Origin of the sequence: Aeromicrobium sp. Root472D3 (genome assembly GCF_001426485.1) — a bacterium.
GTDB lineage: Bacteria > Actinomycetota > Actinomycetes > Propionibacteriales > Nocardioidaceae > Aeromicrobium.
Genome location: NZ_LMET01000001.1, coordinates 1,628,612 through 1,684,409 on the forward strand (window position 1 = coordinate 1,628,612; position 55,798 = coordinate 1,684,409).

58 protein-coding genes, 1 tRNA gene and 1 pseudogene (1 of these 60 only partly in view) are annotated in these 55,798 nt (G+C 71.4%); 36 read left to right on the plus strand and 24 right to left on the minus strand.

Going from position 1 to position 55,798, the window contains the following annotated elements; genetic code table 11:
* From ASD10_RS08015 to ASD10_RS08030, 4 genes are all read right to left on the minus strand, one after another.
* Window positions 1-1,640 (minus strand): ABC transporter ATP-binding protein (locus ASD10_RS08015; protein WP_056607120.1); only part of this gene is annotated, 1,640 nt, incomplete at its 3' end.
* 15 nt (window positions 1,641-1,655) lie between these two features.
* The gene (locus ASD10_RS08020) at window positions 1,656-2,198 is read right to left on the minus strand and encodes a GNAT family N-acetyltransferase (RefSeq protein WP_056607123.1); all 543 of its coding nucleotides are present in this window, start codon (window positions 2,196-2,198) and stop codon (window positions 1,656-1,658) included.
* Complete coding sequence (locus ASD10_RS08025) at window positions 2,179-3,876, minus strand: acetolactate synthase (RefSeq protein ID WP_056607126.1); 1,698 nt, start codon at window positions 3,874-3,876, stop codon at window positions 2,179-2,181. The genes ASD10_RS08020 and ASD10_RS08025 overlap by 20 nt, the downstream gene beginning before the upstream one ends.
* A gap of 32 nt (window positions 3,877-3,908) precedes the next feature.
* Complete coding sequence (locus ASD10_RS08030) at window positions 3,909-4,826, minus strand: DUF2785 domain-containing protein (protein ID WP_056607129.1); 918 nt, start codon at window positions 4,824-4,826, stop codon at window positions 3,909-3,911.
* 54 nt (window positions 4,827-4,880) lie between these two features.
* On the opposite strand from ASD10_RS08030, the gene ASD10_RS08035 reads away from it, so the two are divergent.
* A complete protein-coding gene (locus ASD10_RS08035) occupies window positions 4,881-6,335 on the plus strand; it encodes a sensor histidine kinase (protein WP_056607131.1) in 1,455 nt (484 codons plus the stop codon).
* 81 nt (window positions 6,336-6,416) lie between these two features.
* Here the strand turns inward: ASD10_RS08035 and ASD10_RS18335 are convergent, their stop codons facing one another.
* Complete coding sequence (locus ASD10_RS18335; RefSeq protein ID WP_082530375.1) at window positions 6,417-6,668, minus strand: WhiB family transcriptional regulator; 252 nt, start codon at window positions 6,666-6,668, stop codon at window positions 6,417-6,419.
* 158 nt (window positions 6,669-6,826) lie between these two features.
* Here ASD10_RS18335 and ASD10_RS08040 point away from each other — a divergent pair, with 158 nt between their 5' ends.
* The 3 genes from ASD10_RS08040 (at window position 6,827) to ASD10_RS08050 (ending at window position 9,597) form a co-directional block, all read left to right on the plus strand.
* On the plus strand, window positions 6,827-7,222 hold the full coding sequence (locus ASD10_RS08040) for a hypothetical protein (RefSeq protein ID WP_056607133.1): 396 nt from the start codon (window positions 6,827-6,829) through the stop codon (window positions 7,220-7,222).
* A gap of 173 nt (window positions 7,223-7,395) precedes the next feature.
* Window positions 7,396-8,595 (plus strand): NADP-dependent malic enzyme, encoded by a 1,200-nt coding sequence (locus ASD10_RS08045; RefSeq protein WP_056607136.1) that lies wholly within the window; start codon window positions 7,396-7,398, stop codon window positions 8,593-8,595.
* Window positions 8,596-8,628: 33 nt separating this feature from the next.
* Window positions 8,629-9,597 carry a zinc-binding dehydrogenase gene (locus tag ASD10_RS08050; RefSeq protein ID WP_056607138.1) on the plus strand — a complete coding sequence of 323 codons (969 nt, stop codon included), beginning with the start codon at window positions 8,629-8,631 and terminating at the stop codon, window positions 9,595-9,597.
* A gap of 95 nt (window positions 9,598-9,692) precedes the next feature.
* Here the strand turns inward: ASD10_RS08050 and ASD10_RS18745 are convergent, their stop codons facing one another.
* The 3 genes from ASD10_RS18745 to ASD10_RS08055 are packed head-to-tail and all read right to left on the minus strand — an operon-like array spanning window position 9,693 to window position 13,884.
* Complete coding sequence (locus ASD10_RS18745; RefSeq protein ID WP_157432498.1) at window positions 9,693-9,863, minus strand: DUF1059 domain-containing protein; 171 nt, start codon at window positions 9,861-9,863, stop codon at window positions 9,693-9,695.
* Between the two features lie 9 nt (window positions 9,864-9,872).
* Window positions 9,873-10,049 (minus strand): DUF6104 family protein, encoded by a 177-nt coding sequence (locus ASD10_RS19155; protein ID WP_188111919.1) that lies wholly within the window; start codon window positions 10,047-10,049, stop codon window positions 9,873-9,875.
* A 13-nt stretch (window positions 10,050-10,062) separates the two neighbouring features.
* Entirely contained in the window at window positions 10,063-13,884 is a 3,822-nt protein-coding gene (locus tag ASD10_RS08055; RefSeq protein WP_056607141.1) for a multifunctional oxoglutarate decarboxylase/oxoglutarate dehydrogenase thiamine pyrophosphate-binding subunit/dihydrolipoyllysine-residue succinyltransferase subunit, read from the minus strand.
* Between the two features lie 204 nt (window positions 13,885-14,088).
* Between ASD10_RS08055 and ASD10_RS08060 the strand changes: the two genes are divergently transcribed.
* Window positions 14,089-15,354: a glutaminase gene (locus tag ASD10_RS08060; RefSeq protein ID WP_056607144.1), complete on the plus strand. Its 1,266-nt coding sequence runs from the start codon at window positions 14,089-14,091 to the stop codon at window positions 15,352-15,354.
* Between the two features lie 79 nt (window positions 15,355-15,433).
* Here ASD10_RS08060 and ASD10_RS08065 read toward each other — a convergent pair whose 3' ends face one another.
* From ASD10_RS08065 to ASD10_RS08075, 3 genes are all read right to left on the minus strand, one after another.
* Complete coding sequence (locus tag ASD10_RS08065) at window positions 15,434-15,883, minus strand: OsmC family peroxiredoxin (protein ID WP_056607147.1); 450 nt, start codon at window positions 15,881-15,883, stop codon at window positions 15,434-15,436.
* Window positions 15,884-15,951: 68 nt separating this feature from the next.
* Complete coding sequence (locus ASD10_RS08070) at window positions 15,952-17,091, minus strand: N(5)-(carboxyethyl)ornithine synthase (RefSeq protein WP_056607150.1); 1,140 nt, start codon at window positions 17,089-17,091, stop codon at window positions 15,952-15,954.
* Window positions 17,092-17,178: 87 nt separating this feature from the next.
* A tRNA-Arg gene (locus ASD10_RS08075) sits at window positions 17,179-17,250 on the minus strand.
* A gap of 53 nt (window positions 17,251-17,303) precedes the next feature.
* On the opposite strand from ASD10_RS08075, the gene ASD10_RS08080 reads away from it, so the two are divergent.
* The 4 genes from ASD10_RS08080 (at window position 17,304) to ASD10_RS08095 (ending at window position 21,692) form a co-directional block, all read left to right on the plus strand.
* The gene (locus ASD10_RS08080) at window positions 17,304-17,696 is read left to right on the plus strand and encodes a response regulator (protein WP_082556093.1); all 393 of its coding nucleotides are present in this window, start codon (window positions 17,304-17,306) and stop codon (window positions 17,694-17,696) included.
* A 272-nt stretch (window positions 17,697-17,968) separates the two neighbouring features.
* Window positions 17,969-19,633 carry an arginine--tRNA ligase gene (argS, locus tag ASD10_RS08085; protein ID WP_056607156.1) on the plus strand — a complete coding sequence of 555 codons (1,665 nt, stop codon included), beginning with the start codon at window positions 17,969-17,971 and terminating at the stop codon, window positions 19,631-19,633.
* Between the two features lie 2 nt (window positions 19,634-19,635).
* Window positions 19,636-21,030 (plus strand): diaminopimelate decarboxylase, encoded by a 1,395-nt coding sequence (gene lysA / locus ASD10_RS08090; RefSeq protein ID WP_056607159.1) that lies wholly within the window; start codon window positions 19,636-19,638, stop codon window positions 21,028-21,030.
* Between the two features lie 5 nt (window positions 21,031-21,035).
* The gene (locus ASD10_RS08095) at window positions 21,036-21,692 is read left to right on the plus strand and encodes a DUF1345 domain-containing protein (protein ID WP_200938172.1); all 657 of its coding nucleotides are present in this window, start codon (window positions 21,036-21,038) and stop codon (window positions 21,690-21,692) included.
* A gap of 138 nt (window positions 21,693-21,830) precedes the next feature.
* On the opposite strand, the gene ASD10_RS08100 is transcribed toward ASD10_RS08095, so the two are convergent.
* Both ASD10_RS08100 and ASD10_RS08105 read right to left on the minus strand, forming a co-directional pair.
* A complete protein-coding gene (locus tag ASD10_RS08100; RefSeq protein ID WP_056607162.1) occupies window positions 21,831-22,142 on the minus strand; it encodes an AzlD domain-containing protein in 312 nt (103 codons plus the stop codon).
* Window positions 22,139-22,828, minus strand: coding sequence for an AzlC family ABC transporter permease (locus tag ASD10_RS08105; RefSeq protein WP_056610021.1), 690 nt, complete (start codon window positions 22,826-22,828; stop codon window positions 22,139-22,141). The genes ASD10_RS08100 and ASD10_RS08105 overlap by 4 nt, the downstream gene beginning before the upstream one ends.
* 181 nt (window positions 22,829-23,009) lie before the next feature.
* On the opposite strand from ASD10_RS08105, the gene ASD10_RS08110 reads away from it, so the two are divergent.
* From ASD10_RS08110 to rho, 4 genes are all read left to right on the plus strand, one after another.
* The gene (locus tag ASD10_RS08110; protein ID WP_056607165.1) at window positions 23,010-24,344 is read left to right on the plus strand and encodes a homoserine dehydrogenase; all 1,335 of its coding nucleotides are present in this window, start codon (window positions 23,010-23,012) and stop codon (window positions 24,342-24,344) included.
* Window positions 24,344-25,408 (plus strand): threonine synthase, encoded by a 1,065-nt coding sequence (gene thrC / locus ASD10_RS08115; RefSeq protein WP_056607169.1) that lies wholly within the window; start codon window positions 24,344-24,346, stop codon window positions 25,406-25,408. The genes ASD10_RS08110 and thrC overlap by 1 nt, the downstream gene beginning before the upstream one ends.
* Window positions 25,405-26,286 carry a homoserine kinase gene (thrB, locus tag ASD10_RS08120; protein WP_056607173.1) on the plus strand — a complete coding sequence of 294 codons (882 nt, stop codon included), beginning with the start codon at window positions 25,405-25,407 and terminating at the stop codon, window positions 26,284-26,286. Before thrC ends, thrB begins: the two co-directional genes overlap by 4 nt.
* Window positions 26,287-26,460: 174 nt before the next feature.
* Window positions 26,461-28,515: a transcription termination factor Rho gene (rho, locus tag ASD10_RS08125; protein WP_056607176.1), complete on the plus strand. Its 2,055-nt coding sequence runs from the start codon at window positions 26,461-26,463 to the stop codon at window positions 28,513-28,515.
* Window positions 28,516-28,591: 76 nt separating this feature from the next.
* On the opposite strand, the gene ASD10_RS08130 is transcribed toward rho, so the two are convergent.
* Window positions 28,592-29,686, minus strand: a complete 1,095-nt coding sequence (locus ASD10_RS08130) for an EAL domain-containing protein (RefSeq protein ID WP_235501945.1) — start codon at window positions 29,684-29,686, stop codon at window positions 28,592-28,594.
* Between the two features lie 14 nt (window positions 29,687-29,700).
* The gene (locus tag ASD10_RS18340; protein ID WP_082556095.1) at window positions 29,701-29,874 is read right to left on the minus strand and encodes a DUF1059 domain-containing protein; all 174 of its coding nucleotides are present in this window, start codon (window positions 29,872-29,874) and stop codon (window positions 29,701-29,703) included.
* 172 nt (window positions 29,875-30,046) lie between these two features.
* Here ASD10_RS18340 and ASD10_RS08135 point away from each other — a divergent pair, with 172 nt between their 5' ends.
* The 19 genes and pseudogenes from ASD10_RS08135 to ASD10_RS08220 all read left to right on the plus strand — a co-directional run bounded on the left by ASD10_RS08135 (window position 30,047) and on the right by ASD10_RS08220 (window position 43,662).
* Complete coding sequence (locus tag ASD10_RS08135; RefSeq protein ID WP_056607182.1) at window positions 30,047-30,532, plus strand: glutathione peroxidase; 486 nt, start codon at window positions 30,047-30,049, stop codon at window positions 30,530-30,532.
* A 112-nt stretch (window positions 30,533-30,644) separates the two neighbouring features.
* Complete coding sequence (gene rpmE, locus ASD10_RS08140; protein WP_056607186.1) at window positions 30,645-30,851, plus strand: 50S ribosomal protein L31; 207 nt, start codon at window positions 30,645-30,647, stop codon at window positions 30,849-30,851.
* A 101-nt stretch (window positions 30,852-30,952) separates the two neighbouring features.
* Window positions 30,953-32,032 (plus strand): peptide chain release factor 1, encoded by a 1,080-nt coding sequence (prfA, locus tag ASD10_RS08145; protein ID WP_056607190.1) that lies wholly within the window; start codon window positions 30,953-30,955, stop codon window positions 32,030-32,032.
* Window positions 32,033-32,039: 7 nt separating this feature from the next.
* Window positions 32,040-32,242 (plus strand): annotated as a pseudogene (locus tag ASD10_RS19160) (peptide chain release factor N(5)-glutamine methyltransferase); the annotation flags it as partial.
* Between the two features lie 15 nt (window positions 32,243-32,257).
* Window positions 32,258-32,884: a class I SAM-dependent methyltransferase gene (locus tag ASD10_RS08150; protein ID WP_369797580.1), complete on the plus strand. Its 627-nt coding sequence runs from the start codon at window positions 32,258-32,260 to the stop codon at window positions 32,882-32,884.
* A 13-nt stretch (window positions 32,885-32,897) separates the two neighbouring features.
* Window positions 32,898-33,440, plus strand: a complete 543-nt coding sequence (locus ASD10_RS08155) for a VTT domain-containing protein (protein ID WP_056607193.1) — start codon at window positions 32,898-32,900, stop codon at window positions 33,438-33,440.
* 191 nt (window positions 33,441-33,631) lie between these two features.
* Window positions 33,632-34,294: an L-threonylcarbamoyladenylate synthase gene (locus ASD10_RS08160; protein ID WP_056607195.1), complete on the plus strand. Its 663-nt coding sequence runs from the start codon at window positions 33,632-33,634 to the stop codon at window positions 34,292-34,294.
* Complete coding sequence (locus ASD10_RS08165; RefSeq protein ID WP_056607199.1) at window positions 34,294-35,415, plus strand: glycosyltransferase family 4 protein; 1,122 nt, start codon at window positions 34,294-34,296, stop codon at window positions 35,413-35,415. The genes ASD10_RS08160 and ASD10_RS08165 overlap by 1 nt, the downstream gene beginning before the upstream one ends.
* On the plus strand, window positions 35,412-35,828 hold the full coding sequence (locus tag ASD10_RS08170; RefSeq protein WP_157432500.1) for a hypothetical protein: 417 nt from the start codon (window positions 35,412-35,414) through the stop codon (window positions 35,826-35,828). The genes ASD10_RS08165 and ASD10_RS08170 overlap by 4 nt, the downstream gene beginning before the upstream one ends.
* A gap of 134 nt (window positions 35,829-35,962) precedes the next feature.
* Window positions 35,963-36,754 (plus strand): F0F1 ATP synthase subunit A, encoded by a 792-nt coding sequence (atpB, locus tag ASD10_RS08175; protein ID WP_235501787.1) that lies wholly within the window; start codon window positions 35,963-35,965, stop codon window positions 36,752-36,754.
* Window positions 36,755-36,861: 107 nt separating this feature from the next.
* Complete coding sequence (locus ASD10_RS08180) at window positions 36,862-37,062, plus strand: ATP synthase F0 subunit C (protein WP_197983596.1); 201 nt, start codon at window positions 36,862-36,864, stop codon at window positions 37,060-37,062.
* A 28-nt stretch (window positions 37,063-37,090) separates the two neighbouring features.
* Window positions 37,091-37,642: a F0F1 ATP synthase subunit B gene (locus ASD10_RS08185; protein WP_056607208.1), complete on the plus strand. Its 552-nt coding sequence runs from the start codon at window positions 37,091-37,093 to the stop codon at window positions 37,640-37,642.
* Window positions 37,642-38,442, plus strand: coding sequence for a F0F1 ATP synthase subunit delta (locus ASD10_RS08190; RefSeq protein WP_082556096.1), 801 nt, complete (start codon window positions 37,642-37,644; stop codon window positions 38,440-38,442). Before ASD10_RS08185 ends, ASD10_RS08190 begins: the two co-directional genes overlap by 1 nt.
* Before the next feature lie 51 nt (window positions 38,443-38,493).
* Window positions 38,494-40,134, plus strand: a complete 1,641-nt coding sequence (gene atpA, locus ASD10_RS08195) for a F0F1 ATP synthase subunit alpha (protein ID WP_056607213.1) — start codon at window positions 38,494-38,496, stop codon at window positions 40,132-40,134.
* Between the two features lie 2 nt (window positions 40,135-40,136).
* The coding region (locus ASD10_RS08200) for a F0F1 ATP synthase subunit gamma (RefSeq protein ID WP_235501788.1) at window positions 40,137-40,996 on the plus strand (860 nt) is incomplete at its 3' end.
* A 15-nt stretch (window positions 40,997-41,011) separates the two neighbouring features.
* Window positions 41,012-42,469, plus strand: a complete 1,458-nt coding sequence (atpD, locus tag ASD10_RS08205) for a F0F1 ATP synthase subunit beta (RefSeq protein ID WP_056607217.1) — start codon at window positions 41,012-41,014, stop codon at window positions 42,467-42,469.
* Window positions 42,469-42,861, plus strand: coding sequence for a F0F1 ATP synthase subunit epsilon (locus tag ASD10_RS08210; RefSeq protein WP_056607219.1), 393 nt, complete (start codon window positions 42,469-42,471; stop codon window positions 42,859-42,861). The genes atpD and ASD10_RS08210 overlap by 1 nt, the downstream gene beginning before the upstream one ends.
* Window positions 42,862-42,899: 38 nt before the next feature.
* Window positions 42,900-43,346: a DUF2550 domain-containing protein gene (locus tag ASD10_RS08215; RefSeq protein WP_162248830.1), complete on the plus strand. Its 447-nt coding sequence runs from the start codon at window positions 42,900-42,902 to the stop codon at window positions 43,344-43,346.
* A 112-nt stretch (window positions 43,347-43,458) separates the two neighbouring features.
* A complete protein-coding gene (locus tag ASD10_RS08220; RefSeq protein ID WP_157432501.1) occupies window positions 43,459-43,662 on the plus strand; it encodes a hypothetical protein in 204 nt (67 codons plus the stop codon).
* Window positions 43,663-43,921: 259 nt separating this feature from the next.
* Here the strand turns inward: ASD10_RS08220 and ASD10_RS08225 are convergent, their stop codons facing one another.
* Window positions 43,922-44,494 (minus strand): cob(I)yrinic acid a,c-diamide adenosyltransferase, encoded by a 573-nt coding sequence (locus ASD10_RS08225; protein WP_056607223.1) that lies wholly within the window; start codon window positions 44,492-44,494, stop codon window positions 43,922-43,924.
* An 81-nt stretch (window positions 44,495-44,575) separates the two neighbouring features.
* Between ASD10_RS08225 and ASD10_RS08230 the strand changes: the two genes are divergently transcribed.
* Window positions 44,576-46,549: a protein meaA gene (locus tag ASD10_RS08230; protein WP_056607225.1), complete on the plus strand. Its 1,974-nt coding sequence runs from the start codon at window positions 44,576-44,578 to the stop codon at window positions 46,547-46,549.
* 55 nt (window positions 46,550-46,604) lie between these two features.
* Here ASD10_RS08230 and ASD10_RS08235 read toward each other — a convergent pair whose 3' ends face one another.
* The 6 genes from ASD10_RS08235 to ASD10_RS08260 form a co-directional block, all read right to left on the minus strand.
* Entirely contained in the window at window positions 46,605-47,381 is a 777-nt protein-coding gene (locus tag ASD10_RS08235; RefSeq protein WP_056607227.1) for an isocitrate lyase/phosphoenolpyruvate mutase family protein, read from the minus strand.
* Between the two features lie 38 nt (window positions 47,382-47,419).
* Window positions 47,420-49,861, minus strand: a complete 2,442-nt coding sequence (locus ASD10_RS08240) for an ABC transporter permease (protein ID WP_056607229.1) — start codon at window positions 49,859-49,861, stop codon at window positions 47,420-47,422.
* Window positions 49,862-49,864: 3 nt separating this feature from the next.
* Window positions 49,865-50,629: an ABC transporter ATP-binding protein gene (locus ASD10_RS08245; protein WP_082556097.1), complete on the minus strand. Its 765-nt coding sequence runs from the start codon at window positions 50,627-50,629 to the stop codon at window positions 49,865-49,867.
* A gap of 112 nt (window positions 50,630-50,741) precedes the next feature.
* Window positions 50,742-51,398: a response regulator transcription factor gene (locus tag ASD10_RS08250; RefSeq protein ID WP_056607231.1), complete on the minus strand. Its 657-nt coding sequence runs from the start codon at window positions 51,396-51,398 to the stop codon at window positions 50,742-50,744.
* Complete coding sequence (locus tag ASD10_RS08255) at window positions 51,395-52,561, minus strand: sensor histidine kinase (protein WP_056607233.1); 1,167 nt, start codon at window positions 52,559-52,561, stop codon at window positions 51,395-51,397. The genes ASD10_RS08250 and ASD10_RS08255 overlap by 4 nt, the downstream gene beginning before the upstream one ends.
* A gap of 90 nt (window positions 52,562-52,651) precedes the next feature.
* Entirely contained in the window at window positions 52,652-52,837 is a 186-nt protein-coding gene (locus tag ASD10_RS08260; RefSeq protein WP_056610030.1) for a hypothetical protein, read from the minus strand.
* 63 nt (window positions 52,838-52,900) lie between these two features.
* Between ASD10_RS08260 and ASD10_RS08265 the strand changes: the two genes are divergently transcribed.
* On the plus strand, window positions 52,901-53,434 hold the full coding sequence (locus ASD10_RS08265) for a ferritin (RefSeq protein WP_235501789.1): 534 nt from the start codon (window positions 52,901-52,903) through the stop codon (window positions 53,432-53,434).
* A complete protein-coding gene (locus tag ASD10_RS08270) occupies window positions 53,427-53,867 on the plus strand; it encodes an SSI family serine proteinase inhibitor (RefSeq protein WP_200938181.1) in 441 nt (146 codons plus the stop codon). Before ASD10_RS08265 ends, ASD10_RS08270 begins: the two co-directional genes overlap by 8 nt.
* Before the next feature lie 4 nt (window positions 53,868-53,871).
* On the opposite strand, the gene nucS is transcribed toward ASD10_RS08270, so the two are convergent.
* Window positions 53,872-54,549 (minus strand): endonuclease NucS, encoded by a 678-nt coding sequence (nucS, locus tag ASD10_RS08275; RefSeq protein WP_056607237.1) that lies wholly within the window; start codon window positions 54,547-54,549, stop codon window positions 53,872-53,874.
* Window positions 54,546-54,932: a hypothetical protein gene (locus ASD10_RS08280; protein WP_157432502.1), complete on the minus strand. Its 387-nt coding sequence runs from the start codon at window positions 54,930-54,932 to the stop codon at window positions 54,546-54,548. Before ASD10_RS08280 ends, nucS begins: the two co-directional genes overlap by 4 nt.
* Window positions 54,933-55,019: 87 nt before the next feature.
* Here ASD10_RS08280 and ASD10_RS08285 point away from each other — a divergent pair, with 87 nt between their 5' ends.
* Window positions 55,020-55,798 carry the 5' portion of a 3-hydroxyacyl-CoA dehydrogenase family protein gene (locus ASD10_RS08285; protein ID WP_056607240.1) on the plus strand. It continues 415 nt past the right edge of the window, so 779 of the gene's 1,194 nt are visible here — the first part of the coding sequence; it begins with the start codon at window positions 55,020-55,022; its stop codon lies beyond the right edge, outside the window.

The window sequence follows — 55,798 nt, forward strand, 5'->3', positions numbered from 1 at the left end:
CTGACCAGCACGACCCGGTCGGCACTGGCGAGCAGGGCGGGGCTGGACGTGATGACGACGGTCGACAGCGTCGAGCCGGCACCGTGGCGCAGCGCGCGGATGCCCTCGGCGATGCGCTGCTCGGTCATGGCGTCGACCGCGCTGGTCGGCTCGGCCAGGACGAGCAGGGGTGCTCGCGTCGCGAGGGCGCGGGCCAGCGCGAGTCGCTGGCGCTGCCCGCCCGACAGGGTCGTGCCGCCGGCCGTGACGGGCTGCTCCAGGCCGTCGGGGTGCAGGTCGACGACGTCGCTCGCGGCGGAGGCGTCGAGCACCCCCGCGAAGTCGGCGGCGTCGAGCTCGCCGTCGGGGTCGACCGTCGCGCGCAGCGTCCCCTCGAACAGGTCGACGTGGTGCTGGCTCACCACGACCCGCGAGCGCAGCGCGTCGATCGTGAGGTCGTCCACGGGGTGGCCGCCGAGCGTCACGGTCCCCGACCGGTCGTCGGGTCGCACCTCGCCGCGGACGAGGCGCACGAGGGCCTCGCCGCTCGCGGGGTCGTCGACGACGACGCCCACGAGCTCGCCGGCGCGCGTGTCGAGGTCCAGCTCGCGCAGCGGGCCGGTCGAGACGGCCACGAGCGAGAGGTCGGCGTGCTCGTCGGGCAGCTCGGTGTCGCCCGACGTCGCGAGCGGGGGCGTGGCCAGGAAGTCGACGACCCGCCGCGCCGACGCGAACGAGCGGGCGGCCTGCGCGCTGGTCTGGCCGAGCCCGGCGATCGGCTCGGCGAGGAACTGCGTCAGCCCGACGACCGCGACGAGCTCGCCGATCGTGATGTCGCCGTCGAGCGCCCGGGTGCCGGCGAGGTACGCGACGAGCGCGAGGAACAGGCCGCTGAGCGTCGCGGTCAGCCCGTACATGGAGCCCGTCGACCGTGCCGTGCGGATGCTGGCGTCGCGCGCGACGGCGCTGTGACCGCGGTAGCGGGACGTCGCGACGTCCTCGGCCCCGATGCCCTTCAGGGGACGCAGCCCCTTCACGAGGTCCGTCGCGATGCCGGTGGCACGGGCGATGCCGGCCTGCTGGTCGCTCGTGTCGCGCGCGATGAGGGGGGTCACGACCTGGATCGCGACGAGCACGAGCGGCACGCCGACCAGCACCACGAGCCCCAGCACGAGGTCGATGCCGAACAGCACGACGGCGCTCGCGACGACGCCGACGAGTCCCGCGAGCGTGTAGCCGACGTGCCAGAGGAACTCGCCGATCGTCTCGGCGTCGGACGTCGCGAGCGACAGCGTCTCGCCCGGGAGCAGGCCCGTGCGCGCGCCCTCCGCGCCGAGCACGTGCTGGCTGATCTCGACTCGCAGCTGGTGGATCTCGAGCTGCAGCGCGCCGACCCCGAGGCGGGCCCCGAAGCGGTACGAGTAGCTGAGCACGACGAACAGCGCGACCAGCACACCTCCCCAGAGCGCGATCTCGGCGACCTCGCCCGTCGCGACGGCGCGGTCGATCGTGACGCCGATGACGATCGGCACGAGGGCCTCGCACAGCAGCCACGAGGTGATGAGGGCGTAGCAGCCGGCGAGTCGCGCCCGGTGACGTCGGATGCCGCGCCACATCAGGCCCGCGGGCGACGTCGGTGGAGCGAGGACGTCGGGGGGCACCTGGTGAGGGTACCCTCACCGACCGTCGTCGTCGGGTGGCAGGGCCAGCGCGAAGCCCCACAGGTGCACGTCGGGCACGGGCGACCAGTCGAGGTCCGGACGCCGCACGAAGCCCATCGAGAGGTAGAGGCGGTGCGCCGTCGCCATCTCGGTCAGCGAGCACAGGAGCACCTCGGTCAGGCCCGCCCGGCGCGCTCTCTCGAGGCACGCCTCGACCAGCGCGCGGCCCGTGCCGCGACCCCTCGCGCCGGGGTCGACCGACAGCGTCCTGAGCTCGCCCTGGTGCGGCTGCCTCGCGAGCTCCGCGAACGCCGAGCCGTAGGGGCACCACGTGACGGTGCCGACCAGCCGGTCACCGTCGACCGCCACCAGCACCTCGCTGTCGGCGGCGCGCGCCGCGACGTCTCCGATGACGGCGGCGTACCGGTCGTCGTACGTCCCGTCGGGCCGGACGAGATGACCGTCCGCGTCGTAGCCGGCGACCGTCAGCGCGCCGACGGCCCGGTGCTCGTCGGCGCGCGCGACGCGGACCAGCAGGTCAGATGCCGGTCGTGGCACGGGGGTACGCCGCGTCGACGTCGGTCATGACGTTGACGAGGTACGGGATGCCCGAGGCGAACGCGCGGTCGATGGCCGGCCCGATCTCGCGGGGGTCGGTCACCATCTCGCCACCGCCGCCGAGCGCCGTCACGACCTGGTCGTAGCGGGTCTGGGGCGCGAGGTCGGCCGCGACGTCGTAGCCGTAGATCCACTGCATCGGCCCCTTCTCGAGGCCCCACGCCGAGTTGTTGCCGACGACCATGACGACCGGCAGGTCGTGCCGCACGAGCGTGTCGACGTCCATCAGCGACATGCCGGCCGCGCCGTCGCCGTACAGCAGCACGACCTGGCTCGACGGACGGGCGATGCGGGCCGCCATCGCCGCGCCCATGCCCGCGCCGAGGCATCCGTAGGGTCCGGGGTCGAGCCAGCCCCCGGGGCGCTGGGGCTCGACGAACTTGCCCGCGAACGACACGAAGTCGCCGCCGTCGCCGATCACGACGGCGTCGTCGGCCAGGCGGGGCAGCAGCTCGCCGTAGATGCGGGCGGGGTGGATCGGGTCGGCCTCGGCCGTCAGCAGCTCGGTGTCGCGGGCCGTCGCGGCGGCGACCTCGGTCTGCAGGGTCGAGAGCCACGGCGTCCAGTCGGGGCGGCGTCCGTGGGCGGCCGGCGCCGTGAGCGCGTCGAACAGTCCCGTGAAGAACAGGCTGAGGTCGCCGTGCGCCGTCGCCGCGGTGTCGGCGTGCGACGACACCTGCCCGGCGGAGTCGGCGACGTGCACGGTGCGCGCCGGGGTCGCGCCCTCCTTGCCGCCGAAGACGCCGTAGCCGAGCCGGAAGTCCAGCGGTGTGCCGACGACGATCACGAGGTCGGCGCGGTTGAACGCCGTCGAGCGGGCCTTCGTGACGAGCTGCGGGTGTCCGCCGGGCACGATGCCGCGCCCCATGCCGTTGGAGATGACCGGCACGCCGGTCTCCTGCACGAACTGCAGGGCCGCGACCTCGGCACGATCGGCCCACACGTCGGTGCCGAGCACCAGCACGGGGCGCTCGGACGTCCGCAGCAGCTCGGCGATCGCGCGCAGCGCGTCGGGGTCGGGCTGGACGGGTGCGGTCGTGTTGCCCTGCGACGGGCTGCCGGCCGGTGCGCTGTTGAAGAACTCGTCCATCGGCACGTCGACGAAGGCGGGCCCGCGGTGCGACGACCCGGCCAGGGTGAAGGCCTCGTCCATCGTCGGGGCGATGTCGGCGACGGTGTGCGCCGTGGTCGACGACTTCGAGATCGACGAGAAGATCGGCGGGTGGTCGAGCTCCTGCAGGCTGCCGGTGCCCCAGCGGTTGTTGGGCGCGCGTCCACCGACGACGACCAGCGGCGAGCCCGAGAAGCTGGCCTGCGCGACGGCGCTGACGCCGTTGGTGACGCCGGGTCCGGCGGTCAGCACCGCGAGGCCGGGCGTGCGGGTGAGCTTGCCGATCGCCTCGGCCGCGAACACCGCGGTGGGCTCGTGCCGGACGTCGACGATCGGCATCGCGGGCTCGGTCTTCACGGCGGCGTCGTACATCGGGAACACGTGGGCACCCGACAGCGTGAACAGCGTCGAGACGCCGTGGGCGCGGGCGACGTCGAGGGCGAGGATTCCGCCGTGCTGCGGGTCGTCGGTGGTCGGCTGGGCCTGTCCGGCCTGATCGGTCGTCATGTGACGCACGTTACTGGATGGGTGGATCGGGGTCAGGCGAGCGGACGGGCCCGGGTCGTGGGCCGGTACAGCCACGGCTGCTCGGCGCGGATCTGGTCGAGCACCGCGAGGATCAGGTCGGCGCGGTGGGCGGGCTGCTCGGCGAACAGCTCGGCGTCGGCCCGCAGGTCGTCGCGCCCCTGCACCCCCAGGGCCAGCTGCAGGTGCAGCGCCCGCAGGAACGACGACGCGTTGCGGACGCCGGGCGAGGGCCACTCGGCCTCGAGGTGCCCGCGGGTCTGCGGCGGCTTGATGCCGTGGCCGAGCCGGACGAGCCACGGCTCGACGATGACGGGGTCGAGCTCGTTGCGGTGCAGCAGCGTCATGACGGCGTAGGCCAGGCGGTCGTCCTCGCCGTGCCGCCAGATGTAGGCCGTCGGCGTCAGCACGCGGTCGGCGATGACGTCGAGCAGCACCGTCAGCTCGAGCCGGCCGAAGTGGCGCGACCGGGCGAGGGCGGCCAGCAGGTCGGCGCCGTGCGCGATCGCGTTGGCCCACCCCTGCTCGGGGATCCACCCGCGGTGGTCCTGCTCGCGGACGTACCAGGCCGTGGCCCGGTCGCCCCAGTCGAGCACCGACGCCGACGACATCAGGTGCTCGTTGTTGTCGCGGCCGATGATCTCGGCCAGCATCAGCGCGCTGTAGGAGCGACGCATCACCGACACGTCACCGTCGTGGCCGAGTCCGTGGCGCAGGCCCGGTGCGATGCCGTCGCCGAGACCCGCCAGCAGCTGGTCGTAGACGCCCCGCGTGATCCACGTCGTCAGCAGCGGGTAGGCGAGGTCCTCGCGCGTGCGCGGGTTCGGGTGACCGAGCATCTCGACCAGCTCGACGGTGCACTCGTCGAGCCCGCGGTCCGCGGGCACGTCCATGCCGCTCTGCATCACGGACTGCCAGTACGCCTCCGACATGCCGTCATCGTGTCACGGGCGGCCACGTGACCGGGCCCCCACTACGCTGCTCGGGTGCCCTCGCTGGACGACATCGCGCAGTTCCAGACGTCGCTGACCACCGCCGACGTCGCGTGGCTGCACGCGCTGGTGTCGGACTGGCAGATCATCGCCGACCTGTCGTTCTCCGACCTCGTGCTGTGGGTGCCCGACGGCGAGGCCAAGGGCATGTGGGCCGGCGCGCAGATCCGTCCGACCACCGGCCCCACGACGCTGCTCGAGGACGTCGCCGGCACCTTCGTGCCGACGCGGGGCGAGCACCCCCTCGAGGTCGCGATGACGACCGGCCGGCACGTGACGGGGCACGTCGAGCAGCAGCACGACGGCACGCGCATCCTGATCGAGGCGATCCCCGTGCGCAGGGCGTCGCGGACGATCGGCGTCGTCGCACGGCGCAGCGGCGAGGCCGGCCTGCGCACCGCCAGCACGCTCGAGAACGCGTACCTCGAGGCCGCCGGCGAGCTGGGCGAGATGATCCGGCGCGGCGAGTTCCCGACGCCGGGATCGCGCTCCGACCTCGCCGACTCCCTGCGGGTCGGCGACGGCTTCATCCGCACCGACGCCCGCGGGCTGGTGCGCTACGCGAGCCCCAACGCGATGTCGGCCTATCGCCGCCTCGGGCTGGTCGGCGACCTGGTCGGCACGCAGCTGGGCGACGTCACGACGGGCCTGGTGGGCCGCCGGCCCACCGATCGCGGGGCACGGGGCGTCCTGAGCGGTCGCGAGGGGTCGGAGGCCGAGATCGAGAACGGCACGGCCTCGCTGCTGGTGCGCACGATCCCGTTGAGGTCGACCGGCCAGCGCAGCGGCTCGCTGATCCTGCTGCGCGACGTCACCGAGCTGCGGCTGCGCGAGCGCGAGCTGGTCTCGAAGGACGCCACGATCCGCGAGATCCACCACCGGGTCAAGAACAACCTGCAGACCGTCGCGGCGCTGCTGCGCCTGCAGGGCCGCCGCACCGAGAATCCCGAGGCGCGCGCCGCGCTCGAGGAGGCCGTGCGACGGGTCGGCTCGATCGCCCTGGTGCACGAGACGCTGAGCCAGTCGTTCACCGACTTCGTCGAGTTCGACGAGATCGCCGACCGCCTGCTGCACACCGTGCTCGACGTGTCGCAGGGGCCCGCGGGCGCCAACGCGATCAGGCCCGAGCGGTTCGGCAGCTTCGGGCAGCTGCCGGGCGAGATCGCCACGCCGCTGTCGATGGTGCTGACCGAGCTCATCCAGAACGCGTCGGCCCACGCCTACGGCGAGGCGGGCGGCACCCTGACGCTCGCGGTCAACCGCATCCGCGACAAGATCCGGCTGCGGGTCAGCGACGACGGGGCGGGCCTGCCCGACGACTTCGACGCGTCCGGCAGCCTGGGGCTGTCGATCGTCACGACGCTGGTCGAGGGCGAGCTCGGCGGATCGCTCGCGTTCGAGCAGCGGGTCGGCGGCGGGACGACCGTCGCGATCACGCTGACGGTCTGAGCGCCCGGGGCGGTTCCCGCGGCGGGACACAAAGAACCCCGCGGCCGTCAGGCCACGGGGTTCACCGATACGTGCGTTCGCTCAGGCAGTACGAATACGTGCCCGTGCATTGCGACGCTTCAGCGTACGACGTTCGTCTTCGCTCAAGCCTCCCCACACACCGTGGTCCTGTCCGGACTCGAGTGCCCACTGGAGGCACTGCTCGCGGACATCACAGCGGCGGCATACGACCTTGGCCTCTTCGATCTGCAAGATGGCGGGACCCGTGTTGCCGATGGGGAAGAAGAGCTCAGGATCCTCATCGAGGCATGCCGACTTGTGGCGCCAATCCATGGGGACACTCCTTCCCGTTCGGTGTTGCGCCCGTGAGAGATCTGTTTGACCTGCTCAGCGGGCATTGGGTCCCATGGTTTCAACATTCCGGGGCGTTTACAAGGGCAACGACACGCCGCGAATTGTCGGATGAGTCACATGGTGCCTACGCTGGCGCCGTGACGTCTCCCGGACGGCCGTCGGGAACGGCCAGAACCCTGCTCCTGATCGCGTCGGCGATCGTGCTGGCGGAGGCCTCGGTCTTCGCCGTCCTCGCAGCGCTCGAGCTGTTCAGCGTGTCGTCCGACCGCATCGGGCTGGGCGTCGGCGCGACGATCTTCCTGCTCGTCGTGGCGGCCGGTCTGGCCTGGGCCGCGACCCGTGTCGTGGTGGGGGAGTCGTGGGCCCGCAGCCCCCTGGTCTTCGCGCAGCTCATCGTGCTGGGGCTGGCCTACAACTTCCGGGGCGATCCGGCATGGCTGTCGCCGGCGATGGCGGTCCCGGCCGTCGTGGCGCTGGCGTGCCTGCTGGCCCCGCCCGTCACACAGGCGTTCGCCGACGACCACGTCGTGTGAGCCCGCGCCCCGTGTGACACGATGACGGGGCGGGCACAACCCGCCCCCTCCCGCCCCGGCGGTTCGAAGCAGCCGCGGTTCGACACCGCACCGGCGACCTGATCGGTCCCGTCAGCTCTTCCCGTCAGCCAGGTCCCGTCGTCCCGACGGATGATTCCCGAGGAAGCACCCCCATGGTCGCCACCGACATCGACGTCCGTTCCGACGTCCCCGATCCCGAGGACCCCGTCTTCGCGCTGCACCGCAACGGCAAGATGAGCATCGCCGCCTCCGTGCCGATCCGCGACGCGCACGACCTCTCGCTCGCCTACACGCCCGGCGTCGCCCGCGTGTGCGAGGCCATCGCGGCCGATCCCGAGACCGCCCACGACTACACGTGGGTCTCCAACACCGTCGCGGTCGTCACGGACGGCACCGCGGTGCTGGGCCTCGGCGACATCGGCCCCGCGGCGTCGATGCCCGTCATGGAGGGCAAGGCGATCCTGTTCAAGCAGTTCGGCGGCGTCGACGCGATCCCGATCGCGCTCGACACGACCGACGTCGACGAGATCGTCGAGACCGTCGTGCGGCTCGCGCCGTCGTTCGGCGGCATCAACCTCGAGGACATCTCGAGCCCCCGCTGCTTCGAGATCGAGCGCCGGCTCGTCGAGCGCCTCGACATCCCCGTCTTCCACGACGACCAGCACGGCACCGCCGTCGTGACGCTCGCCGCGCTGATCAACTCGGCGCGCCTGACCGATCGCGACCTCGAGGACCTCAAGGTCGTCATCTCGGGCGCAGGTGCCGCCGGCGTCGCGATCATGAAGATCCTGCAGTCGGCGGGCGTGCGCAAGATCGCCGTCGTCGACCGGGCCGGCGTGATCCACCCGGGTCGCGACGACCTCAACGAGGTCAAGGGCTGGCTCGCCGAGCAGACCGCCGGCTGGGCCCGACCGGGCTCGATCGCCGACGCCCTCGACGGTGCCGACGTGTTCGTCGGCGTCTCGGGCGGCACGGTGCCCGAGGAGGCCGTCGCCCGCATGGCGCCGGACGCCATCGTCTTCGCGATGGCCAACCCCCACCCCGAGGTGCACCCGGACGTCGCGCACCGGTACGCGCGGGTCGTGGCGACGGGCCGCTCCGACTTCCCGAACCAGATCAACAACGTCCTGGTCTTCCCGGGCATCTTCCGCGGCGCGCTCGACGTCCGGGCGACCCGCATCTCCGAGGGCATGAAGATCGCCGCGGCGACCGCGATCGCCGACCTCGTCGGCGACGACCTCTCCGAGACGTACGTCATCCCGTCGCCGTTCGACCCCCGTGTCGCCACGGCCGTCTCGCGGGCCGTCACCGACACCGCCCGCCGCGAGGGCCTCGCCCGCCGTCCGTACTGAGCCCACCCCGTCCGATCACCTCGAGGAGCCACGATGTTCGCCGTCTACGCCGGTCAGATCACCCCTAGCGACCCGCTGTCCGGACTGGTCGTGGGCGAGCGCCCCGAGCCCGAGGTCCCCGACGGGTGGACCACCGTGACGGTCAAGGCCGCCTCGATCAACCACCACGACGTGTGGAGCCTGCGCGGGGTCGGCCTGTCCGAGAAGGCGCTGCCGATGATCCTCGGCTGCGACGCCGCGGGCTACGACGAGGACGGCAACGAGGTGCTCGTGCACGCCGTCATCAGCGATCCGTCGTGGCGGGGCGACGAGACGCTCGACCCCCGGCGGTCGCTGCTGTCGGAGCGGCACCAGGGCACGTTCGCCGAGAAGGTCGCGGTGCCGACCCGCAACGTCGTCCCCAAGCCCGAGGGCCTGTCGTTCGCCGAGGCGGCCTGCCTGCCGACCGCATGGCTCACGGCCTACCGCATGCTGTTCACGCAGTCGGGTCTCAAGCAGGGCGACACGGTGCTCGTGCAGGGGGCCGGCGGTGGCGTCGCGACGGCCGCTATCACGCTGGCCCGCGCCGCCGGGTTCCGCGTCTACGCGACGAGCCGCGACGAGGACAAGCGGGCGCGGGCCGTCGAGATCGGTGCCCACGAGGCCTTCGAGTCGGGCGCCCGGCTGCCGTCGAAGGTCGACGCCGTGATGGAGACCGTCGGAGCGGCGACGTGGTCGCACTCGGTCAAGTCGATGCGACCCGGCGGCACGATCGTCATCTCGGGCGCGACGTCGGGCGACGCGCCGTCGCACGCCGAGCTGACCCGCATCTTCTTCCAGCAGATGCGGGTGCACGGCTCCACGATGGGCACCCGCGACGAGCTGCACGCGCTCGCGCAGTTCATGGACGTCACGGGCACCCGGCCGCTGATCGACCGCGAGATCCCGATGGCCGAGGCGGCCTCGGGCCTGCAGAGCGTCATCGACGGCAGCGTCTTCGGCAAGATCGTCCTGACCCTGTGATGGACTGAAGCTCACCCAGCCCAGAAGTGCGGAGAAGCGGACGCTTCTGCCGTCCCCGAAAGGTCCTGTTCTCCGCAGATCTGGGCTGGGGCGGGTCAGGGCAGCTGGTCGTCCGGGAACGGCTGCGCCATCTGCAGGATCATGCTCGCGGGGTAGGTGCGTCCCTGGTGCGCCGTCTGCAGGTGGGCGTCGACCGCGGTGACGAGGTCGTCGTCGGTCCGACCCACCAGCTGCTCGCCGCACGGGCACATCAACATCTTGGCCATGCGGGGAGCCTACTCGTCCTCGTCGTCGAGACGGGCCAGCCAGGTGGCCAGCCGCTCGACCGGGATCTCGAAGTCGGGGTTGAGGTCGACGAACGTGCTCAGCTGCTCGGCGAGCCAGGCGAAGGTGACCTCTTCGTCACCCCGCCTGGCCTGCAGCTCCTCGATGCCGCGATCCGTGAAGTACATGAGCGTCCAGGACTCAGGCGAAGGCCTGGGCCATGAGCTCGGCCTGCTCCTCGACGTGGCGGCTGTGCGAGCCCACCGACGGCGCGGAGGACTCCGGGCGCGACACGCGCACCAGCGGGACGCCGTCGAACTCGCCGCTGAAGTGCAGCGCGACGTGCGGCCACGGGCCCTGGTTGGCCGGCTCGTCCTGCACCCAGCGCACCTCGCGGGCGTTGGTGAACCGGGCGACCTCGGCGTTGAGCTCGTCCACGGGACGCGGGTAGATCTGCTCCAGGCGCACGATCGCGGTGCGGTATCCGTCGGCCTCGCGCTTGTCGCGCTCGGCCATCAGGTCCCACGTGACGCGACCCGAGCACACCAGCACCCGGTCGACCGCGGACGGGTCGGCCGCCCCGTCGCCGAAGGCGGCGTCGCCGATGACCGGACGGAACGAGCCCGTCGTGAAGTCGTCGGGCTGGGAGGCGGCGGCCTTGCTGCGCAGCATCGACTTCGGGGTGAAGACGATCAGCGGACGGTGCTCGCTCTCGAGCGCCTGACGCCGCAGCAGGTGGAAGTACGACGCGGGGGTCGAGGGCTGCGCGACCGTCATCGCCTCGTCGGCGCACAGCGTCAGGAAGCGCTCGATGCGGGCCGACGAGTGGTCGGGCCCCTGCCCCTCGTAGCCGTGCGGCAGCAGCAGGACGACGCCCGACTTCTGGCCCCACTTGGTCTCGCCCGCCGAGATGTACTCGTCGATGACGGACTGGGCGCCGTTGACGAAGTCGCCGAACTGCGCCTCCCACATCGTGAGCGCCTCGGGCCGCGCGACGGAGTAGCCGTACTCGAAGCCGAGGGCGGCGTACTCGCTGAGCAGCGAGTCGTAGACGTGGAACGAGGCCTGCTCGTCGCCGACGTTGGACAGCGGCGTCCACTCGTCGGCGTTCGTGCGGTCGATGATCGTGGCGAACCGCGACGAGAACGTGCCGCGACGGGTGTCCTGCCCGGAGATGCGCACGGGACGACCGTCGAGCAGCAGCGAGCCCATCGCCAGGATCTCGCCGGTGCCCCAGTCGATGGGGCCGGCCGAGATCGACTGTGCGCGACGCTGGAGCTGCGGCAGCACCTTCGGGTGGACCGTGAAGCCCTCGGGCACGTTGGTGTACGAGTCGGCGATGGCCTTCATCGTCTCGGTCGAGATCGCGGTGACGAGCTCGCCGGCGTGCTCGGGCTTCTCGGGGTAGTCGGGCGTCCGGGTGTAGTCGGGGTCGGACGCGGCCTCCTTGACCTCGGCGAAGTTGCGCTCGAGCTGGGCCTGGTAGTCGGTCAGGGCCGCCTCGGCCTCCTCGAGCGTGATGTCGCCACGACCGACCAGGGCCTCGGTGTAGAGCTTGCGCACCGACTTCTTGGCGTTGATCGTGTCGTACATCAGGGGCTGCGTGAAGCTGGGGTCGTCGCCCTCGTTGTGACCGCGGCGGCGGTAGCAGACCAGGTCGATGACGACGTCCTTGTGGAACGTGCGGCGGTACTCGTAGGCGAGCTGCGCGACGCGGATGCACGCCTCGGGGTCGTCGCCGTTGACGTGGAACACCGGCGCCTGGATCATCCGGGCGACGTCGGTGCAGTACGTCGACGAGCGCGACGACGACGGCGACGTCGTGAAGCCGACCTGGTTGTTGACGATCAGGTGGATCGTGCCGCCCGTGCGGTAGCCGCGCAGCTGCGACAGGTTGAGCGTCTCGGCGACGACTCCCTGACCCGCGAACGCCGCGTCGCCGTGCACGAGGACCGGCAGGACGGGGTAGGCCGCGCCCTGGTTGAGGCGGTCCTGCTTGGCGCGGGCGATGCCCTCCAGGACGGGGTCGACGACCTCGAGGTGCGACGGGTTGGCCGCGATCGAGACCTTCACCCGGTCACCGTTGCCGGACGTGAACTCGCCCTCGACGCCGAGGTGGTACTTGACGTCGCCGGAGCCCTGCACGGTGCGGGGGTCGATGTTGCCCTCGAACTCGCGGAAGACCTGGCTGGGACGCTTGCCGGCGATGTTGACCAGCGCGTTCAGGCGGCCGCGGTGGGCCATGCCGATGCAGACCTCGTCGAGCTTGTCGGCCGCGGCGGCCTCGCAGATCTCGTCGAGGAACGGGATCGTGGTCTCGCCGCCCTCGAGGCTGAAGCGCTTCTGGCCGACGAACTTGGTCTGCAGGAACGTCTCGAAGGCCTCGGCCTGGTTGAGCTTCTGCAGGATGCGCAGCTGCTCCTCGCGCGGCGGCTTGGTGTGCGGGCGCTCGATGCGCTCCTGGAACCACTCGCGCTCGGCGGGCTCCTGGATGTGCATGTACTCCAGGCCGATCGTGCGGGCGTAGGAGTCGCGCAGGATGCCGAGGATCTCGCGCAGCTTCATGAAGCGCTTGTCGCTCTTGAACGAGCCGGTCGCGAACTCGCGGTCGAGGTCCCACAGCGTCAGGCCGTGCGAGGCCGTGTCGAGGTCGGGGTGGCTGCGCGGCGAGTTGTCGAGCGGGTTCGTGTCGGCCATCAGGTGGCCGCGCACGCGGAACGCGTGGATCAGCTCGAGGACGCGCGACTGCTTGTGCACCTCGTCGTCGTGGCTGACCGCGATGTCCTGGGCCCAGCGGATCGGCTCGTAGGGGATCTTCAGCGCGCGGAAGATCTCGTCGTAGAAGCCGTTCTCGCCGAGCAGCAGGGCGTGGACGCGCTTGAGGAACTCGCCGGACTGCGCGCCCTGGATGACCCGGTGGTCGTAGGTCGACGTCAGCGTCATCATCTTGCTGATCGCCATCTGCGCCAGCGTGTGCTCCGACGCGCCCTGGAACTCCGGCGGGTACTCCATCGAGCCGACGCCGATGATGACGCCCTGGCCGGACATGAGCCGCGGCACCGAGTGGTTCGTGCCGATGCCACCGGGGTTCGTGAGGCTGAGCGTCGTGCCCTGGAAGTCGGAGACCTCGAGCTTGCCGTCGCGGGCCTTGCGGACCATCGTCTCGTAGGCGGCCCAGAACTCCGCGAACGTCATGGTCTCGGTGGCCTTGATCGACGGCACCAGCAGCGTGCGCGACCCGTCGGGCTTCTTGAGGTCGATCGCGAGTCCGAAGTTGACGTGCTCGGGGTTGAGCTGGTTGGGCTTGCCCTTCTCGTCGACCTCGTAGCCCGTGTTCATCTCGGGCATGGCCTTGACGGCCTGGACGATCGCGTAGCCGATCAGGTGCGTGAACGAGACCTTGCCGCCGCGGGCGCGTGCGAGGTGGTTGTTGATCACGGTGCGGTTGTCGAACAACAGCTTGACCGGCACCGAGCGGACGCTGGTGGCGGTCGGCACCGTGAGGCTCGCGTCCATGTTGGCGACGGTGCGGGCGGCGGCGCCGCGCAGCACGACCTTCTCGACGTCACCGGGGCCGGCCGGCTTGTCGGCGGCGGCCTTGTCGGCGGCCTTGGCCTTGCCGGACGACGCGGGGGCCGCGGTGGCCTTGGCCTTGGCGGCGGGGCTGCCGTTGGGCGCCGGGGCGGCGGCCTCGGCCGGTGCGGCGGCGGGCGTCGGCTTGACGGGCGCGGGGGAGTCGGGGGCCTTCTCCTCGGGCGGAGCCGCGGTGGCCGGGGTCGTCTTGGGCGCGGGCGGGGTGTCGGACGCGGGCGACGTCGGCGGCGTGACGGCAGCGGCGGCGGGCGCCGTCCCGTTGGTCGACGCGGGGGCGCTCAGGCCGGCGCCGTCACCGGTGGTGAAGAAGGCGACCCAGGTCTCGTCGACCGAGGAGGGGTCCTCCCGGTAGCGGTCGTGCATCTCCTCGACGAGCCACTGGTTCGTGCCGAAATCAGGAGTTGAATGGTCTTGGGAGGACTCGGCCACAGCCTCGATCGCCTCTTCCGATGTGTGTGCTGGCGCGCAGGTGAAAGTGTGCTCACCACACTAACGCGAGGCACCAGCCCGCCGCAGGCAGGTGCGGCCGACGGCTGGGTCACACGGCATCGCATCGGGTCGCCGCGGCCTGCCCGTTCCACGACGTGTGGGATGCTCGCGGCTGACCGCCGACGCCTGCCTGGAGGGACGCCCGTGAAGGTTCCGATCGAGGACTGGCTGGCCGAGGTGCTCGGCCAGTGCGACGGCGACTCCGGCGAGGTCGCCGACTACATCCCCGAGCTGGCGCGCGCCGACCCCGATCGGTTCGGCGCGGCCCTCGGGACCGTCCGCGGACACGTGTACCCCGTCGGGCACACCGAGGTCGAGTTCTCGATCCAGTCGATCTCGAAGCCCTTCACGTACGCGATGGCGCTGGCCGACCGCGGCCTCGAGGCGGTCCACGAGAAGATCGACGTCGAGCCGTCCGGAGACGCGTTCAACGAGATCTCGCTCGAGGCGTCGACGGGGCGTCCGCGCAATCCCATGATCAACGCCGGCGCGATCGCGGCGCACGCCTTGGTCGAGGGCGGGTCGTCGGAGCGGCGCGTCGAGCGCCTGCTCGACTTCTACAGCGATCTCGCGGGGCGCCGGCTGCACGTCGACGAGGACGTCTTCGAGTCCGAGACGGGCAGTGCGCACCGCAACCTCGCGATCGCCCACATGCTGCGCACGGTGGGCGCGATCGACGACGACCCCGTCGACGTCGTCCGCGGCTACACGCGCCAGTGCTCGATCGACGTCACGGTGACCGACCTGGCCCGCATGGCCGCGACGCTGGCCAACGCCGGCGCGGATCCCGTGTCGGGCAGCCGTCACCTCGACCCCGCGGTGTGCCGCCAGGTGCTGTCGGTCATGGCGTCGTGCGGCATGTACGACGCGGCGGGCGACTGGTTCTCGTCGGTCGGCATCCCGGCCAAGAGCGGCGTGTCCGGCGGCATCATCGGCGTGCTGCCGGGCCAGGTCGGCATCGCGGTGTTCTCGCCGCGCCTCGACGAGCACGGCAACAGCGCGCGCGGCGTGCAGCTGTTCGAGCGACTGTCGCGCGACATGGGGCTGCACCTGATGGAGTCGTCGCAGGGCAGCCGGTCGGCCGTCCGGCAGGAGCGGGCGGGGGACGGCGAGCGTCCCAGCGTGTACGAGCTGCAGGGCGACGTCCGCTTCGCCGAGGCCGAGTCGATCCTGCACGCGCTCGCCGAGGAGCCGGAGGGGCCCGGCACGGTCGTGCTCGACCTGACGCGGGTGTACGAGGTCAACGCCGCCGGTCGCCGCATGGTGCTCGAGGCGGCCCGCCGGCTGCACCTCGACGGTCACCCGGTGGCGCTGGTCGACCCCGACGGCGTGCTGCCGGACCGGGACGCCGGGGACGGCCTGACGCTGGTGGCCTACGACGACGTCGACGCGGCCTGCGCGCACGGGTGAGGCCGCCCGGCACGACGACGGGGAGGGCCGCTGCCACGACGTGACGGCGGACCTCCCCGATCGGGTCGGACGGTGTCGGTCAGGCCGACTCGAGCGAGGCGTCGAGCGTGATCTCGGGGACCGACGCGAGCGCCTTGCTCAGCGGGCAGCTGGCCTTGGCGTCCTCGGCCGCGGCCTGGAAGCCCGCCTCGTCGATGCCCTCGACCTCGGCGCGGACGGTCAGGGCGATCTTGTGGATCTTGAAGCCCTTGTCGTCGGCGTCCTCGCCGAGCGTGACCTTGGCGGTCGTCTCGATCGAGACGGGGGTCGCGCCCTTCTGGCCGAGCAGGGCCGCGAGCTGCATCGAGTAGCACGACGAGTGGGCCGCGCCGATCAGCTCCTCGGGGTTCGTGGCGCCGCCGCCGTCCTCGGACGACCGCTTCTTGAACGACATCTCGAAGGTGCCGAGACCCGAGTCGGTCAGCTCGACCTGTCCGGAGCCGTCCTCGAACGTCCCGTCCCAAGCGGTGCGTGCAGTGCGTGTGGGCATGCTGTGAAACCTCTCGTCGATGTGTGTCATCGACGCTACTGGCGCGCGGACATCCCGCAACCGGGTTCTCAGAGGACGGCGTGCGGGTGGACGTCCGAGCGCTGCTGGAACGCGAGGATCGCGGGGTTCTGCACCACGCCGTCGCGGACCTCGATGGCCCGGCGGATCGTCTCGTTGCCGTCCCACGAGTCCGGCCCGGACAGCACCGTGTCGAGGTACGGCAGCAGGGCCTGGCTGATCTCCCACGTCGCCGAGTTCCAGAGGTACGAGGGGCTGTGGTCGACCGCGTAGTACGTGACGTTGTCGCCGACGGTGAACGTCGGGTCGTCGAACGTCGTGGGCCTGGCCCACTCGAAGCCCATGCCCTCGTCGCACGACACGTCGACGACCAGCGCGCCCGACGGCAGCGTCGGCAGGTCGGCGTCCGTGAGGAACGTCATGGGCGAGTTGGGGTCCTGCAGGACGCAGTTGACGATGACGTCGTGCTCGGCCAGCAGGGCCGGCATCGGCACCCACTGCTGGTCCACCAGGGCGCGGCTCTCGGCGGGGGAGTCCGCCGGGTCGAAGTGCACGATGCGCGCCGAGTGGATCGGCGCGCTGACCGCCGCGACGCCGCGCTGCGTGAAGATGTCGACGTCGTGGATGCCGTTGGCGCTCAGGGCCGTGACGGCGCCCCGGGCCGTCGCCCCGAAGCCGATGACGGCGGCGTTGAGCCGCCGACCGTACGTCCCGGTGAGACCCGCGATCTGCAGCGCGTGCAGCACCGATCCGTAGCCCGCGAGCTCGTTGTTCTTGTGGAACACGTGCAGCAGGAAGCTGCCGTCGCCGCTCCAGTGGTTCATGACCTCCCACGCGATCAGGGTCAGTCGGCGGTCGATCGCGGCCTGCGTCAGCGCGTGGTCCTGCACGCAGTGGGGCCAGCCCCAGAGCGTCTGGCCCTCGCGCAGCTCGAGCAGGTCGTCGGCGCTCGGCTTCGTCAGCAGGATCACGTCGCAGCGCTCGATCAGCTCGGCGCGCGACAGCAGCCCGCCCACGAGGGGACGCAGCTCGTCGTCCCCGACGCCGAAGGTCTCGCCGTAGCCCTCCTCGAGGAACACGTGCGGCCGGACGGCGGCGGACAGGCGCTCGAGGTGCCGCGGGTGGATCGGCAGCCGCCGCTCGTTCTCCTTGGCGGTGCGGGCGATGACTCCGAGGTCGAGGCGGTCCATGGGTGGCTCCACGCTGTGGGTGTTTCCGCAGGGAATCCGCTGCTCGGTCACGCCGGTGCGCCTGGTGCACGGCACCGAGACGATCGGTGCCCCCGGGAGGATTCGAACCTCCGCTTCCGCCTCCGGAGGGCGGCGCTCTATCCCCTGAGCTACGGGGGCCAATGCGGCCAACTGCGGTGTGAGCCTACCCCACGCCCACTACCGTGGTGTCCATGCCCAGAGTGCTCGTGGTCGACGACACGGCCTCGATCCGATTTCTGATCCGCACCAACCTCGAGCTGGCCGGCTACGACGTCGACGAGGCGGTCGACGGCGTCGACTGCCTCGACGTCCTGAAGCGCCTCGACACGATGCCCGACCTCATCACGGTCGACGTCATGATGCCGCGGCTCGACGGCGTCGCGACCGTCACGGCGATCCGGGCCGACCCGCGCACGCGCGACATCGCGGTCGTCATGGTCTCGACGCAGGGGCAGGCCGCCGACATCCAGCGGGCCACCGAGGCGGGGGTCGACGCCTACGTGACCAAGCCGTTCGACCCCGACCACCTGGTCGTCACGGTCGGCGACGTCCTCGACCGCACGCGCGCCCGTCGCGCCCCCTGACGCGTTCCTCTTGAACCGGGCCCCCGACGGACGTACCGTTTCAGGTACACGGAAAGGAGGTGGTCCGAAGAATGAATTCGTCTTGGACATGTGAGGTGGCTGTCCGCTAGTCGCGGACCCCAGTTCAGCACCAACTGGACCGGTGACGGCGAATACCCGCAGTCATCCGACCCGCAGGGTGCCGAGTGTGTCCGCTCGGTGAGGGGCCTGAGCCCCAGCCCTGCGGGTCGTCCACGTCCGGGCCCGGTCGACGCGGCGGATACGCTGGTCGTGTGACCCCCGAGCAGCTCTCCAGCACGATCGTCGACGCCCTGACCGCCCTGACCGAGTCGGGGGCCGTGGCCCTCCCGGACGGCGTCCCCGCCCAGGTGCTCGTCGAGCGACCCAAGGTCAAGCAGCACGGCGACTACGCCACCAACATCGCGCTGCAGCTGGGCAAGAAGGCCGGTATGAACCCGCGCGAGTTCGCGCAGCTGCTGGCCGACCAGCTGGCGTCGGCCGAGGGCGTCGCGAGCGCCGAGATCGCCGGACCCGGCTTCCTCAACATCCGTGTCGCCGCGGGTGCGCAGGGGGCCCTGGCTCCGCAGATCGTCGCGGCCGGCACGTCGTACGGCACGAGCGACCTCTACGCCGGTCAGAGGGTCAACCTCGAGTTCGTCAGCGCCAACCCGACCGGCCCGATCCACATCGGTGGCGTGCGGTGGGCCGCGGTCGGCGACTCGCTCGGTCGCATCCTGACGGCGATCGGCGCCGACGTCACCCGCGAGTACTACTTCAACGACCACGGCGTGCAGATCGACCGCTTCGCGCGCTCGCTGCTGGCCGACGCCCGGGGCGAGGACGCGCCCGAGGACGGCTACGGCGGTCAGTACATCTCCGACATCGCGGCGACCGTCACCGCCAAGGTCCCCGGCGCCGCCGAGCTGCCCGACGACGAGGCGCTCGAGACGTTCCGCGCCGAGGGCGTCGACCTGATGTTCGGCGAGATCAAGGCGAGCCTGCACGACTTCGGCGTCGACTTCGACGTCTACTTCCACGAGAACGACCTGCACGAGTCGGGCGCCGTCGACCGCGCGATCGCCCGCCTGCGCGAGCTCGGGATGATGTACGAGCAGGACGACGCCACGTGGCTCAAGACGTCCGAGTTCGGCGACGACAAGGACCGCGTCGTCATCAAGTCCGACGGCCAGCCCGCCTACATCTCGGGAGATCTGGCGTACTACCTCGACAAGCGCGAGCGCGGCTTCGACCGCTGCCTCATCATGCTGGGCGCCGACCACCACGGCTACGTCTCGCGCATGATGGCGATGTGCGCCGCCTTCGGCGACACCCCGAAGGTCAACCTCGAGCTGCTGATCGGGCAGATGGTCAACCTGGTGCGCGACGGCGAGCCCCTGCGCATGAGCAAGCGCGCCGGCACGGTGCTGCGGCTGGAGGACCTCGTCGACGCGATCGGCGTCGACGCCTCGCGCTACGCCCTGGCGCGCTACTCGATGGACTCCACGATCGACCTCGACCTCGACCTGTGGGCCAGCCAGACCAGCGACAACCCGGTCTACTACGTCCAGTACGCGCACGCCCGCCTCTCGTCGATCATCCGCAACGCGGTCGACCTCGGCGTCACGATCGACGAGGCGACGTTCGACCCGTCGCTGCTGGCGGTCGAGCAGGAGGGTGCGCTGCTGCGCTCGCTCGCCGACTACCCGAAGGTCGTGGCCCGTGCGGCCGAGCTGCGCGAGCCGCACCGCATCGCGCGCTACCTCGAGGACACCGCCTCGGCGTTCCACAAGTTCTACGACGTCGCGCACGTCCTGCCCAAGGGCGACGAGGACCCGAGCGACCTGCACCGGGCCCGGCTCATGCTGGTCGCCGCGACGCGTCAGGTCATCGCCAACGGTCTGGCCCTGCTGGGCGTGACCGCTCCCGAGAGGATGTAGGCATGCGCTCCCACGAGGCCGGTGCCCTGCACGGCCAGGCCGGCGACCGCGGTCCCGCCTGGCTCAAGAACCCCGACGACCCCAACGAGCTCGTCCCGCACCTGTGGTCCGACGGCGTCGCGAAGGTCGACGGCGTCCTGACGGTCGCGGGCGCCTCGGCGACCGACCTGGCCGCCGAGTTCGGCACCCCGACCTACGTCGTCGACGAGGACGACTTCCGGCGTCGTGCGCGCGGGTTCAAGGAGGCGTTCCCCGACGCGGACGTCTACTACGCCGCCAAGGCGTTCCTGTGCGTCGCGACCGCCCGCTGGATCGCCGACGAGGGCCTCAACCTCGACGTCTGCACCGGCGGCGAGCTCGCGGTGGCGCTGAGGGCGGACGTCCCGCCCGCCCGCATCGCGCTGCACGGCAACAACAAGTCGGTCGCCGAGCTGCGCCGCGCGCTCGAGGCCGGCGTCGGCCGCATCATCATCGACTCGGTCGAGGAGATCGGGCGCCTGCGCGACCTGACCGCCGAGCTCGGCGTCACGGCAGCCGTCATGGTCCGCGTGACGGCCGGCGTCGAGGCGCACACCCACGAGTACATCTCGACGTCGCACGAGGACCAGAAGTTCGGCTTCTCGATCTCGGGCGGCGACGCGCTCGACGCCGTCCGGCGGGTCGTCGCCGAGCCGGGTCTCGAGCTGCGCGGCCTGCACTCGCACATCGGCTCGCAGATCTTCGTGACCGACGGCTTCGAGGTCGCCGCCCGTCGCGTGCTGCGCCTGCACGCGCAGGTGCAGGCCGAGCTCGGCGTCACGATGCCGGAGTTCGACCTGGGCGGCGGCTTCGGCATCGCCTACACGACGCAGGACGATCCCTCGACGCCCGCCGACCTGGCCCGCGGCATGCTGAAGATCGTCGACGACGAGTGCGCGTCGATGGGCATCGCCGTGCCGCACCTGTCGATCGAGCCCGGCCGCGCGATCGCCGGACCGTCGACGTTCACGCTCTACGAGGTCGGCACGAGCAAGTCGGTCGCCCTCGACGGCGGTGCCTCGCGGCGCTACGTCTCGGTCGACGGCGGCATGAGCGACAACATCCGTCCCGCGCTCTACGGCGCCGACTACTCGTGCACGCTGGCCTCCCGCACGTCCGAGACGCCCGCGGTGCTGAGCCGCGTCGTCGGCAAGCACTGCGAGTCGGGCGACATCGTCGTCAAGGACGAGTTCCTGCCCGGCGACGTCGAGGCGGGCGACCTGCTCGCCGTCCCCGGGACCGGTGCGTACTGCCGCTCGCTGGCCAGCAACTACAACCACGTCCCGCGGGCCGCGGTCGTCGCGGTGCGCGACGGCGAGGCGCGGGTCATCCTGCGCCGCGAGACCGAGGACGACCTGCTGACCCTCGACGTCGGGTAGTCGCGGTGCCTGCGCCGGTGACGCACCGCTACGCGGCGCGGTTCGCCGCGATGGTCGTCGTCGCCGCGGTGGTCGGTGCCGGCGTGACGGTCTGGGACTCGTGGGAGCTGGGTTTGGTCGTGGGGTGGGCGGCGGCGTGCATGCTCTACGTCGTGTGGGTGTGGGTGCTCATCGGGCGCATGGACGCCGAGGAGACCGCGACCCACGCGCGACGCGAGGACCCGGCGCGTGGGGTCGCAGACGCCCTGGTGCTCGTCGCCTCGGTCGCGAGCCTGGGCGCCGTGGCGATGCTGCTGGTCGAGGGCCACGACGCGTCCGACGCCCGGTCGGGCGCGCTGGCCGCGACCGCTCTGCTGGGCGTCGCCCTGTCGTGGCTGCTGGTGCACACGCTGTTCACGCTGCGCTACGCCGCGCAGTACTTCGAGGGGGAGCCGCTGCCGGGCGGTGGTCGTGACATCGACTTCAACACCGACGCCGCGCCGCGGTTCGCCGACTTCGCCTACGTCGCGTTCTCGGTCGGCATGACGTTCCAGATCTCCGACACGAACCTGCGCACCAGCGAGCTGCGCGGGCTGGTGCTCCGTCACGCGCTGCTGTCGTACGTCTTCGGCACCGTCGTGGTCGCGACGACGATCAACCTGGCGATCAGCCTCGCGGGCTGACCCCGCCCGGACGTCGTCACCGATGCGGTGACGCAGGTACCGGCGTGATGACGTCCGGGGCACGTGACGGGCATCCGCAGCCGATGCAGCCACCGAGGTCGTCGCGCAGGCGTTGCAGCTGCTCGATGCGGGCGTCGATCAGGTGAACGCGCGCAGCGCGGCCGTGACCGCGACGGCCGCCGCGACCGCGACGACCAGCGGGCCCTTGCGCACGAGGATGATGCCGCCGACCGTGACGCCGACGGTGTGCGCGCCGACGTGCCAGCGGTCGCCCGTCGCGAAGGTGCTGGTCACGACGAGCGCCGCCAGCAGCGCGGGTGCCATGAGGGCGATGACCCCGACGGCCCGCGGCGGCATCTCCCGTCCGCCGAAGGCCACCGGCCCGATGCCCTTGATGATCGCCGTGACGACGGTGCAGCCCGCGATGGTCCACCAGATCGTCGCGGTCATGCGGGCCGGCCTCCTCGGCGGAGTCCCCACAGGGCCACGAGGCTCGCCGCCAGCACCGGCAGTCCGGCGGGTGCGGCCGGGACCAGGCTGAGCGCGACCAGCCCACCCACGAGCGCGACGGCGAGGGTCGTCCGGTCCTTCACCTCGGCGAGCATCAGGGCCAGGAAGAACGTCGGGTAGATCGCGTCGAGGCCGAACCGGGACGGATCGCTGAACAGGTCGCCGCCCAGCGCGCCGACCGTCGTGCCGACGATCCACGTGACGTACTGCGGTGCCGTCGAGCCGAACAGGAACCAGCGGTCGAACGTCCCGTCGCCGCGGTTCGCCATGGCCCACGACGCGTCGACGACGGCCTGGCCCTGGGCCGCCCTCCACGGCGCGCGGCCCGGCAGGGACGGCCCCAGGGCGATGCCCATCGGCAGGAAGCGCGAGTTCATCAGCGCCGCTGCCGCGACGGCGGCGGTCGCGGTGCCGCCCGAGGCGAGGATCGACACGGCGGCGAACTGCGCCGAGCCGGCGAACACGATGGCCGACATCACGATCGTCGCCTCCGCGGAGAAGCCCGAGTCGCGAGCCAGGATGCCGAACGACATCGACAGGACGAGGCCGACGGCGGCGTAGGGGAAGGCGGCGCGGAAGCCGGCTCGGGCCGACGCGGCGCGGTCGTGGTCGCCGGTCGGGGACATCGAGCTCACGGCGACAGCCTGCCAGCAGCCCGGCCGGGGTCCTCCACGGGTCGGCGACGAACGTGAGACGTAGGGCCCCCGGGGGTGACCCGAAGGTCCCTCGATGCTCCCGACCGCCCCTCGGCGTCCGCCGTTGCAGGGGAGTGCGGGGGCGGGCCCCGGACGCCGATACCCTTGCCCGGTGAGCCCCTCATCGTCAGATCCCGTCGCGCGGACCCCAGGACGCCCGATCCGCGTCGCCCTGCTCGGCTGCGGCGTCGTCGGCACGGAGGTCGCCCGCCTGCTGACGCGTGACGCCGACGAGCTCGCCCAGCGTGTCGGCGCCCCGATGGAGCTGGTGGGCATCGCCGTCCGGCGCCTCGGTCGCGAGCGCGACCTCGACGTGCCCGACGAGCTGTTCACGACCGACGCGGCCGGGCTGGTCTCGCGCGGCGACATCGACGTCGTGATCGAGGTCATCGGCGGCATCGACCTGGCCCGCGACCTGATCCTCTCGGCCCTCGAGCACGGCGCCTCGGTCGTCACCGCCAACAAGGCCCTGCTCGCCGAGGACGGCGCGACGCTGTTCGAGGCGGCGCACAAGGCCGAGCGCGACCTCTACTTCGAGGCCGCCGTCGCGGGCGCGATCCCGATCGTCCGACCGCTGCGCGAGTCGCTGGCCGGCGACCGCGTGCAGCGCGTGCTGGGCATCGTCAACGGCACCACGAACTTCATCCTCGACGCCATGACCACGACCGGCCAGGGCTTCTCCGAGGCGCTCGACGAGGCGCAGCGGCTCGGCTACGCCGAGGCCGATCCGACGGCCGACATCGAGGGCTTCGACGCCGCCTCCAAGGCCGCGATCCTCGCGGGCCTGGCGTTCCACACGCGCGTCACGATCGGCGACGTCCACCGAGAGGGCATCACCGACGTCACCGCCGCCGACGTCCGCTCGGCCGACGAGATGGGCTGCGTCGTCAAGCTGCTGGCGATCTGCGAGCGGCACGAGACGCCCGACGGCCCGGCCGTCTCGGCGCGCGTGCACCCCGCGATGATCCCGCTGACGCACCCGCTCGCGAGCGTCCGCGGCGCGTACAACGCGGTCTTCGTCGAGAGCGAGGCGGCCGGCGAGCTGATGTTCTACGGCCCCGGCGCCGGCGGTGCCCCCACCGCGAGCGCGGTGCTGGGCGACGTCGTCTCGGTCGCCCGCAACCGTCGCAGCGACGTGTTCGGACCCGGTGAGTCGACCCACGCGCAGCTCGAGGTGCTCGACATGGGTCGGGCGCGCACCCGCTACCACGTCTCGATCGACGTCGACGACCGCGCGGGCGTGCTGGCGTCGGTCGCGAGCGCGTTCGCGGAGTACGACGTCTCGATCAAGACGGTCCGGCAGGAGGGCAGCGGGTCCGACGCCCAGCTGGTCATCGTGACCCACGAGGCCGAGGACGCCGCGCTGTCGGCGACCGTCGCGTCGCTGCGGGGTCTCGACATGGTGAGGGACGTGACATCGGTGATGCGCGTCGAGGGAGGATTCTGATGGCACACGTGTGGCGTGGCGTGATCGAGGAGTACCGCGAGTGGCTGCCCGTGACCGACGGGTCGCCCGTCATCTCGCTGGGCGAGGGCGGCACGCCGCTCGTCCGCTCGGCGTGGCTGTCGGGCCTCGTGCGCGGTGACGTCTGGCTCAAGGTCGAGGGCAACAACCCCACCGGCTCGTTCAAGGACCGCGGCATGACGACCGCCGTGTCGGTCGCCGTGGGCGAGGGCGCCAAGGCCGTGGTGTGCGCCTCGACCGGCAACACGTCGGCGTCGATGACGGCCTACGCGGCGCAGGCGGGCCTGACGCCCGTCGTGCTGGTGCCGCACGGCAAGATCGCCGCGGGCAAGATGGCCCAGGCCGTCATGCACGGCGCCGAGGTCATCCAGGTCAAGGGCGGCTTCGACGAGTGCCTGCAGCTCTCGCGGGCGCTGGCCGACAAGTACCCCGTCGCCCTGGTCAACTCCGTCAACCCGGTCCGGCTGCAGGGGCAGAAGACCGCGTCGTTCGAGATCGTCGACTCGCTCGGCGCCGCGCCCGACCTGCACGTCCTGCCGGTCGGCAACGCGGGCAACATCTCGGCCTACTGGCTGGGCTACCGCGAGTACGCCGACGCGGGCGTGTCGTCGGGCACCCCGCAGATGTGGGGCTTCCAGGCCAAGGGCTCCGACCCCATCGTGCAGGGTGCGCCGATCCCGCACCCCGAGACCGTCGCGACGGCCATCCGCATCGGCAACCCCGCGTCGTGGCACCTCGCCGAGGCCGCCCGCGACGAGTCCGCCGGTCGCATCGGGTCGGTCAGCGACGAGCAGATCCTGCAGGCCCAGCGCGACCTCGCCGCCCGCGACGGCGTCTTCGTCGAGCCGGCCTCGGCGGCCGGCGTCGCCGGCCTCGTCGAGGCCGCGGCCGCGGGACAGGTCGACCCGGGCCTGACGATCGCCGTCACGGTCACGGGCCACGGGCTCAAGGACATCGACACGGCGCTGTCGGGCGCCGGTGCGCTGGTCGACGCGATCATCGAGTTCGACGTCGACGCGGCGGCCGAGGCCGCCGGACTGCGGTGACGTTCGTCCAGGGGCCCGTCACGGTCCGCGTGCCGGCCTCGAGCGCCAACCTCGGGCCGGGCTTCGACGCGCTGGGCCTGGCCCTGTCGATGCACGACGAGATCACCGCCGAGGTCATCGACGCGGGCCTCGAGATCCACGTGTCGGGGGAGGGGCGCGACGGCGTCCCGCTCGACGAGACGCACCTGGTCGTGCAGGCGATGCACGCGGCGTTCGACCTGCTGGGCGGACGGCCGACGGGTCTGCGCCTGACGTGCGACAACGTCATCCCGCACGGGCGCGGGCTGGGCTCGTCGGCGGCCGCGATCGTCGGCGGCGTCGTGCTGGCCCGTGCGCTGGTCGACGGTGGCGACGAGCTGCTCGACGACGCCGCGGCCTTCCAGCTGACGGTCGACATCGAGGGACACCCCGACAACGTCGCGGCCGCCTTCTTCGGCGGTCTCACGATCTCGTGGATCGACGGCGCCGCCGCATCGGTGGAGCGCCTCGACACCGACGTCGCCGTGACGGTGTTCGTGCCGTCGACGGCGGTGTCGACCGAGAAGGCCCGTGGGCTGCTGCCCGAGACGGTCCCGCACGGGGACGCGGCGGTCAACGCGGGCCGGGCGGCGCTGCTCGTCGCGGCCCTGACCGGGGCGCCGCACCGGCTGATCTCGGCCACCGAGGACCGCCTGCACCAGGCGTACCGCGCCGAGGCGATGCCCGACTCCTACAAGCTGCTGCGGGCGCTGCGGGTCGAGGGCGTGCCGACGATCATCTCCGGCGCGGGCCCCACGGTGCTGGCGTTCGCGCGGGGTGTCGCCGACGCCGTGCCCGCGGGCTGGTCGGTCCACGAGCTCGACGTCGACGCGACGGGTGTCCGGGTCGTCGGTCGCTGAGCCGTCGCACCCGAGGGTGTTATGGTGAGCGGGTCGGAGTCGAGTACATCTCCCCGACAGCTCCACCGCAAGTGAGCAGTGCCACTTCGCCGCCCGTCAGATACGGGCCAGCCCTGATGCCTCCCGGACTCCCGGAGCACTGGCCGTGTGGCCTCATCCCCGTAAGGAACCTACGTGACCGACACCACCACATCCGACGCGTCCACGCCGACCGACGCTCCCGCGGCCACCGCCGCGCCGAGGCGCACCGGCGGAGGACTGGGCGGCAAGGTGCTCGCCGAGCTCCAGGAGATCGCCTCCGAGCTCGGCATCACCGGCGCCGAGAAGATGCGCAAGGGCGCTCTGATCGACGCCATCAAGATCGCCCGCGGCGACGCGGGCACCTCGACGAAGGCCGCGGTCAAGGCCGCCTCCGGCCCCGCCGTCGACACGACGCCGCCGGCGGCCGTGACGCTGCCCGTCGCCGAGCCCACGACCGACACCGCGGCCGCGGCCGACGCCCCGGCGAAGGCCGAGAAGCCTGCCCGCAGCCGTCGTGCCAAGGCCGACAAGCCGGCCGTCGAGAAGGCCGACCAGGCCTCCGCCGAGGTGGCCGAGCCCGAGGTCGAGCGGCCGGCCCGCGCGGGCCGCGCCGCTGCCAAGGACCGCGACGCCACGGCCGACACGCGCGCCGAGGGCCGTGCCGACGAGCAGCCCAAGGACGACGACTCCGACGGCGGCAACGCCAACGGCGCCGGCAACGGCAACGGCCGTGGACGGGGTCGCGGCCGTGGCCAGGGCGGCCAGAACAAGGACGGCGGCCAGAACAACAACGGCGGCGGCCAGAACAACAACAACGGCGGCGGTCAGAACAAGGACGCCGCGCAGGCCAAGGACGGCGGCCAGGCCAAGGACGGCAACCAGGGCGGCGGCCGCCAGAACAACCAGAACGGCGGCAACGCGCCCGCGCAGAACCGCAGCCAGGGCGGTGCCCCGGCCAACGGTCCGGAGGACGACGACGAGATGGGCGGCCGTCGCCGCAACCGTCGCGGTCGCAACCGCAACGGTGCCGCAGCCGGCCGCGGCGGTGCGATGGACGTCGACACGTCCTACACCGAGGACGACGTCCTGGTGCCCGCCGCGGGCATCCTCGACATCCTCGACAACTACGCCTTCGTCCGCACGACGGGCTACCTGCCGAGCGACAACGACGTCTACGTCTCGCTGTCGATGGTCCGCAAGTGGGGCCTTCGCCGCGGTGACGCCGTCGTCGGCCAGGTGCGCCAGCCCCGCGAGGGCGAGCGCAAGGAGAAGTTCAACCCGATGGTCAAGATCGACTCGGTCAACGGCATGAGCCTCGACGAGGCCACCAAGCGGGTCGAGTTCTCGCAGCTCACGCCGCTGCACCCGACCGAGCGCCTGCGCCTCGAGGGCGAGGCCGGCGGTGTCACGGGCCGCGTCGTCGACTTGGTCGCGCCGATCGGCAAGGGCCAGCGCGGTCTCATCGTCTCGCCGCCCCAGGCCGGCAAGACCATGGTCATGCAGCAGCTCGCGCACGCCATCACGGCGAACAACCCCGAGTGCCACCTGATGGTCGTCCTGGTCGACGAGCGTCCCGAGGAGGTCACCGACTTCCAGCGCTCCGTCAAGGGCGAGGTCATCGCGTCCACGTTCGACCGTCCCGCGACCGACCACACGATGGTCGCCGAGCTCGCGATCGAGCGCGCCAAGCGCCTGGTCGAGCTGGGCCACGACGTCGTGCTGCTGCTCGACGGCATCACCCGGTTGGGTCGCGCCTACAACATGGCCGGTCCGACGTCGGGTCGCGTCATGTCCGGCGGGGTCGACTCGTCGGCGCTGTACCCGCCGAAGAAGTTCTTCGGCGCGGCCCGCAACGTCGAGGACGGCGGCTCGCTGACGATCCTCGCGACGGCGCTCGTCGAGACGGGCTCGCGCACCGACGAGGTCATCTTCGAGGAGTTCACGGGCACCGGCAACTGGGAGCTGCGTCTGCGTCGCGACCTCGCCGACCAGCGCATCTTCCCGGCGATCGACCTCACCGCGTCGAGCACGCGCCGCGAGGAGCTGCTGATGGGCGCCGACGAGCTCGCCGAGGCCGGCAGGCTCCGCCGCGGCCTGGCCGGTGTCGACGGCCAGAAGGGTCTCGAGCTGGTGCTCGAGACGCTCGCCAGGACCAAGGACAACGCCGACCTGCTGACGCAGGTCACCAAGGCGCTGCCCGCGACCTGAGCCGGCGGCTGACGAGGGGTGGATCCGCAGGACCGGGTCCACCCCTTCGTCGTCTCGTCGACCGGGGCCGCCCCCGTCAGGTGGGCTTCCCCGAGGCCCCGTCGGCGAGGTGCGCCATGAGCCGCTCCATGCGCAGGATCCCGACGAAGCGTCCGGCCCCGTCGGTGCAGCACAGGGGGACGAAGCGGTGCTCCGCGGGGCGTGCCATGGCGCGGGAGACGACATCGGCGACCGGGGTGTCGACGTTGACGGTCATGACGTCGACCGGCTCGTGCCGGCCGCCCGCGTGGTGCAGCAGCGCGACGGGGCGGTGCTGCTCGTCGACCACGACGACGTGCTCGAAGCCCGTCGCCTCGGCCAGGACGCTGCGGGTCGCCTCGGGGTGGCGGGTCGTGTAGGCCTGCTGCAGCAGTGATCGCAGCACGCCGTCCGGCGTCCTCGTGGCCGGCGGCAGCGCGGTCCGCGTCGCGCCGGGGATCGTGGGCCACGCCGGGCCGGCCACCCCGACGAACGGCCCGCGCGCCAGCGGCACGCCGAGCTGCGCCAGGACCCGCAGCTCGGCGGCCGTCTCGACCGCGTCCGCCAGGATCCACGCGTCGAGCTGTCCCGCGAGCTGGCCCGTCACCTCGATCGCGGTGCGCCGGCTCGGGTGGGTGTCGATGCCGCGCGTCCACGCGGCACCCAGGCGGATGATCGCGGGACGCAGCCGGACGATGCTGCCGAGCTCCGGCTGGGCGTCGTCCCGGCCGCCGACCGCGATGCGGGCGCCCGCGGCACGGTAGTCGTCGAGCGCCGGCACGGCACGCGAGACCAGCTCGCTGCTGAAGTCCGTCACGTCGAGCACGACCCCGCCGAGCTGACCGTGGGCCGCGAGACGCGACCGGACGGCGGGATCGCCGACCAGGTCGAGCGGGACGGGCACCGAGATGAACGTGTTGGTGGGCAGCGTCGCCGACGCTGTCAGGGCCGCGTCGATCGTCCGCACCGTGACGGCCCACCGCGGGACCGGGTCGGCGAGACGTCCGCGCGACACCTCGGGCACGGCGTGGAACCCCGCGGCCGTGCCGCGCGCCACGTCGAGGATGGGTTGGTGCAGCACCGTGACACCGGCGTCGCGGGCGGTACCCGCGTGAGTCGTGTCGGCCCCCGGCAGGCGGGGGAGCGAGCCCATCGTGGCCACGCCGATCAGGCGACGGCGACGATGTGGGCCCGGACCGCGGCCACGAGCTCGTCCGAGACCTCGACGACTCCGTGGTCGGCGGCGTGCGTGGCCACCTGCACCAGGATGTCGTCCTCGGTGTCGCACACCCACGACGCGCGGCATCCCGGCACGACGTCTCCGCAGGCGAAAGTCTTCATGATCGGACCTCCCAGTTCCGACGGACCCGCTCCCTGGCCGACAGCGCGGCCTCGGGTCCGATGAGCCTCAGGGTAGGCCAGATCCTCCACGCCGAGAGGGTTTTCGCGCAAGAAGCCCCGGGTGCGCGGCTTTGGGATGGTCGCTGCCACGGGCCGCACCTACGATGGACGCATGACCACCGCCTACGACTTCTCCGCGACCTCGATCGACGGCACCGACCGCCTCCTGGCCGACTACCGCGGCAAGGTGCTGCTGATCGTCAACACCGCCACCCAGTGCGGTTTCACGCCCCAGTTCAAGGGCCTCGAGGCGGTCTACCAGGAGTACGTCGACCGCGGTCTGGTCGTGCTGGGCTTCCCGTGCGACCAGTTCGGCAACCAGAACCCCGACGGCGACGACGAGACCGCGACGTTCTGCGAGAAGAACTTCGGCGTCACGTTCCCGCTGTTCTCCGAGATCGAGGTCAACGGCGACGGCGCCCACCCGCTGTACCAGTGGCTGAAGAAGGAGAAGGGCGGCATCGGGCCGTCCAAGATCAAGTGGAACTTCACCAAGTTCCTCGTCGACGCCGAGGGCAACGTCGTCAAGCGCTACGGATCGGCGACCAAGCCCGAGAAGATCCGCGGCGACATCGAGAAGCTCCTCCCCGCGGAATAAACCCGCCCCCGATTTCGCTGAACCATGTGCCAACTGGCACAATCCATCCTTGGTTCTGGTTCACGCCACCGCACTCCGCGGGACGACCCAGCGACCGCCGAGAGGACACATCATGAAGAACGGCATCCACCCCGACTACGTCGACACCGAGGTCACCTGCACCTGCGGCAACACGTTCACGACCAAGAGCACGGCGCCCGAGGGCGTTCTCCGCGCCGACGTCTGCTCCGCCTGCCACCCGTTCTACACGGGCAAGCAGAAGATCCTCGACACCGGCGGACGCGTCGCCCGCTTCGAGAAGCGTTACGCCAAGAAGTAGCGACCTGCCAGCGCCGACCCCAGCCCCCACCGGGCTCGGGTCGGCGCTGTCGTTGTGTCCGCCCCCGCCCACCCCGTCCGTCCCTCACCCAGGAGCCAGTCATGTTCGAGGCCGTCGACTCCCTCGTCCGCGAGCACGCCGAGCTCGAGGAGCGCATGGGCGATCCGTCGGTGCACTCCGACCCGGGCCTGGCCAAGAAGCTCGGTCAGCGCTACGCCGAGCTGAGCGCGATCGTCAAAACGTACCGCGACTTCCAGCAGGCCACCGACGACCTCGAGGCCGCGCGCGAGCTCGCCGCGGAGGACTCCTCGTTCGCCGCCGAGATCGACGCCCTCGAGCCGCGCCTGCACGAGCTGTCCGAGCGGCTGCAGCGCCTCCTGGTGCCGCGTGACCCGCAGGACGCCAAGGACGTCCTCCTGGAGATCAAGGGCGGCGAAGGGGGTGAGGAGTCGGCCCTGTTCGCCGGTGACCTGCAGCGGATGTACGCGCGCTACGCCGAGCAGCGGGGCTGGAGGACCGAGATCCTCGACGCGACGGAGTCGGCGCTCGGCGGCTACAAGTCCGTCACGATGGCCGTCAAGGCCAAGGGGACGCCCGAGCCGGGCGAGGCCCCGCACGCGCTCCTGAAGTTCGAGGGCGGCGTGCACCGCGTCCAGCGCGTCCCCGTCACGGAGTCGCAGGGCCGCATCCACACGTCCGCCGCGGGTGTCCTGGTGCTGGCCGAGGCCGAGGACGTCGACGTCGAGATCCACGACGCCGACCTGCGCATCGACGTCTACCGGTCGTCGGGCCCCGGCGGGCAGAGCGTCAACACGACCGACTCGGCGGTGCGCATCACGCACGTCCCGACCGGCATCGTCGCGAGCTGCCAGAACGAGAAGAGCCAGCTGCAGAACAAGGAGCAGGCCATGCGCATCCTGCGCTCGCGCCTGCTCGACGCGGCGCAGGCGGCGGCCGACGCGGAGGCGTCCGACGTGCGCAAGGCGCAGATCCGCACGGTCGACCGCTCCGAGCGCATCCGCACGTACAACTTCCCCGAGAACCGCCTGTCGGACCACCGCACGGGCTTCAAGGCGTACAACCTCGACCAGGTCATGGACGGGGCGCTCGACGACGTCATCGGCTCCCTGGTCGACGCCGACCTGGCCGTCCGGCTCGCCGCCGTCGAGTCCGGGGCGTAGGCGCACGATGGCCGTCCGGTCGCAGGCCGAGCGCCTGCTCGAGCAGGCGACGTCCGATCTCGACGCCGGGGGAGTGTCGTCGCCGCGCCACGACGCGGAGGTGCTGCTGAGCCACGTCACGGGCGTGCCGCGCCTGATGCTGCTCGACGCGGCCCGCCCCGACGGCATGCAGGTGCAGCAGTTCCAGCGGCTCGTCGAGGCCCGGGCGTCNTGCCGCTCCAGCACCTGACGGGGTCGGCGGGCTTCCGCTACGTCGACGTCGAGGTCGGGCCGGGGGTGTTCGTCCCGAGGCCCGAGACCGAGCTGCTGGCGGGGTGGGCGATCGACCACGCCCGGACGCTCGAGGCGCCCGTCGTCGTCGAGCTGTGCGCGGGCGCGGGGGCGATCTCGCTGTCGGTCGTCCACGAGGTGCCGGGTGCCCGGGTGCACGCCGTCGAGCTCGACGAGCCGGCGTTCGAGTGGGCGCGCCGCAACCTCGTGGGCACGGGCGTCGACCTGCGGCTCGGCGACATGGCCGACGCGTTCGCCGACCTCGACGGCCAGGTCGACGTCGTCGTGGCCAACCCGCCGTACATCCCGCTCGACGCGTGGGAGAGCGTGGCCCCCGAGGCCCGCGACCACGACCCCGCGCTGGCCCTGTGGTCGGGCGACGACGGCCTCGACGCGATGCGCGTCGTCGACCGCGTCGCGTGGCGGCTGCTGAGGCCCGGGGGAGTCGTGGGCGCCGAGCACGCCGACGCGCAGGGCGAGTCGGCCCCGGCCGTCTTCACCGGACGCTGGGCCGACGTGCGCGACCACCGCGACCTCGCCGACCGACCCCGCTACGTCACCGCCACCAAGCCCCGCCGATAGGCTCGGACGCACCATGGGCCTCGACGAGCTGGGACTGATCGGTGCCGCGATCGCCGTCGGTCTCGGCGCAGCTGTGCTTCCGGTGTTCGTCAACGCCGAGGTCTACGTCGTCGCGATCGGGGCGACCGTCAACAGCCGGCCGTTCCTCGCGCTGCTGATCCTGATCCACGTCATCGCCACGACGATCGGCAAGGCCTTCGTCTTCCAGCTCGCCCGCAAGGGCACCAACAAGATCCGCATGGTCGAGCCGAGGCCACCCCGCAGCGCGTTCACGGCATTCGTACGACGGGTGGGGCGGCGGCTCGCGCGCACGCGCTTCTTCCGGTGGGTCAAGCGCGTCAACGACTGGCTCCTGACGCTGCTCGACCGGCCGTACTCGGGCGGGCTGACCGCGTTCATGTCGTCGCTGACGGGCATCCCGCCCCTCGCGCTCGTGACGATCCTGGCGGGTGCGTCGAAGCAGCCGCAGTGGCTGTTCCTCACGATGGTGTTCACCGGCCGCCTGATCCAGTTCCTCACGATCGCCTTCCTGCTCCACCAGGTCAGCTGGTTCTGAGCACCGCCGACGAGTCACGCACGCCCGCCGACGAGTCACGTACGCCCGCCGACGAGTCACTCGCGTCCGGCGGGAGTGACTCGTGACGCGGCGGGAGTGACTCGCGGGCGGGCGTGGGTGGCTCGCGACGCGGCGTGGGTGACTCGTCGGCGGTGGGGTGGGGGACGGGGGCGACCGCCTACGATGGGCGGGTGAGGTTCGACTGCAGCGTGGACGAGGAGTACGACCGCGGGTTGCTGGCTGCGCAGGCCGCCCTCGAGACCGGCAAGCTGGTGGTGCTGCCGACCGACACGGTCTACGGCCTGGCCGCCGACGCGTTCTCGCCGCGGGCGGTCCAGAACCTGCTCGACGCCAAGGGCCGCGGCCGCGACATGCCGCCCCCCGTGTTGGTCGGTGCCCCCACGACCCTCGACGCCCTCGCCGTCGACATCCCCGCGTGGCTGCGCACGATGGTCGAGGCGTTGTGGCCCGGCCCGCTGACGATCGTGTGCCGGCAGCAGCCCTCGCTGACGTGGGACCTCGGCGAGACGCACAACACCGTCGCGGTCCGCATGCCCGACGACCGGCGAGCCCTGGCCCTCCTGAAGCAGACCGGCCCGCTGGCCGTCAGCAGCGCCAACACGACGGGCTCCCCGGCGGCCCAGGACGTCGACGAGGCCGAGCGCATGCTGGGTGCCCGGGTCGCGGTCTACCTCGACGGCGGGCCGACGTCGTCGGGCACGCCCTCGACGATCCTCGACGCGACGGGCACGACCCCGCGGGTGCTGCGCCAGGGCGCCGTCCCGCTCGAGGTGCTGCACCAGTTCAACAACACGATCGAGCCGGCGGACGACGCCGAGGGCGGGCCCGCCTAGTGCGCGAGTACCTGGTCGTCTTCGGCGTGGCCCTCGGCGTGACGTACCTGCTGGCGTCGATCGCCCGCCAGGCCGCCTACCACCTCGGCGCCGTCGCGCGGGTGCGCGACCGCGACGTCCACGCCATCCCGACCCCGTACTTCGGCGGTCCCGCGATGCTCGGCGGACTGCTGGCGGCGTACCTGGTCGCGACGAGCCTGCCGTTCCTCTCGCTGGCCGACGACGGCGTGTTCGACGACGTCCGCGCCGTCGTGCTGGGCGGCATCGTGATCTGCGTCGTGGGGGTCGTCGACGACCTGTACGAGCTCGACGCCCTCAGCAAGTTCGCGGGCCAGGTGCTGGCCGGCATCATCGTCGTCGCGCAGGGCGTGCAGTTCTACTACCTGCCGCTGTACGGCAACTACATCGGCCTCGACCAGGCGCAGGCGATGATCTTCACGGTCCTGCTGATCGTCGGGACGGCCAACGCGGTCAACTTCGTGGACGGCCTCGACGGGCTCGCGGCCGGGATGGTCGCGATCGGCGCCGTGGCCTTCTTCGCCTACGCCTTCGTGCTGGCGGTCGAGAACGGCGAGACGCGTGCCATCGCGGCGGCTTTGCTGACGGCGGCGCTGGCGGGAGCGTGCATCGGCATCCTGCCGCACAACTTCTTCCCGGCCCGCATGTTCATCGGCGACTCGGGCTCGATGCTGATCGGCTTCGTGCTGGCGTGCTCGTCGATCAGCCTGACCGGCCAGTTCCCGGCGACCGAGATCTCCGAGGGCATCGGCGGTGCCGAGCGCAGCTTCCTGCCGACCCTGCTGCCGCTGATCCTGCCGTTCACGATCCTGCTCGTGCCGTTCGTCGACCTGGCCCTGGCGGTCGTCCGCCGCACGCGGGCCGGCCGGTCGCCGTTCAGCCCCGACAAGATGCACATCCACCACCGCCTGCTCGAGATCGGCCACTCGCACCGCCGCGCCGTCCTGCTGATGTACGCGTTCGCGGGCCTCGTGGCCTTCGGCAGCGTCGTGATCAGCCTGTTCAGCGGCTGGCAGTCCATCGCGGGCTTCGGCGCCCTGGCCGTGCTGACGGTCGCGGCGGTGTTCCTGCTGCCCAAGCTCGAGGAGAAGGTGTGGTCATGAGGAACGGACGGACGGGCGCCGTGCGCCGTGTGCTGCTGCCGGTCGTGGCCGTCACGGCGGTCGCCGCCGGCGCGTTCGGCGTCGCCGAGGGGTCGGACGGCGTCTACGGCGCTCTGCTCGGGGGAGCGGTCGTGATCCTGTTCCTGGGCTCGACCCCCGTCGTCCTGACGCCGCTGGTGCGGCGCAGCGCGGCGATGTCGCTGCCGGTCGCCCTGACGTTCCTCGGGGTCAAGTCGGTGGCCGCCCTCATCGTGCTCGCGCTGCTGTTCGACATCGGCGGCCTGGCCGACCGGATCGACTTCATGGCCTTCGGGATCACGGCCATCGCGGCGTCGTTGGCGTGGACGTTTCTGCAGATCGTCGCGTACCGCAACGACCGTACGCCGACCTATGACCTGAGTAACAAGGACTGAGCAGACCCTGATAGCCTCGGCAGTGCGAACCGGGTCACCGCCAAGCGCATGACTCCTCGCACGACAATGACGCTGGCCGTATGCCCCACCGACGCGAGTCGAGGGCGACCGCGCCATGAGACAAAGGTGAATGAGTGACGCTCGCCTCCATCGCATTCGGTGCGGTTACCGGTCCGCCCAGCCCCGGGCCGTCCGACTTCGATCTTCCCGGCATCGCCGGTTCGGCCGTCACCAAGCCGATGGTGCTCGTCGCGCTGTCGGTCGTGATCATCGTGGCGCTGTTCTACGCGATGGCCCGCCCCGCCGCGGTCGTCCCCGGACGCATGCAGTTCGCCGGAGAGCTCGTCTACGGATTCGTCCGCAACGGCATCGCCCGCGAGAACATCGGCTCGCACGACTTCCAGAAGTACGTGCCGTTCCTGTTCTCGCTGTTCCTGTTCGTGCTGGTGAACAACTTCTACGGCATCATCCCGGTGATCCAGTTCCCGACGATGTCGCACATCGGCTACCCGCTGGCCATCGCGGTCCTGTCGTGGCTGGTCTACAACGGCGCCGGCATCGCCAAGAAGGGCTTCCTCGGCTACCTCAAGCACGAGACCGTGCCGGCCGGCATGAAGGGCCCCATCCTCCTGCTGCTGGTGCCGCTGGAGTTCCTGTCCAACATCCTGCTGCGACCCGTCACCCTGACGCTGCGTCTGTTCGCCACGATGTTCGCCGGCCACCTGCTCGTGATCCTCTTCGCGCTCGGCGGCGAGTACCTGCTGCTCCACTCCGACCCCGTCCTGAACAAGGTCGCCGGCGTCTTCTCGGTGGTCCTGGCCATCGGCATCAGCTTCCTGGAGATCCTCATCATGTTCCTCCAGGCCTACGTGTTCACCCTCCTGACCTCGATGTACATCAGCGAAGCCATCGCTGACGAGCACTGAGACCAGCACCCGAACGACAACTTCATCGTCATCCCTCCACATCCACGACGCGGACTCCCCGTGTCGCAACGAAAGGAAACGCCGTGGAAACCATCGGCACTCTGAACATGGTCGGTCTCGGCCTCGCCGCGATCGGCCCCGGTATCGGCGTCGGCCTGATCTTCGCCGCGTTCGTCACCGGTGTCGCCCGTCAGCCCGAGGCTGAGGGCAAGCTGCGCCAGATCGCGATCCTCGGCTTCGTCCTCGCCGAGCAGTTCTTCATCATCGGACTGGCCCTGGCGTTCGTCCTCAAGGCCAGCAACACCTGATTCCGATCACTCGACCAAAGGCAACCACATGATCTCGACACTCGTGTTCGCCGCCGCGGAGAACGCGGAGGAGGAAGAGCTGAACCCGCTGATCCCGCACCTCGCGGAGATCGTCATCGGGCTCGTCTTCTTCGCGATCCTCCTCCTGCTGATCTGGAAGGTCGTCGCCCCGCTGTTCGAGAAGGCCTACGCGGAGCGCACTGCGGCCATCGAAGGTGGCATCGAGGAGGCCCAGGCCGCCCAGAAGGAGGCCAAGGCAGCCCTCGAGCAGTACACGGCCCAGCTCGCGGGGGCGCGGCACGAAGCCGCCGCCATCCGCGAGGAGGCCAAGGAGCAGGGCGCGCAGATCATCGCCGAGCTCCGGGCCCAGGCCCAGGCCGAGGCCGAGCGCATCACCACGACGGCGCACGCGCAGGTCGAGGCCGAGCGTGCCCAGGTCCTGGCCCAGCTCAAGGGCGAGGTCGGGTCCATGGCCACCGCGCTCGCGGGTCGCATCGTCGGCGAGGTCCTCGACGACTCCGCGGCCCAGAAGCGCACGGTCGAGCGCTTCATCGCCGAGCTCGAGGAGTCGGCGAACTGATGCGAGGCATTTCAGCGAAGTCTCTCGACGAGGTCCTGGCAGCCGTGAGTGCTGCCGGGACCGGGTCGGGCGACCTCGGAGTCGAGCTGTTCGACATCGTCGCGACGCTCGACCGTGAACCCGCCCTGCGGCGCGTGCTGACCGACCCGTCGACCGAGGCGCAGGCCAAGGCCGGGCTGGCCGAGCAGGTGTTCGGCGGCAAGGTCAGTGCCGACGCCCTGACGGTCCTGCGGGTCGCGGTCAGCGGTCGTTGGGCGTCGGGTCGCGATCTCACCGACGGTCTCGAGACCGCCGGCGTGACCGCGCTGGTGGCCTCGGCCGACAGTGCGGGCGACCTCGACGCCGTCGAGACCGAGCTGTTCGAGGTCGGTCGCTTCGTGCGGTCCGACGCCGAGCTGCGGCAGATCGTGTCCGACCGGGCGCTCGCGCCCGCGGCCAAGGGTGAGCTGCTGCGCACCCTGCTGGGCGGCAAGGTCTCGGGCACGACGCTGGCGCTGGCCTCGCAGGCCGCCGCCGCGCGGACCGGATCGTTCGAGCGCGCGCTGACCGCCTTCGGCGTCGTCGCGGCCGAGCGTCGCAGCCGCCTGCTGGCCGAGGTGCGCGTCGCCACCGAGCTGGGCGAGTCCGAGAAGACCCGGCTCGCCGCCGCGCTCGCCAAGAAGTACGGGCGCGACGTCCACCTCAACATCGTCGTCGATCCCTCGATCGTCGGAGGCATCGCCGTCTCCGTCGGTGACGAGGTCGTCGACGGCTCCATGGCAACTCGCCTCGAGGTCGCCCGCCGGCGACTCGCAGGCTGACCAGAACTCCCCCGAAACAGTCTTTCACCGAAGAAGAAGGCAGGCACACACATGGCGGAACTCACCATCCGTCCGGACGAGATCCGTGACGCGTTGCAGAAGTTCGTGGCCGACTACAAGCCCAGCGCGGCGGCCACCGAAGAGGTCGGCATCGTCGCGACCGCCGGCGACGGCATCGCGCGCGTCGAGGGTCTGCCCTCGGCCATGGCCAACGAGCTCCTCGAGTTCGAGGACGGCACGCTGGGCCTCGCCCTCAACCTCGACGTCCGCGAGATCGGCGTCGTCATCCTCGGTGAGTTCTCCGGGATCGAGGAGGGCCAGACCGTGCGTCGCACCGGCGAGGTCCTGTCGGTCCCCGTGGGCGACAACTACCTGGGTCGCGTCGTCGACCCGCTGGGTGCCCCGATCGACGGCCTCGGCGAGATCGTGACCGACAAGCGTCGCGCCCTCGAGCTGCAGGCTCCCAACGTCATGCAGCGCAAGAGCGTGCACGAGCCGATGATGACGGGTCTCAAGGCGATCGACTCGCTGACCCCCATCGGCCGCGGCCAGCGTCAGCTGATCATCGGCGACCGCCAGACCGGCAAGACCGCGATCGCGATCGACACGATCATCAACCAGAAGGAGTTCTGGGAGTCGGGCGACCCCGACAAGCAGGTCCGCTGCATCTACGTCGCGATCGGCCAGAAGGGCTCGACGATCGCCTCGGTGCGCGGCGCGCTCGAGGAGGCCGGCGCTCTGGAGTACACGACGATCGTGGCCGCTCCCGCCTCCGACTCCGCGGGCTTCAAGTACCTCGCCCCGTACACCGGCTCGGCCATCGGCCAGGAGTGGATGTACGCCGGCAAGCACGTGCTCATCGTGTTCGACGACCTGTCGAAGCAGGCCGAGGCGTACCGCGCCGTGTCGCTGCTGCTGCGTCGTCCGCCGGGCCGCGAGGCCTACCCGGGTGACGTCTTCTACCTGCACTCGCGGCTGCTCGAGCGCTGCGCCAAGCTCAGCGACGAGCTGGGTGCCGGCTCGATGACGGGTCTGCCGATCATCGAGACCAAGGCCAACGACGTCTCGGCGTACATCCCGACCAACGTCATCTCGATCACCGACGGACAGATCTTCCTGCAGTCCGACCTGTTCAACGCCAACCAGCGTCCCGCGGTCGACGTCGGCATCTCGGTCTCGCGCGTCGGTGGCGCCGCGATGCAGAAGTCGATGAAGAAGGTCACCGGCTCGCTCAAGGTCGAGCTCGCGCAGTACCGCGCGATGGAGGCGTTCGCGATGTTCGCGTCCGACCTCGACGCCGCGTCCAAGCAGCAGCTCGCCCGTGGTCAGCGCATCATGGAGCTGTTCAAGCAGGGCCAGTACGCGCCGTTCCCGGTCGAGCACCAGGTCGTGTCGATCTGGGCGGCCTCGGCCGGCAAGCTCGACGCCGTCCCGGTCGAGGACGTGTCGCGCTTCGAGACCGAGTTCCTCGACTACCTCAAGCGCTCGCACGCCGGGATCCTCGACGCCATCCGCGAGACCGGCAAGTTCGAGGACGACAACCGCTCGGCCCTCGAGCAGGCGTACGACTCGTTCACCGATCAGTTCGAGACCTCCGGGGGCGGCTCGATCAAGGCCGGTCACGAGGAGTTCGACGCCCTGTCCGACGAAGACGTCGAGCAGGAGCAGATCGTCAAGCAGAAGCGGGGCTGACGATGGCCGCATCGGTCCGCGAGCTACGCGCGAAGATCAGGTCGACCCAGGCGACCAAGAAGATCACGCGCGCCATGGAGCTCATCGCTGCGTCGCGCATCATCAAGGCGCAGCAGCGAGCGGCGGCGGCAGCGCCGTACGCCCGTGAGCTCACGCGCGCCGTGTCGGCCGTCGCCACCTTCTCCAACGTCGACCACCCGTTGACGACCGAGAAGGAGAACCCCACCAAGGCGGCGGTGCTGGTCATCACGAGCGATCGTGGTCTGGCCGGCGCCTACTCCTCGGCGGTGCTCAAGGAGGCCGAGCGCCTCGTCGAGAAGCTGCAGGGCGAGGGCAAGGACGTCGACCTGTACCTCAGCGGTCGCAAGGCCGAGGCGTACTACCGGTTCCGCGGACGCGAGTTCGTCGAGTCGTGGACGGGCTTCTCCGACCAGCCGCAGTACTCTGACGCCCGCGAGATCGGCAACACGCTGGTCCGCACGTTCGCCCTCAGCGAGACCGACGAGGAGGCTCTCGATCCCGCTCTGGCGTCCGACGAGCTGCACGTCGTGTTCACGCGGTTCAAGTCGATGCTGACGCAGGAGCCCGACGTCATCCGTCTGCTCCCGCTCGAGGTCGTCGAGGGCACGGAGGCGCCCAGCGCCGACGAGGTCCTGCCGCTGTACGAGTTCGAGCCGTCGGCCCACGACGTCCTCGACGCGCTGCTGCCCAAGTACGTCCACAGCCGCATCTACTACTGCCTGCTCCAGGCCTCGGCCTCCGAGCTCGCGGCACGTCAGAAGGCGATGAAGTCGGCGACGGACAACGCGCAGGACCTCATCGAGAAGTACACCCGGACAGCCAACCAGGCCCGCCAGGCGGGNAGTGAGTGAGAGAGATGACTGCACAGACCGCAGACCTGACCACGGACGACGCGACGCTGGCCACGGGCCGGGTCGCTCGTGTCACCGGCCCCGTGATCGACGTCGAGTTCCCGAGCGACGCGATCCCCGACATGTACAACGCTCTCAAGGTCGACACCACGATCGACGGCGTCACCGAGACGTTGACCCTCGAGGTCGCCCTCCACATCGGCGACGGCCTGATCCGCGCGATCAGCCTGCGTCCGACCGACGGCATCGTCCGCGGCGCGACGGTCACCAACACCGGCGAGCCCATCACGGTGCCGGTCGGCGACCAGACCCTCGGCAAGGTGTTCAACACCACCGGTGACGTCATGAACCTCGCCGAGGGCGAGGTGTGGGAGGTCAAGGAGCGTCGTGGCATCCACGGCAAGGCGCCCTCGTTCGACCAGCTCGAGCCCAAGACCGAGATGTTCCAGACCGGCATCAAGGTCATCGACCTGCTGACGCCGTACGTGCTGGGCGGAAAGATCGGCCTGTTCGGTGGAGCCGGCGTCGGCAAGACCGTGCTGATCCAGGAGATGATCGCCCGCGTCGCCAAGGACCACGACGGCGTGTCGGTGTTCGCCGGCGTCGGCGAGCGCACCCGCGAGGGCAACGACCTCATCGTCGAGATGGAGGAGTCGGGCGTCCTCGACAAGGTGGCGCTCGTGTTCGGCCAGATGGACGAGCCGCCGGGAGCGCGTCTGCGCGTCGCCCTGTCGGCCCTGACGATGGCCGAGTACTTCCGCGACGTCCAGAACCAGGACGTGCTGCTGTTCATCGACAACATCTTCCGGTTCACGCAGGCCGGCTCGGAGGTCTCGACGCTGCTCGGCCGCATGCCGTCGGCCGTGGGCTACCAGCCCACGCTGGCCGACGAGATGGGCGTCCTGCAGGAGCGCATCACCTCGACGCGTGGTCACTCGATCACGTCGCTCCAGGCGATCTACGTCCCCGCCGACGACTACACCGACCCGGCCCCGGCCACGACGTTCGCGCACCTGGACGCCACGACCGAGCTCAACCGCGAGATCGCCTCGATGGGCATCTACCCCGCGGTCGACCCGCTGACGTCGACGTCGCGCATCCTCGACCCCCGCTACATCAGCGCCGACCACTACAACACGGCCAACCGGGTCAAGAGCATCCTGCAGCGCAACAAGGAGCTCCAGGACATCATCGCGATCCTCGGTGTCGACGAGCTCAGCGAAGAGGACAAGACGCTCGTGTCGCGTGCTCGTCGCATCCAGCGCTTCCTGTCGCAGAACACCTACGTGGCCAAGCAGTTCACGGGCATCGAGGGCTCGACGGTCTCGATCGACGAGACCATCGACGGCTTCACCAAGATCTGCGACGGCGACTACGACCACGTGGCTGAGCAGGCCTTCTTCATGTGCGGCGGTCTCGAAGACGTCGACAAGAAGTGGGAAGAAATCCAGAAGAGCATCTGATGGCGTCGTCGGATCAGAGCAAGGCTCTGCAGATCGAGCTCGTCGCGGCCGACCGCGTCGTGTGGTCCGGACAGGCCCGGGAGGTCCTCGCGCGCACCGTCGCCGGAGACCTCGGGGTCCTGTCGGGCCACGCCCCGCTGCTCTCGCTGCTCGTGCCCGGCGTGGTCGAGATCAGGCCGCTCGAGGGGTCCGAGATCGTCCGCGTCGCGGTCGGTGACGGCTTCCTGTCGGTCTCGGACAACCACGTGTCGATCCTGAGCGAGGACGCGTTCCTGGCCTCCGAGATCGACGCCGCGGCGGTCAAGGCCGACATCGAGACGGCTCGCGCCGAGGGTGACACCGAGGCCGAGCGCCGCGCCGAGGCCAAGCTGCGCCTCGTCGACAAGACATAGCACTTCACGGGGCCTGAGACGGCGGGAGGGAGATGGGCGTGCCGCTGTGGTGGTGGTTGCTCGACTCCCTGCTGTTCGTCGTGGTCCTGCTGGTGCTGCTGCTGGTCGGGCTGCTCGTGCGCGGGCGCCTGCTGGCGCGGTCGGGCGGCGCGTTCGACATGAGCGTGACGCGCGGTGCCGACGCGCAGGCCCGCGGCTGGATGCACGGTCTGGCAGTCTACGGCGACACCGAGCTGCGCTGGTTCCGGACGTTCTCGCTGTCGTGGCGGCCGCGGTACCGGTTCGTGCGCGGTGACGTGCAGATCGACGGGCGCCGCGAGCCGCGGGGCGACGAGGTGCACGCGATCCACCCGGGTCACCTGATCGTGGGCACCGCCTTCGCCTCGGACGTGCGCCAGTTCGCGATGAGCCCGGACGCGCTGACGGGGCTGCTGTCGTGGCTCGAGTCGTCGCCCCCGGGCCAGCGGGTCAACAACGTCCTGTAGGCGCCGGCGATCCGGCCGAAGTGGTTGACGCCCCGCGACCCAGCGGCGAGAATCGACAGACGTTCTCCGGGCCGATCGGCCCGTCCCCCTGGAACCGAAGGTGTCTGACGTGATGAAGCGACTCGTTGTCGGTGTGTTCGTGTCGGCCGTGGCGGTGGTCGGGATCGCTCCCGTCGCATCGGCCGCGACGTCGAGCGACACCACCGCCGTGGCCAAGGCCAAGGTCAAGAAGCCCAAGGCCCCGAAGGTCATCGACTGGGACGCCCCGGCACCCGTCTCCGGTGGCTACACGACCCAGCGCATCGACTGGGACTGAGCGCCACCCCTTCGTCCCTGGGCTCGCCTCACCCGTTCGCCGGTGAGGCCGCCTCACCCGGTCGCCAGTGAGCTCGCCTCACCCGTTCGCCAGTGAGGCCGCCCACGGCCGAACGTGAGGGCGAAGCCCGAGGCGAAGCTCAGTGGGTGCGCGGGCTCGAGCGAGCCTGATCGCGCACCTGGCTTCGCTGCTGGGCGGCTTGCCGCGCGGCCGCTCACGCTGCGCCAGCCCGGCGAGCGCGTTCGGGCGCGGTGCGCCCTCAGCGCTCGCCGCCCGGCACCCAGAGGGTGTCGCCGGTCTCGCGGTTGGCGTACCGACCGAGGATGAACAGCAGGTCGCTGAGCCGGTTGAGGTACTTCGCGGTCAGGATGTTCATCGTCTCGCCGTGCTCCTCGAGCGCGGCCCAGGCCGACCGCTCCGCGCGTCGCACCACGGTGCACGCGACGTGCACGGACGCCGCAGCGGGCGTGCCGCCGCGCAGGATGAACGACCGCAGCTTGGGCACCTGCTCGTTGTAGTGGTCGCACCACGCCTCGAGACGGTCGACGTACGCGGGCTCGACGCGCAGGGGCGGGTACTCGGGGTTCTCGACCACCGGGCACGACAGGTCGGCACCGACGTCGAACAGATCGTTCTGCACGTGCGTCAGCACGGCCGCGACGTCGTCGTCGAGCGTCCCGAACGACAGGGCCAGGCCGATCTGTGCATTGGCCTCGTCGACGTCGGCGTAGGCGGCCAGACGCAGGTCGAGCTTGCTGGTCGTGCTCATGTCGCCCAGGTTCGTCGTGCCGTCGTCGCCGGTTCGGGTGTAGATCCGCGTGAGGTTGACCATGCGCCGATCCTAGGCGGCGGGTGGATGTGATCCACGCCGCACTCTGTCCTCAGCAGGTTACGGACAGGTAACCTGCTGGCTATGCCTGACAAGCCCTGGGTGATGCGGACCTACGCCGGACACAGCTCGGCCGCAGAATCGAACGCTCTCTACCGTCGCAATCTCGCGAAGGGCCAGACCGGTCTCTCGGTCGCCTTCGACCTGCCCACGCAGACGGGCTACGACCCCGATCACGAGCTGAGCAGGGGAGAGGTCGGCAAGGTCGGTGTGCCGATCCCGCACCTCGGCGCGATGCGCCGGCTGTTCCAGGACATCCCGCTCGACACCATGAACACCTCGATGACGATCAACGCCACCGCGATGTGGCTGCTGGCGATGTACCAGGTCGCCGCCGAGGAGCAGGGTGTCGACCCGTCGTCGCTGTCGGGGACGACCCAGAACGACATCATCAAGGAGTACCTGTCGCGCGGCACGTACGTGTTCGGGCCCGCGCCGTCGCTGCGGCTGACGACCGACATGATCGCGTACACCGTCAGCACGATCCCGCGGTGGAATCCGCTCAACATCTGCAGCTACCACCTGCAGGAGGCCGGCGCGACGCCCACGCAGGAGCTCGCCTACGCCCTGACGACCGCGATCGCGGTGCTCGACTCGGTGCGCGACTCCGGCCAGGTGCCGCCCAAGGAGTTCGAGAAGGTCGTCGGCCGCATCTCGTTCTTCGTCAACGCCGGCGTGCGCTTCGTCGAGGAGATGTGCAAGATGCGCGCCTTCGGGCGTCTGTGGGACGAGATCACCCGCGAGCGCTACGGCGTCCAGGACCCCAAGATGCGGCGTCTGCGCTACGGCGTGCAGGTCAACTCGCTGGGCCTGACCGAGGCGCAGCCCGAGAACAACGTGCAGCGCATCGTGCTCGAGATGCTCGGCGTCACGCTGAGCAAGGACGCCCGGGCGCGCGCCGTCCAGCTGCCCGCCTGGAACGAGGCGCTGGGTCTGCCGCGGCCGTGGGACCAGCAGTGGTCGCTGCGGCTCCAGCAGGTGCTGGCCTTCGAGTCCGACCTGCTCGAGTACGACGACATCTTCGAGGGATCGGTCGTCATCGAGGCCAAGGTCGCCGAGCTGATCGAGGGCGCCAAGGCCGAGATCGACCGCGTCCAGGCGATGGGCGGGGCCGTCGCGGCCGTCGAGTCCGGCTACATGAAGCAGGCCCTGGTGGGCTCGCACAGCGAGCGCCGCGCCCGCATCGAGAGCGGAGAGATGAAGGTCGTGGGCGTCAACTCGTACGTCGAGACCGAGCCGTCGCCGCTGACCGCCGACCTCGACGGCGCGATCATGACGGCCGACCCCGAGGCCGAGCGCAACGCGATCGCCGACGTGCGGGCCTGGCGCGAGCAGCGCGACCAGGGCGCCGTCGACGAGGCCCTGCAGCGGCTGCAGCGCGAGGCCAAGACCGAGGCCAACCTGATGCAGGCCACGCTCGAGGCCGTGCGGGCCGGGGCGACGGTCGGGGAGTGGGCCGGCGCGCTGCGCGAGGTGTTCGGCGAGTACCGCGCGCCCACGGGCGTCAGCGGGGTCGCGAGCGTCGCCGAGGCCGGGGCCGAGCTGACGGCCGTCCGTGAGCGCGTGCGGGCGACGGGCGACGAGCTGGGCACCCGCCTGCGGTTCCTGGTCGGCAAGCCGGGCCTCGACGGGCACTCCAACGGGGCCGAGCAGATCGCGGTGCGGGCCCGCGACGCCGGCTTCGAGGTCGTGTACCAGGGCATCCGCCTGACGCCGGCGCAGATCGTCGCGGCGGCGGTGGCCGAGGACGTCCACGCCGTCGGCCTGTCGATCCTGTCGGGCTCGCACATGGAGCTCGTCCCCGACGTGCAGAAGGCCATGCAGGACGCCGGCATCGGCGACGTCCCGCTGATCGTCGGCGGCATCATCCCGGAGTCGGACGCCCGTCGCATGGAGGCCGCCGGCGTCGCCGCCGTCTTCACGCCCAAGGACTTCGGCATGACCACGATCATGGACCGCATCGTCGACGAGATCCGCCGCGCCAACGACCTGACCTGACGCTCGCGCGCCACCCTCCCACCCACGGGTGAGGGGTGGCTCGCGAGCCGATGGGTCAGTTGAGACCGCGGAAGTCCTCCGGCAGGCCGCCGCCGGCGACGATGTCGGCCGTCAGGTCCTGCAGGGCCATGAGGGCGACCGACTGGCTCGTGGGCCCGTACGACACCCGTGCGACGCCGAGCTCCTCGAGGCGCGCCAGCGGCAGCGATCCCGGCACGCCGATGACGGTCAGCTTCTGCGGGCCCCACGCGTCGACGAAGGCGTTGACGTCGTCCTCGGTGAGCCGGCCGGGAACGAACACGACGGGCGCGCCCGCCGCGAGGTAGGCCGAGCCGCGCTCGATCGCGTCGGCGAGGACGTCGGCGTGCGGGCGGTCGCCGGCCTTGACGAACGCGTCGGTGCGGGCGTTCAGGACGAAGTCGATGCCCTCGGCGTGACCGGCCGCGAGCACGGCCTCGACCGCGGCGACCGAGTCGGCGAGCGGCTTCATCTGGTCCTCCAGGTTCGCGCCGACGACGCCGACCTGGATCGCCCGGCGGGCGGTGTCGCCCGGGTTGCTGTAGCCGGCCTCGAGATCGGCCGTGACGGGCAGCTCGGTGGCCGACACGATCGTGCCGACCGCCTCGATCATGAGCTCGACGGGGATGTTCTCGCCGTCCTCGTAGCCGTACGACGCGGCGATCGAGTGACTGGCGGTCGCGAGGGCGTGGATGCCCTCGACGTCGGAGACGACGCGGGCGCTGATGGCGTCCCACACGTTGACGACCTTGAGCAGCTCGGGGGCCGCGTGCAGGTCGAGGAGGGTCCGGGACTGGGCTTGGATGTCGGTCATGCCATCCACGGTAGGAGCCCCGTCCCGGACCCGCAGCCTCAGTCGGCCACCAGACCCGCCGCGGGTGCGATCCGGGCCGCGCGGCGAGCCGGCAGGACGCAGGCGACCAGACCCGCGAGCGCGGCGACGAGCAGGATCAGACCGATCTGCCCCCACGGCACCGTGAGCCCGGGCGCCGTCCTGAAGACGCCGACCGAGGCCGTCCGGACACCGAACCACGCGTACGCCGTCCCGAGGGCGACGCCCAGCACCGCGGCGACGCCGGCCATCAGGAGCGCCTCGATCGCGAGCATCGCGCGCAGCCCCGACCACTCGAGCCCGAGCGCCCGCAGCAGCGAGTTCTCACGGACCCGTTCGAGCACCGAGAGGCTGAGCGTGTTGCCGACGCCGATCAGCGCGATCAGCACCGCGATCGCGAGCAGGCCGATCGTGACGCTGAGCATGACGTCGAGCACCTTCACGACGTCGGCCCGGTCCGGCAGCCCGCCGGAGACGTCGAGGTCGGCGGTGCGGGCGACGGCCGTGACGTCCGCCGTGACGTCCCCCGGATCGGCCGAGGCGGCGGCCCGCACCCACACCGCGCGGGTGCCGTCGGACGTCGCGCCGATCGCGTCGAGCGTCCGTCGGCTCACCAGGGGCGACTCGCCGAAGCCGGTGCCGTAGGCGACGGTCATGTCGCGTGTCTCGCCGGCGATCGTGACCGCGACGGTCTCGCCCGAGGGTGACAGCTCGGCCGACGTCATGCCGGACGGCAGGACGATCGTGCCGGGGGAGAGCGGGGAGAACGTCGGGGTGCCGTGGACGAGGTCCAGCGCCGCGTCGTCGACGCCCAGCACCTCGACGTCCTGACCGCCGACCCGCGCGGCGACGCCGGGCAGCTCGGCGACCCCGGCGACGCCGTCGACGCCCGCGATGTCGTCGGCGACCCGACCGGGGATCGTCCCGGACGACGTCGCCGTCAGGTCGATCGGGTTGTTGACGTCGAGGGAGGTGCTGACCTTGTGCGAGATCGAGGCCGATCCGACCACGACGGCCGTGATGAGCGTGACGCCGATCAGCAGGGCCGTCGACGTCGCCGCGGTGCGCCGGGGGTTGCGCAGCGAGTTCACGTGCGCGAGGCGCCCGGCCAGGCCGAGACGACGTGCGAGCGGGCCGGCGGCCCGGATCGCGGCCGGGACGATGACGGGGGTCAGCAGCAGCACGCCGATGAACGACAGCATCCCGCCGAGCATCCCGACGAGCAGCGATCCCGCCAGACCTGCTGCGAGCCCGGCCCCGCCCGTCGCGAGCAGTGCCGCGGCGACGACGAGGCGGAGGGCCCCCGAGCGGGTGCGCAGCTCGACGACGTCGTGGTGCTGCAGCGCCGCGAGCGGCGACTGCGCACCGGCGCGCTGCGCAGGCAGGTACGCGCCCGCGGCGGTGACGGCGACGCCCAGGAGCACGGGCACCGCGACGGACGCGAGGGTCAGCGACGGCGATCCCATCGGCGTCGTGGGGGAGAGGTGCCCGATCAGCGCCGCTCCGGCGACGGCGACGCCGAGTCCCAGCAGCACGCCGGCGATCGAGCCGACCACGCCGAGCAGCACGCCCTCGACCACGACCGAGCGGGCCACCTGCGACCGGACGGCGCCGATGCATCGCAGCAGGGCGAGGTCGCGGGCGCGCTGGGCCAGCAGGATCGTGAACGTGTTGGCGATGACGAGCGCGCCGACGAACAGCGAGATGCCGGCGAACACGTAGATGAGCTTCTGGAACACGTCGATGCCCCGGGTGGCGTCGAGCCGCAGGGTCTCCCGGTACGCGGCACCGTCGACGACCACGGCGTCGCCGGCCGCCGCCTGGACGCTGGTGCGCGCCGCCGACGCGTCGCCTCGCGTCGCCACGACGGCGTCGACCGGTCCCGCGACGTCGCCCAGCGACGCGAACGCCTTCTCGGGGAGGTAGACGGCGGCCGACAGCGGGCCGTCCTGGTCGTCGACCGTGCCGGTCACGGTCATCCGACGGTCGCCGGCGGGCAGGTCGAGCGTGACGGTGTCACCGGGCGACACGCCGTGACGTCGCGCGTCGGACGTCGACAGCGCGATCTCGTCGCCGGCGTCCGGGGCAGGCAGCCGTCCGGTCGTCGCCTCCTGCCAGCGCAGCGTCGCCGAGGTGGAGATGCTGCCGAGCGACAGGTCGCGCGGTCCGTCGGGCAGGGTCGCGCCGACGTACGCGGTCCAGTCGACGGCGACCGCGTCGACGCCGTCGACGGCGGCCACCCGCCGCACGACGTCGGCGAAGCCCTCGAGGTCGCCGGTGCCGGGGATCGCGAGGTCGGCGCGGCCGTACTGCTGCCCGACCGCCCGGGCGGAGCCGTCGCGAGCGGCGGCGCTGAGCGCGGTGACGGCCACGATGAAGCCCGTGGCGATCACGACGGCCAGCAGGGCCGCGACGTAGCGACGCGCGTACGTGCGCATCGACGCGAGGATCACGGTGCGCACGGCTCAGGCCCCCATCGTGCGCAGCGCGTCGAGGACGTCGTCCTGCGTCGGGGCGTCGAGCTGGCCCGCGACGCGGCCGTCGGCCACGAGGACGACGCGATCGGCGTACGCCGCGGCCGACGGCTCGTGCGTCACCATCACGACGGTCTGCCCGAGCTCGCGCACCGACCGTCGCAGGAAGTCGAGCACCTCCGAGCTGGTGCGGCTGTCGAGGTTGCCGGTCGGCTCGTCGGCGAAGACGATCTGCGGCCGGCTCATGAGCGCACGGGCCACCGCGACGCGCTGCTGCTGCCCGCCGGACAGCTGCGTGGGCCGGTGGCCCAGGCGGTCGGTCAGCGCCAGGACGCCGATCAGCTCGTCGAACCACGCCCAGTCGGGGTCGACGCCGGCGAGGTCGAGCGGCAGCAGGATGTTCTGCTTCGCCGTCAGCATCGGCAGCAGGTTGAAGGCCTGGAAGACGAAGCCGACGTGGTGCCGGCGGAAGCGCGTGAGCTCGTTGTCGGACATCGCGGCGAGCTGCTGGTCGCCCACGACGACCTCGCCCGAGGTCGCCTGGTCGAGCCCGGCCAGGCAGTGCATCAACGTCGACTTGCCGGAGCCGGACGGGCCCATGATCGCGGTGAAGCGCCCGCTCTCGATCGTCAGGTCGACGCCGGCGAGGGCGTGGACCTGCGCCTCGCCGCTGCCGTAGACCTTGGTCAGCCCCGTCGTGCGGGCGGCGACGCCGGGCGATGTCTGCGGGTGGGTGAGGACGGGGGACGCGCTCATGGGTGCTCCTGTGCTGGACGATGGGTGCGTCCACCACGCTAGGAAGGATCGAGCGGCCGGTCGTCAGCCCGAGGGACCCCGCTCGTCCCTCGGCGTACGACCTGGGTATGACTCAGGTGCCGGGGGCGACCAGTCCGGTCTCGTAGCCCAGCACGACGAGCTGGACGCGATCGCGCGACCCGGTCTTGGCCAGGATGCGACCGACGTGCGTCTTGACGGTCGCCTCGGCGAGGAACAGCTCGGCCGAGATCTCGCGGTTGGACCGCCCGCGGGCGATCATCCCGAGCACCTCGCGCTCGCGCGCCGTCAGTGGCGCCAGCCGCACGTCGTGGTCGGGATCGGCGGCGGTCGGGTGGCTGAGGAACCGCTCGAGCATCCGGCGGGTCGCGCTCGGCGCCACGACGGCGTCCCCGGCGTGCACGTCGCGCACCGCCGCGAGCAGGACCTCGGGCGGGGCGTCCTTGAGCAGGAACGCCGACGCACCCGCCCGCAGGGCGTCGTGGACGTACTCGTCGAGGTCGAACGTCGTCAGCACGACGACGCGCGGACGCTCGCCCCGCGCGGCCAGGGCGCGGGTGGCCTCGACGCCGTCCATGCGGGGCATGCGGACGTCCATCAGCACGATGTCGGCGGCCGTCGCGGCGAGCCGCTCGACGGCCTCGGCACCGTCGCCGGCCTCGCCGACGACCTCCATGTCGTCCTGCGACTCGATCAGCATGCGGAAGCCGGCCCGGACGAGCTGCTGGTCGTCGACCAGGAAGACCTTCACGGGCGCTCCCTCGGCGGCTGCAGGGGCACGACGGCCGTCACGCGGAACCCGCCGCCGGGCCGGGGACCGGCCTCGACCTCTCCCTCGTGGACCGCGATGCGCTCGCGGATGCCGACGATGCCGTGCCCCTGGCCGTCGTCGGCGGCCGACGAGCCACGTCCGTCGTCGTCGACGCGGATGCGGACCGTGTCGGTCGTGACGTGCACCTCGACCGACGCCGACACGTCCGGGCCGGCGTGCTTGAGCGTGTTGGTGAGCGCCTCCTGCACGATGCGGTACGTCGTCAGGCCCGTGGCGACGTCGAGGCGCGTCAGGTCGCCCGCGACGTCGAGCTCGACGGGCAGTCCGCTGACGCGCAGCTGGGTGACGAGGTCGGCGAGGTCGCCGGCCCCGGGCACGGGGGCCAGGGCCGTGTCGGCGGTCTCGTCGCGCAGCAGGCCCAGCAGCTTGCGCATCTCGGTCAGCGACGACCGCCCCGTCGCCGAGATGGTGCGCAGCGTCTCGACGGCCTGCTCGGGACGACGGCGGGACGCGTAGAGCGCTCCGTCGGCCTGCACGACCATGACCGAGAGGCTGTGGGCGACGACGTCGTGCATCTCGCGGGCGATGCGGGCACGCTCGGCGGCCGTCGCGATCTGCGCCTGCTGGGCGGCGTCGCGCTCGAGCTGCGCGGCACGCTCCTCCAGGGTCGCGACGTACGCGCGGCGCGTGCGCGCCAGGTAGCCCAGCAGCCAGGAGGCGAAGGCGATCGTCGCCAGCGACGTCAGCGAGAAGACGTACGACCGGGCGTCGCTGAACTCCCCGAGCCAGTCCTCCGTCGCGACGACCGCACCGAGCAGGCCCGTCGCGAGTCCTGCCCACACCGCCCACCGCGGCCCGTACGCGGCGATGGCGTAGAGCCCGAAGAGCAGGGCCACGTCGCCGTAGAGCGTCGTGTCGGTCAGCAGCACCTGGGCGAGCAGCATCAGGCCGATCGCCGTGAACGAGACGACGGGAGCACGTCGGCGCAGCACGAGGGGCGCGACCAGGACGGCGCTGACCAGCAGATCGGCCTGTGACGAGGCAGCCCCGATCACGAGCGGGACGACCAGCAGCACGCCGACCAGCAGGACGTCGAATCCCACGGAGTCCAGCGCCCGGTGGAGCCGTGACCGTCCGTGCATGGGGCCCAGCCTAGTGACGACCCGGCGGCACCGCGTCCACCCGTGGGATGACCTCACGGGCCGAGCGGGTGCCCTACGCTGGGCACGAGATCAGGCAGCGACCTTCGAGCGCGATTTCGAGGAGGACTTCTTGCCCTTGCCGTCGACCTTCCCGTCGACCTTGACGAGCCGGCGCTTCTTGACGGTGTAGCCGTCGGGCAGCGTGCCCTCCTTCATCATGCGAAGGGGGCAGCGCTTGCAGGCGGGCTTGTCGCTGCAGCACTTCTTCTTCGGCATCTTGGGCACGACACCACGATACCAGCGTGAGGTGAGGCTCGCCTTATGCGAGAGACTGGAGACATGGGACACATGGCAGCACCAGCATTCGTCGAACGGCTCAACGAGCAGATCGGTCACGAGTTCAGCGCGCACCAGCAGTACGTCGCGATCGCGACGTACTACGACGCGCTGACGATGCCGCAGATGGCCGCGCTGTTCTACCGGCAGGCCGAGGAGGAGCGCGACCACGCCATGATGATGGTGCAGTACCTCCTCGACGCCGACCAGGTGCCGGTCATCCCGGCCCTCCCGGCGCCCCGCGTCGCGTTCGCCGACGTCGTCGAGCCCGTCGCGACGGCCCTCGCGCAGGAGCAGCGCGTCACCGAGCAGATCTACGAGCTGACCCGCATCGCCCGTGAGCACAGCGACTTCGCGTCCGACCAGTTCATGCAGTGGTTCATCAAGGAGCAGGTCGAGGAGGTCTCCTCGATGAGCGACCTGCTGGCGGTCGTCACCCGCTCGAAGCACGACTACGAGCGCATCGAGGACTGGGTCGCCCGTGAGGAGACGGGCGGCGAGAGCGACCCGACCGCGCCGAGGATCGCCGGTGCGTAGGGCAGGCGCCGCACTCGTCGCGGTCGCGGCCCTCGTGTCCCTGGCGGCCTGCGGCTCCGGCACCGATGGCGACGGGGACGGGCGAGCGCCCGACGGCGACGCGGCCGCGTCCGGCACGTCGCTGACGATCGAGGTCGTGAGCGGCGAGGGCGCCACGCCGAAGACGTACCGCCTGACGTGCGACCCGGCCGGGGGAGACCACCCGCAGCCCGAGCAGGCCTGCGACGCGATCGCGGCGGCCGGAGCATCGGTGTTCGAGCCCGTCCCGTCCGACCGGTCGTGCACCATGGTCTTCGGCGGCCCGCAGACCGCGACGGTCACGGGCACCTACGAGGGCGCCGACGTCGACGCGAGCTTCAGCCGTCAGGACGGCTGCGAGATCGACCGCTGGGAGAAGCTCGGCACCACGGTGTTCGACCTGCCGCTGCAGTGACGCCCTAGAACAGGCGCAGTGACGGGTCGTCGATGCCGCGCAGCTCGTCGTAGTCGACGACGACGCACTCGATGCCGCGGTCGGTCGCCAGCGTCCGAGCCTGGGGCCTGATCTCCTGGGCCGCGAAGATGCCGCGCACGGGTCGCAGGGCGGGATCGCGGTTCATCAGCTCGAGGTAGCGGGTCAGCTGCTCGACGCCGTCGATGTCGCCGCGCCGCTTGATCTCGACGGCCACGGCGGCGTTGGACGCGTCGCGGCACAGCAGGTCGACCGGGCCGATCGCGGTCATGAACTCGCGGCGCACCAGGCTCATGCCCGGTCCGAGGGCCGTCGTGTGCTCGGCGAGCAGCTCCTGGAGGTGCTTCTCGACGCCGTCCTTGCGCAGGCCGGGGTCGATGCCGAGGTCGTGCGCCGTGTCCTCGAGCACCTCCTCGATGAGGATGCGCAGGGTGTCGTCGGTCTTGCCGGCCGTGACGGTCCACTCGACGACGCCCTCGTCGGTGACGCCCTCGCGCAGCGTGCACGGCGGGCTCATCCAGTTGAGCGGCTTGTACGACCCGCCGTCGGAGTGGATCAGCACCGAGCCGTCGTTCTTGACCATGATGAGGCGGGTGGCCAGGGGGAGGTGCGCCGCCAGGCGTCCGGCGTAGTCGACCTGGCAGCGGGCGATGACCAGTCTCACTTGAGCCGGGTGGCCGTTCCGAGATTGAACCTCAGCGTGTCGTCGTCGACGACCGTGCCCTTGTCGGTGTTGCCGTCGTCGCCGACCAGCGAGACGGTGTCGCCGTCGACCTCGTACTTGCCGGTGCGGAAGTCGATGACGCCCTGGAAGTCCTCGATGAACGTCCCGTCCTCGACGAGGTGCAGGACGTACTGCTCGGACGGGATCTCCCAGTCACCGCGCAGCGCCACAGCGGCGGGGTCCTGCGGGTCGACCGACGGGGCCTCGCTGATCGTCGCGGTGGGCGTCGGGGAGGCGGTCGGATCGGCGGCTGCGTCGTCCGAGGAGTCGGAGCCGCACGCGGTCAGCACGGTCAGCGCGGCGGCGGTCAGGGCTGTGGCCATCGTCATACGAAGTTTCATCGTTCCCCCTAGGGCGGCAGGCAGGGCCACGCTAGTGTGTCACGACCGCTTTATTACTGAGGAGTAGCCATGCAGGAAGTCGTCGATCGTCTGACCGCCAGTGACCCGGCCGCCGATGTCGCGCGGACGCTGCTGCTGCCGTACCTGAACCACGCGGCCACGATGTACGAGAGCGGCTACGCCACCAGCGCCGACATCGACGCCTCGATGCGCTTCGGCTGCGGCTACCCGATCGGTCCGCTGGCCCTGGTCGACGCCATCGGCGCCGGCACGGTCGCGTCGGGGCTCGAGAAGCTGTACGCCGAGACCGGCGACGAGCTGCACCAGCCCGCCGCGGTGCTGACGACGCAGGCCGCCGAGGGCACGACGTTCGCCTCGGCCGCCGGCGCCGACGGCGTCGCCGCGCCGCAGCTGCGCCACGAGATCCGCCGCGTCGGCGTCGTGGGCACCGGCACGATGGCGTCCGGCATCGTCGAGGTGTTCGCCAAGGCCGGCTACGACGTGACGTTCGTCGGTCGCGGCGACGACAAGGTCGCCGGCGTCGTCGCCGCGATCACCAAGAGCCTCGACAGGGCCGTCGCCCGCGGCAAGCTCGACGAGCAGGGCCGCGCCGACGTGCTGGGACGCCTGACCGGTGCCACCGAGCGCGAGGCGCTCGCCGACGCCGACATCATCGTCGAGGCGATCGCGGAGGACCTCGCCGTCAAGCTCGCGCTGTTCTCCGACCTCGACCGCATCGCCAAGCCCGGCGCGATCCTGGCCACCACGACGTCGTCGCTGTCGATCAACGCGTGCGCCGCGGCGACGTCGCGCCCGCAGGACGTCATCGGCATGCACTTCTTCAACCC

Bases quoted from the DNA above. Each gene is read 5' to 3' on its own strand.
- ASD10_RS08255 (WP_056607233.1), bottom strand. From the start codon at position 52,561: ATGCACGGACGGTCACGGCTCCACCGGGCGCTGGACTCCGTGGGATTC.
- thrC (WP_056607169.1), top strand. From the start codon at position 24,344: ATGGCACACGTGTGGCGTGGCGTGATCGAGGAGTACCGCGAGTGGCTG.
- ASD10_RS08070 (WP_056607150.1), bottom strand. From the start codon at position 17,091: ATGGACCGCCTCGACCTCGGAGTCATCGCCCGCACCGCCAAGGAGAAC.
- ASD10_RS08260 (WP_056610030.1), bottom strand. From the start codon at position 52,837: ATGCCGAAGAAGAAGTGCTGCAGCGACAAGCCCGCCTGCAAGCGCTGC.
- ASD10_RS08045 (WP_056607136.1), top strand. From the start codon at position 7,396: ATGGTCGCCACCGACATCGACGTCCGTTCCGACGTCCCCGATCCCGAG.
- ASD10_RS08225 (WP_056607223.1), bottom strand. From the start codon at position 44,494: ATGGTCAACCTCACGCGGATCTACACCCGAACCGGCGACGACGGCACG.
- ASD10_RS08105 (WP_056610021.1), bottom strand. From the start codon at position 22,828: ATGTCCCCGACCGGCGACCACGACCGCGCCGCGTCGGCCCGAGCCGGC.
- ASD10_RS08170 (WP_157432500.1), top strand. From the start codon at position 35,412: ATGAGGAACGGACGGACGGGCGCCGTGCGCCGTGTGCTGCTGCCGGTC.
- ASD10_RS08265 (WP_235501789.1), top strand. From the start codon at position 52,901: ATGGGACACATGGCAGCACCAGCATTCGTCGAACGGCTCAACGAGCAG.
- atpD (WP_056607217.1), top strand. From the start codon at position 41,012: ATGACTGCACAGACCGCAGACCTGACCACGGACGACGCGACGCTGGCC.
- rpmE (WP_056607186.1), top strand. From the start codon at position 30,645: ATGAAGAACGGCATCCACCCCGACTACGTCGACACCGAGGTCACCTGC.
- ASD10_RS08130 (WP_235501945.1), bottom strand. From the start codon at position 29,686: ATGGGCTCGCTCCCCCGCCTGCCGGGGGCCGACACGACTCACGCGGGT.
- ASD10_RS08230 (WP_056607225.1), top strand. From the start codon at position 44,576: ATGCCTGACAAGCCCTGGGTGATGCGGACCTACGCCGGACACAGCTCG.
- ASD10_RS08030 (WP_056607129.1), bottom strand. From the start codon at position 4,826: ATGTCGGAGGCGTACTGGCAGTCCGTGATGCAGAGCGGCATGGACGTG.
- ASD10_RS08245 (WP_082556097.1), bottom strand. From the start codon at position 50,629: ATGAGCGCGTCCCCCGTCCTCACCCACCCGCAGACATCGCCCGGCGTC.
- ASD10_RS08155 (WP_056607193.1), top strand. From the start codon at position 32,898: ATGGGCCTCGACGAGCTGGGACTGATCGGTGCCGCGATCGCCGTCGGT.
- ASD10_RS18335 (WP_082530375.1), bottom strand. From the start codon at position 6,668: ATGGATTGGCGCCACAAGTCGGCATGCCTCGATGAGGATCCTGAGCTC.
- ASD10_RS08190 (WP_082556096.1), top strand. From the start codon at position 37,642: ATGCGAGGCATTTCAGCGAAGTCTCTCGACGAGGTCCTGGCAGCCGTG.
- ASD10_RS08050 (WP_056607138.1), top strand. From the start codon at position 8,629: ATGTTCGCCGTCTACGCCGGTCAGATCACCCCTAGCGACCCGCTGTCC.
- ASD10_RS08180 (WP_197983596.1), top strand. From the start codon at position 36,862: ATGGTCGGTCTCGGCCTCGCCGCGATCGGCCCCGGTATCGGCGTCGGC.
- atpA (WP_056607213.1), top strand. From the start codon at position 38,494: ATGGCGGAACTCACCATCCGTCCGGACGAGATCCGTGACGCGTTGCAG.
- ASD10_RS08065 (WP_056607147.1), bottom strand. From the start codon at position 15,883: ATGCCCACACGCACTGCACGCACCGCTTGGGACGGGACGTTCGAGGAC.
- ASD10_RS08280 (WP_157432502.1), bottom strand. From the start codon at position 54,932: ATGGCCACAGCCCTGACCGCCGCCGCGCTGACCGTGCTGACCGCGTGC.
- ASD10_RS18340 (WP_082556095.1), bottom strand. From the start codon at position 29,874: ATGAAGACTTTCGCCTGCGGAGACGTCGTGCCGGGATGCCGCGCGTCG.
- ASD10_RS19155 (WP_188111919.1), bottom strand. From the start codon at position 10,049: ATGTACTTCACGGATCGCGGCATCGAGGAGCTGCAGGCCAGGCGGGGT.
- lysA (WP_056607159.1), top strand. From the start codon at position 19,636: ATGCGCTCCCACGAGGCCGGTGCCCTGCACGGCCAGGCCGGCGACCGC.
- ASD10_RS08185 (WP_056607208.1), top strand. From the start codon at position 37,091: ATGATCTCGACACTCGTGTTCGCCGCCGCGGAGAACGCGGAGGAGGAA.
- ASD10_RS18745 (WP_157432498.1), bottom strand. From the start codon at position 9,863: ATGGCCAAGATGTTGATGTGCCCGTGCGGCGAGCAGCTGGTGGGTCGG.
- ASD10_RS08235 (WP_056607227.1), bottom strand. From the start codon at position 47,381: ATGACCGACATCCAAGCCCAGTCCCGGACCCTCCTCGACCTGCACGCG.
- ASD10_RS08220 (WP_157432501.1), top strand. From the start codon at position 43,459: ATGAAGCGACTCGTTGTCGGTGTGTTCGTGTCGGCCGTGGCGGTGGTC.
- ASD10_RS08100 (WP_056607162.1), bottom strand. From the start codon at position 22,142: ATGACCGCGACGATCTGGTGGACCATCGCGGGCTGCACCGTCGTCACG.
- prfA (WP_056607190.1), top strand. From the start codon at position 30,953: ATGTTCGAGGCCGTCGACTCCCTCGTCCGCGAGCACGCCGAGCTCGAG.
- ASD10_RS08025 (WP_056607126.1), bottom strand. From the start codon at position 3,876: ATGACGACCGATCAGGCCGGACAGGCCCAGCCGACCACCGACGACCCG.
- ASD10_RS08210 (WP_056607219.1), top strand. From the start codon at position 42,469: ATGGCGTCGTCGGATCAGAGCAAGGCTCTGCAGATCGAGCTCGTCGCG.
- ASD10_RS08080 (WP_082556093.1), top strand. From the start codon at position 17,304: ATGCCCAGAGTGCTCGTGGTCGACGACACGGCCTCGATCCGATTTCTG.
- ASD10_RS08135 (WP_056607182.1), top strand. From the start codon at position 30,047: ATGACCACCGCCTACGACTTCTCCGCGACCTCGATCGACGGCACCGAC.